The organism is Schaalia odontolytica (assembly GCF_031191545.1).
Lineage (GTDB): Bacteria > Actinomycetota > Actinomycetes > Actinomycetales > Actinomycetaceae > Pauljensenia > Pauljensenia odontolytica.
The window spans coordinates 862430-920100 of the sequence record NZ_CP133472.1 but is presented as its reverse complement, the minus strand read 5'-3'; the positions used below and the strand labels follow the sequence as shown (position 1 = coordinate 920100).

The 57671-nt window shown below is 64.4% G+C and carries 44 protein-coding genes and 2 tRNA genes (2 of these 46 running past the window's edge); 24 read left to right on the top strand and 22 right to left on the bottom strand.

Annotation, left to right across the window (positions count from 1 at the left end):
• Both RDV55_RS03890 and RDV55_RS03885 read left to right on the top strand, forming a co-directional pair.
• Window positions 1–545: the 3' end of a S8 family peptidase gene (locus RDV55_RS03890; protein ID WP_111824311.1), read on the top strand. It extends 682 nt beyond the left edge of the window; the window shows 545 of its 1227 coding nt (coding positions 683–1227); its start codon lies off the left edge, out of view; its stop codon occupies window positions 543–545.
• A 5-nt stretch (window positions 546–550) separates the two neighbouring features.
• Window positions 551–1774 (top strand): S8 family peptidase, encoded by a 1224-nt coding sequence (locus tag RDV55_RS03885; RefSeq protein WP_245907767.1) that lies wholly within the window; start codon window positions 551–553, stop codon window positions 1772–1774.
• A gap of 253 nt (window positions 1775–2027) precedes the next feature.
• On the opposite strand, the gene RDV55_RS03880 is transcribed toward RDV55_RS03885, so the two are convergent.
• Window positions 2028–2540 (bottom strand): molybdopterin-binding protein, encoded by a 513-nt coding sequence (locus RDV55_RS03880; protein ID WP_309188110.1) that lies wholly within the window; start codon window positions 2538–2540, stop codon window positions 2028–2030.
• 340 nt (window positions 2541–2880) lie between these two features.
• Between RDV55_RS03880 and modA the strand changes: the two genes are divergently transcribed.
• The 3 genes from modA to RDV55_RS03865 all read left to right on the top strand — a co-directional run bounded on the left by modA (window position 2881) and on the right by RDV55_RS03865 (window position 10884).
• The gene (gene modA / locus RDV55_RS03875; protein ID WP_309188007.1) at window positions 2881–3675 is read left to right on the top strand and encodes a molybdate ABC transporter substrate-binding protein; all 795 of its coding nucleotides are present in this window, start codon (window positions 2881–2883) and stop codon (window positions 3673–3675) included.
• 9 nt (window positions 3676–3684) lie between these two features.
• On the top strand, window positions 3685–5778 hold the full coding sequence (locus RDV55_RS03870) for an ABC transporter permease (RefSeq protein WP_111824429.1): 2094 nt from the start codon (window positions 3685–3687) through the stop codon (window positions 5776–5778).
• A 537-nt stretch (window positions 5779–6315) separates the two neighbouring features.
• Window positions 6316–10884 carry an acyl-CoA dehydratase activase-related protein gene (locus RDV55_RS03865; RefSeq protein WP_111824430.1) on the top strand — a complete coding sequence of 1523 codons (4569 nt, stop codon included), beginning with the start codon at window positions 6316–6318 and terminating at the stop codon, window positions 10882–10884.
• An 86-nt stretch (window positions 10885–10970) separates the two neighbouring features.
• Here the strand turns inward: RDV55_RS03865 and RDV55_RS03860 are convergent, their stop codons facing one another.
• A complete protein-coding gene (locus tag RDV55_RS03860) occupies window positions 10971–12581 on the bottom strand; it encodes a glycoside hydrolase family 2 TIM barrel-domain containing protein (protein ID WP_111824431.1) in 1611 nt (536 codons plus the stop codon).
• Between the two features lie 264 nt (window positions 12582–12845).
• Between RDV55_RS03860 and RDV55_RS03855 the strand changes: the two genes are divergently transcribed.
• The gene (locus RDV55_RS03855) at window positions 12846–13358 is read left to right on the top strand and encodes a helix-turn-helix domain-containing protein (protein ID WP_111822736.1); all 513 of its coding nucleotides are present in this window, start codon (window positions 12846–12848) and stop codon (window positions 13356–13358) included.
• Window positions 13307–14218 (top strand): IS3 family transposase, encoded by a 912-nt coding sequence (locus tag RDV55_RS03850; protein WP_111822737.1) that lies wholly within the window; start codon window positions 13307–13309, stop codon window positions 14216–14218. The genes RDV55_RS03855 and RDV55_RS03850 overlap by 52 nt, the downstream gene beginning before the upstream one ends.
• Before the next feature lie 87 nt (window positions 14219–14305).
• On the opposite strand, the gene RDV55_RS03845 is transcribed toward RDV55_RS03850, so the two are convergent.
• Window positions 14306–16306 (bottom strand): OPT family oligopeptide transporter, encoded by a 2001-nt coding sequence (locus RDV55_RS03845; RefSeq protein ID WP_111824432.1) that lies wholly within the window; start codon window positions 16304–16306, stop codon window positions 14306–14308.
• Window positions 16307–16599: 293 nt separating this feature from the next.
• Between RDV55_RS03845 and RDV55_RS03840 the strand changes: the two genes are divergently transcribed.
• Window positions 16600–16689 (top strand) — tRNA-Ser (locus tag RDV55_RS03840).
• A gap of 783 nt (window positions 16690–17472) precedes the next feature.
• Here the strand turns inward: RDV55_RS03840 and RDV55_RS03835 are convergent.
• Both RDV55_RS03835 and RDV55_RS03830 read right to left on the bottom strand, forming a co-directional pair.
• A complete protein-coding gene (locus RDV55_RS03835) occupies window positions 17473–18156 on the bottom strand; it encodes a superoxide dismutase (RefSeq protein WP_111824434.1) in 684 nt (227 codons plus the stop codon).
• A 163-nt stretch (window positions 18157–18319) separates the two neighbouring features.
• Window positions 18320–19288, bottom strand: a complete 969-nt coding sequence (locus RDV55_RS03830; protein WP_111824435.1) for a DUF808 domain-containing protein — start codon at window positions 19286–19288, stop codon at window positions 18320–18322.
• A 78-nt stretch (window positions 19289–19366) separates the two neighbouring features.
• Between RDV55_RS03830 and RDV55_RS03825 the strand changes: the two genes are divergently transcribed.
• Entirely contained in the window at window positions 19367–21064 is a 1698-nt protein-coding gene (locus RDV55_RS03825; protein ID WP_111824436.1) for a methyltransferase, read from the top strand.
• 109 nt (window positions 21065–21173) lie between these two features.
• Here RDV55_RS03825 and RDV55_RS03820 read toward each other — a convergent pair whose 3' ends face one another.
• From RDV55_RS03820 to RDV55_RS03800, 5 genes are all read right to left on the bottom strand, one after another.
• Window positions 21174–21437, bottom strand: a complete 264-nt coding sequence (locus RDV55_RS03820) for a Txe/YoeB family addiction module toxin (RefSeq protein ID WP_048673063.1) — start codon at window positions 21435–21437, stop codon at window positions 21174–21176.
• Between the two features lie 2 nt (window positions 21438–21439).
• On the bottom strand, window positions 21440–21709 hold the full coding sequence (locus RDV55_RS03815) for a type II toxin-antitoxin system Phd/YefM family antitoxin (protein WP_111824437.1): 270 nt from the start codon (window positions 21707–21709) through the stop codon (window positions 21440–21442).
• Between the two features lie 156 nt (window positions 21710–21865).
• On the bottom strand, window positions 21866–23572 hold the full coding sequence (locus RDV55_RS03810) for an ATP-binding cassette domain-containing protein (protein ID WP_111824438.1): 1707 nt from the start codon (window positions 23570–23572) through the stop codon (window positions 21866–21868).
• Between the two features lie 246 nt (window positions 23573–23818).
• Window positions 23819–24088, bottom strand: a complete 270-nt coding sequence (locus tag RDV55_RS03805) for a transporter (RefSeq protein WP_111824439.1) — start codon at window positions 24086–24088, stop codon at window positions 23819–23821.
• A 27-nt stretch (window positions 24089–24115) separates the two neighbouring features.
• Window positions 24116–25141 (bottom strand): DUF1266 domain-containing protein, encoded by a 1026-nt coding sequence (locus RDV55_RS03800; RefSeq protein WP_111824440.1) that lies wholly within the window; start codon window positions 25139–25141, stop codon window positions 24116–24118.
• A 314-nt stretch (window positions 25142–25455) separates the two neighbouring features.
• On the opposite strand from RDV55_RS03800, the gene topA reads away from it, so the two are divergent.
• The 5 genes from topA (at window position 25456) to RDV55_RS03775 (ending at window position 32034) form a co-directional block, all read left to right on the top strand.
• Entirely contained in the window at window positions 25456–28194 is a 2739-nt protein-coding gene (gene topA / locus RDV55_RS03795) for a type I DNA topoisomerase (RefSeq protein WP_111824441.1), read from the top strand.
• Entirely contained in the window at window positions 28194–29006 is an 813-nt protein-coding gene (gene tmk / locus RDV55_RS03790) for a dTMP kinase (RefSeq protein ID WP_111824442.1), read from the top strand. Before topA ends, tmk begins: the two co-directional genes overlap by 1 nt.
• Window positions 29003–30196, top strand: coding sequence for a DNA polymerase III subunit delta' (locus tag RDV55_RS03785; RefSeq protein WP_111824443.1), 1194 nt, complete (start codon window positions 29003–29005; stop codon window positions 30194–30196). The genes tmk and RDV55_RS03785 overlap by 4 nt, the downstream gene beginning before the upstream one ends.
• A gap of 36 nt (window positions 30197–30232) precedes the next feature.
• Window positions 30233–31843 carry an alpha/beta hydrolase gene (locus RDV55_RS03780; protein WP_111824444.1) on the top strand — a complete coding sequence of 537 codons (1611 nt, stop codon included), beginning with the start codon at window positions 30233–30235 and terminating at the stop codon, window positions 31841–31843.
• Window positions 31844–31958: 115 nt separating this feature from the next.
• Window positions 31959–32034, top strand: a tRNA-Thr gene (locus tag RDV55_RS03775).
• Between the two features lie 366 nt (window positions 32035–32400).
• On the opposite strand, the gene RDV55_RS03770 is transcribed toward RDV55_RS03775, so the two are convergent.
• The 3 genes from RDV55_RS03770 to RDV55_RS03760 are packed head-to-tail and all read right to left on the bottom strand — an operon-like array spanning window position 32401 to window position 35858.
• Window positions 32401–33537, bottom strand: a complete 1137-nt coding sequence (locus RDV55_RS03770) for an ATP-grasp domain-containing protein (protein WP_111824445.1) — start codon at window positions 33535–33537, stop codon at window positions 32401–32403.
• A 4-nt stretch (window positions 33538–33541) separates the two neighbouring features.
• Complete coding sequence (locus RDV55_RS03765) at window positions 33542–34660, bottom strand: MFS transporter (RefSeq protein ID WP_165835870.1); 1119 nt, start codon at window positions 34658–34660, stop codon at window positions 33542–33544.
• A 34-nt stretch (window positions 34661–34694) separates the two neighbouring features.
• Window positions 34695–35858, bottom strand: a complete 1164-nt coding sequence (locus RDV55_RS03760) for an ATP-grasp domain-containing protein (RefSeq protein WP_309187996.1) — start codon at window positions 35856–35858, stop codon at window positions 34695–34697.
• A gap of 1457 nt (window positions 35859–37315) precedes the next feature.
• Between RDV55_RS03760 and RDV55_RS03755 the strand changes: the two genes are divergently transcribed.
• The 3 genes from RDV55_RS03755 to RDV55_RS03745 all read left to right on the top strand — a co-directional run bounded on the left by RDV55_RS03755 (window position 37316) and on the right by RDV55_RS03745 (window position 40474).
• Complete coding sequence (locus RDV55_RS03755; protein WP_111824097.1) at window positions 37316–37786, top strand: Dps family protein; 471 nt, start codon at window positions 37316–37318, stop codon at window positions 37784–37786.
• Window positions 37787–37945: 159 nt separating this feature from the next.
• Window positions 37946–38989, top strand: coding sequence for a ferrochelatase (gene hemH, locus RDV55_RS03750; protein ID WP_111824096.1), 1044 nt, complete (start codon window positions 37946–37948; stop codon window positions 38987–38989).
• A gap of 282 nt (window positions 38990–39271) precedes the next feature.
• Window positions 39272–40474: a trans-sulfuration enzyme family protein gene (locus RDV55_RS03745; RefSeq protein ID WP_111824095.1), complete on the top strand. Its 1203-nt coding sequence runs from the start codon at window positions 39272–39274 to the stop codon at window positions 40472–40474.
• Window positions 40475–40530: 56 nt separating this feature from the next.
• On the opposite strand, the gene RDV55_RS03740 is transcribed toward RDV55_RS03745, so the two are convergent.
• Window positions 40531–41781 (bottom strand): chloride channel protein, encoded by a 1251-nt coding sequence (locus RDV55_RS03740; RefSeq protein WP_111824094.1) that lies wholly within the window; start codon window positions 41779–41781, stop codon window positions 40531–40533.
• Window positions 41772–42233, bottom strand: coding sequence for a MarR family winged helix-turn-helix transcriptional regulator (locus tag RDV55_RS03735; RefSeq protein WP_111824093.1), 462 nt, complete (start codon window positions 42231–42233; stop codon window positions 41772–41774). The genes RDV55_RS03740 and RDV55_RS03735 overlap by 10 nt, the downstream gene beginning before the upstream one ends.
• Window positions 42234–42456: 223 nt before the next feature.
• Between RDV55_RS03735 and RDV55_RS03730 the strand changes: the two genes are divergently transcribed.
• On the top strand, window positions 42457–42786 hold the full coding sequence (locus RDV55_RS03730; RefSeq protein WP_111824092.1) for a histone-like nucleoid-structuring protein Lsr2: 330 nt from the start codon (window positions 42457–42459) through the stop codon (window positions 42784–42786).
• Between the two features lie 107 nt (window positions 42787–42893).
• Here the strand turns inward: RDV55_RS03730 and RDV55_RS03725 are convergent, their stop codons facing one another.
• The 5 genes from RDV55_RS03725 to RDV55_RS03705 form a co-directional block, all read right to left on the bottom strand.
• Window positions 42894–43331, bottom strand: a complete 438-nt coding sequence (locus RDV55_RS03725) for a DUF3060 domain-containing protein (protein ID WP_111824091.1) — start codon at window positions 43329–43331, stop codon at window positions 42894–42896.
• 48 nt (window positions 43332–43379) lie between these two features.
• Window positions 43380–44591: an OmpA family protein gene (locus RDV55_RS03720; RefSeq protein ID WP_111824090.1), complete on the bottom strand. Its 1212-nt coding sequence runs from the start codon at window positions 44589–44591 to the stop codon at window positions 43380–43382.
• Window positions 44592–44817: 226 nt separating this feature from the next.
• Window positions 44818–46026, bottom strand: a complete 1209-nt coding sequence (locus RDV55_RS03715) for an OmpA family protein (RefSeq protein WP_111824089.1) — start codon at window positions 46024–46026, stop codon at window positions 44818–44820.
• A gap of 174 nt (window positions 46027–46200) precedes the next feature.
• Entirely contained in the window at window positions 46201–47412 is a 1212-nt protein-coding gene (locus tag RDV55_RS03710; protein WP_111824088.1) for an OmpA family protein, read from the bottom strand.
• Window positions 47413–47585: 173 nt separating this feature from the next.
• A complete protein-coding gene (locus tag RDV55_RS03705; RefSeq protein ID WP_111824087.1) occupies window positions 47586–48803 on the bottom strand; it encodes an OmpA family protein in 1218 nt (405 codons plus the stop codon).
• A 247-nt stretch (window positions 48804–49050) separates the two neighbouring features.
• On the opposite strand from RDV55_RS03705, the gene RDV55_RS03700 reads away from it, so the two are divergent.
• From RDV55_RS03700 to RDV55_RS03685, 4 genes are all read left to right on the top strand, one after another.
• Window positions 49051–49788 (top strand): phosphoglyceromutase, encoded by a 738-nt coding sequence (locus tag RDV55_RS03700; protein ID WP_111824086.1) that lies wholly within the window; start codon window positions 49051–49053, stop codon window positions 49786–49788.
• Between the two features lie 274 nt (window positions 49789–50062).
• Window positions 50063–50581 carry a CarD family transcriptional regulator gene (locus RDV55_RS03695; RefSeq protein WP_111824085.1) on the top strand — a complete coding sequence of 173 codons (519 nt, stop codon included), beginning with the start codon at window positions 50063–50065 and terminating at the stop codon, window positions 50579–50581.
• A complete protein-coding gene (gene ispD, locus RDV55_RS03690; protein WP_111824084.1) occupies window positions 50565–51335 on the top strand; it encodes a 2-C-methyl-D-erythritol 4-phosphate cytidylyltransferase in 771 nt (256 codons plus the stop codon). Before RDV55_RS03695 ends, ispD begins: the two co-directional genes overlap by 17 nt.
• 308 nt (window positions 51336–51643) lie before the next feature.
• The gene (locus RDV55_RS03685; RefSeq protein WP_111824083.1) at window positions 51644–52993 is read left to right on the top strand and encodes an MFS transporter; all 1350 of its coding nucleotides are present in this window, start codon (window positions 51644–51646) and stop codon (window positions 52991–52993) included.
• 112 nt (window positions 52994–53105) lie between these two features.
• On the opposite strand, the gene ispF is transcribed toward RDV55_RS03685, so the two are convergent.
• Both ispF and RDV55_RS03675 read right to left on the bottom strand, forming a co-directional pair.
• The gene (ispF, locus tag RDV55_RS03680; RefSeq protein ID WP_111824082.1) at window positions 53106–53597 is read right to left on the bottom strand and encodes a 2-C-methyl-D-erythritol 2,4-cyclodiphosphate synthase; all 492 of its coding nucleotides are present in this window, start codon (window positions 53595–53597) and stop codon (window positions 53106–53108) included.
• Window positions 53598–53612: 15 nt separating this feature from the next.
• Complete coding sequence (locus RDV55_RS03675) at window positions 53613–55136, bottom strand: hypothetical protein (protein WP_111824081.1); 1524 nt, start codon at window positions 55134–55136, stop codon at window positions 53613–53615.
• Window positions 55137–55262: 126 nt separating this feature from the next.
• Between RDV55_RS03675 and thrC the strand changes: the two genes are divergently transcribed.
• Together thrC and cysS are read left to right on the top strand one after the other, a co-directional pair.
• A complete protein-coding gene (thrC, locus tag RDV55_RS03670) occupies window positions 55263–56720 on the top strand; it encodes a threonine synthase (RefSeq protein ID WP_111824080.1) in 1458 nt (485 codons plus the stop codon).
• 138 nt (window positions 56721–56858) lie between these two features.
• Window positions 56859–57671, top strand: partial view of a cysteine--tRNA ligase gene (gene cysS / locus RDV55_RS03665; RefSeq protein WP_111824079.1) — the 5' portion only. The gene runs 645 nt beyond the window's last position; the window shows 813 of its 1458 coding nt (coding positions 1–813); its start codon is at window positions 56859–56861; the stop codon falls past the right edge of the window.

Genomic DNA, 57671 nt, shown 5'->3' with positions numbered 1-57671 from the left:
TCGGAGTATCGGCCATTACCACGGATGGTAAGTTTGCCGACTACTCCTCCTGGGGCAACGGCGTGACCACCGCCGCTGTTGGCGGTCCTGTCAAGACGCGTGGCTCGGATCCTAGCAAGCCTGCAGAGACATTCGGAACGTCGAACTCAACGGCGCTTGTGGCGGGGATGTTGGCACTGGCGCTTCAGAAATGGCCGGATGCCTCGGCGAATCAAATCCTGCAAGTCCTGACTCACACGGGGCTGAATCTGAATCATCAGTGGGATATGTACACGGGTTATGGCGCGATCGATGGGGGGGCGTTGGTGAATACTGATCCATCGCAGTATCCGGATGAGAATCCTTTGGCTCAGAAGGAGGGTGGCTCGTCTCCGACGGTGGAGGAGGTTCAGGATTATGCCGATGGGTTGGTTTCACCGATTGAGGTTACCGCCGACGCCTCGTATGTCTACCGTGGCACTAATGAGTCGTTCTTGGCTCCTGGCGGCCTCGGTGGTGAGAGTCCGGTTCACCTGGGGACGAGTCCGAGGTATCACCGCAAGTGAGTATGATGCACGTGTCTCGTGATTCTCGTCTGTCGTCCCGTCTGCCTCGCGTTTGTGTGGGGTGGGCGGGGCGCGCCGCGCGTGCCCTGACCACGCTCGCCTCCGCGTCCGTGTTGGCGGTGGGTGCCCTCGCCCTGGCGCCTGCCCCGGCGCGTGCGGAGGATGTGATTACGACGCAGGAGTATTTCTCGTACTATCACCTGGATTCTGCTCGGGCGAAGGGGTACACGGGTAAGGGCGTGACCATCGCCCTCATCGACGGCCCCGTCGGCACTAGCGCGCCGGAGCTCAAGGGGGCGAACATCACGGACAAGAGCCGCTGCACCATCGAAGCATCCGCTAAGAATAAGGGGCACGGTCTAGACATGGCGTCGATCCTTGTCTCCCCGTACTTCGGGGTTGCGCCGGATGCGACCCTCTACTCCTACCAGCTGTCCACTGCCAACTCGATTTCGGCGGGCACGTGTGAAAAGGATGGGGAGAAGCTCGATACTTTTGCACGGCTTATCAATCAGGCCATTGACGATGGTGCTCAGATTATCTCGATCTCCCAGGGGTCGGGCGACGACAGTGAGGAGTTGAAGTGGGCTGTTGCGCGAGCGATGAGTGAGGGTGTCATCATCGTCAACTCGGCGGGAAATACCGCAGCTGACGCCAATAGCGACCAGCTGAGCCATTGGTCTGGTGTGGTGGGGGTGTCTGCGATTACTGCGGATGGTAAGTTCGCCGAGTACTCCTCGTGGGGTAACGGCGTGACGACTGCGGCTTTTGGTGGGCCGTTTACGACGCGTGACGACTCAGACCCCACGAAGTTTGCAGTGTCTAACGGCTCGTCGAATTCGGCGGCGATTGTCTCTGGATTGTTGGCGTTGGCGCGTCAGAAGTGGCCTGATGCTACGGCGAATCAGATCCTGCAGCTACTGACTCACACGGGGCTGAATCCGGATCATCGGTGGGATATGTACACGGGTTATGGCGCGATCGATGGGGGGGCGTTGGTGAATACTGATCCGTCGCAGTATCCGGATGAGAATCCTTTGGCTCAGAAGGAGGGTGGCTCGTCTCCGACGGCGCAGGAGGTTCAGGATTATGCCGATGGGTTGGTCGAGCCTAACCCGGATACTTTGGGTATGTCCTACGTGTATCGCGGTATCGATGAGGAAGCTGCCTTGATGGACGACATCGGTCCTGTTCATTTGGGGACGAGTCCGAGGTATCACCGCAAGTGAACGCGACGCGCCCCCGCCCCGGATCCATGTGCCCACGATAGGCACCGCCGACGCCACCCTGCCGGAGTCGCGCCGCGTCTTTGCCATGGTCGACCACGCCGAGGGGTATCGGTGCCCCCGACGGCAGCGACCCGCGTTGCCCGCAGCGTACTGCCACCATGCCGGACGACGTGGGGCCCAGGCCTGATGGTGGTTCATGGGCGGCGGCTCGGACACTAGCGAGCCGAGGCCTCGCGTGTTGCTGCTTGGTAGGTCAGCGTTCCTCGTCCAGCTGATGGAAGATCGCGCCGAGCAGAGGCGTGACCACCTCGAGGGTGTCCAGCGCGCCGCCGCGCGAGCCCGGGGATGAGACGAGGAGCGCGCCCGAGGAATCGCGCGCGGTCACGCCGACGACCTCGCGGGAGAGGCCCGACAGGGGAGTGTTGGTCAGGCCGTGGGCGCGGATCTGTTCCGCGATGCCCGGGATCTCGACCTCGACGAGCGAGCGGACCACCTCGGGGGCGTAGTTGCCCACCCCGAAGCCCGACCCGCCCAGAACCAGGATGAAGCGTGCGCCCGCGCCGAGCGCGTCGCGAATCTCCGTCTCGAGGATGTCGGCGCTCTCCGGGATGGCGGCGACCGACACCGGTCCCAGGCCGGCTTCGGCCAGCGCCGCGGTGCAGGCGGGGGTCGCTCGATCCTCCTTCGTGCCGCGCTGGATGCGATCCGAATAGGTGATGACGTGGGCGCTGATCTGGCCGAGGTCGTAGTCGACGGGCTTGGGCATGGTGTCCTCCGGGGTAAGAGCGTACAAGTGTGATCCTAGTCCCTTCCTAGCCGCGAGGTGTGGGTGGAGGCGAGCGTGGTCGTGCGGCGATTTTGTGCGCGCGTGGGCCGAGAGAAAAGAGGTGTGCGAGTGTTCGTAGACGCCGAAGCGTGGTCGCGGCGACGCGCAAGGGGCAGACCGTCGCTTTTTCGATGGGTGCAGGCAAGTTAAATGAGTGCGCTATTATTGTTGACAACGAAGGAAAAAGTAACAATGCGGGTGCGCTCGAATGAATCATTGCGTGCTCGCCGCATCGCTTGTTAGATTTAACGTGTTTCGTTCCCTCTCAAAGGAGATTCGAGTGCGTTCCCTTCGCATCCTCCCCGTCATCGGCGCAGCAGCACTGGCGCTCGCCGCCTGCACCGGCGGCTCCGCCCCCGCCGACTCCACGGCCTCACCCGAGGCGACCCGGCCCGCCGAGCCCACCGTCCTCAACGTCTACGCCGCCGCCTCGCTGACCGAGACCTTCGGCGAGCTCGAAGACATCTTCGAGGAAGCCAACCCCGGCGTCGACGTGCGCTTCAACTTCGCGGGCTCCCAGGACCTCGTCACCCAGCTCGGCGAAGGTGCGGACGTCGACGTCCTGGCCACCGCCAACGAGTCCACCATGAAGAAGGCCGCCGACGCCGCCCAGGTCGACGCGCAGACCATCTTCGTCACCAACACCCTCACCATCATCACCACACCCGGTAACCCGGCGGGCGTGACCGGCCTCGACTCATCCCTCGCCGGCGTCAAGCTGGTCGTCTGCGCGCCCGAGGTCCCCTGCGGCAAGCTCACCAAGACCCTCACCGAGAAGCTCGGCGTCACCCTCAACCCCGTCTCCGAGGAACAGGCCGTCACCGACGTGCGCGGCAAGGTCTCCTCCGGCCAGGCCGACGCCGGCATCGTCTACAAGACCGACGCCCTCGCCGAGGGTGACGCCGTCGATACCGTCGAAATTCCGGGCGCGAACGAGGCCGTCAACAAGTACCCGATCGCCCTCGTGACCGCCTCAACCAAGAAGGACCTCGGCCAGAAGTGGATCGACCTGGTCCTGTCCGCCGACGGACAGAAGATCCTCGAAGACGCCGGATTCACGCCCGCCGCGAAGTAACATCGAGGCGTGACAAAGCGCGCGACGCCCCCCGTCAGCCCCCTGCCCGTCTGGGCGGGGGGCCTCGGAGCGCTCGCCCTGTGCTTCCTGATCCTGCCCCTGGTATTCATGCTCGGGCGCGTCGACTGGGGTTCCCTGGGCTCCACGCTCTCCACCGACGAGGCCACCTCCGCCCTGGCCCTCTCCCTGCGCACGTGCCTGATCGCCCTCGGCGTCGATCTCATCCTCGGCATCCCCGCAGCGCTCGTCCTGTCCCGCTCCTGGAGGGGCGTGCGCGCCGCCCGCATCATCGTCGCCCTCCCGCTCTCCCTGCCCCCCGTCGTCGCCGGCATCGCGCTGCTCGCGGCCTTCGGCAGGCGCTCGCCCCTGGGCGCGCTCCTGAGCGGCGCCGGCCTCGACATCGCCTTCACGACAACCGCCGTCGTCATCGCGCAGGTCTTCGTCTCCCTGCCCTTCCTCATCGTCACCCTCGAGGCCGCGCTGCGCGCCCGCGAGCAGGGACTCGACGAGATGGCCTCCTCCCTGGGTGCCTCGCCCTCGCGCGTGTTCTGGCAGATCACCCTGCCCGCCGTCCTGCCGGGCCTCGGGCGCGGTGCGGCCCTCGCGCTGGCCCGCTGCCTCGGCGAGTTCGGCGCGACCCTCACCTTCGCTGGCTCCTTGCAGGGCGTCACCCGAACGATGCCCCTCCAGATCTACCTGGCCCGCGAATCCGACGCGGACCTGGCCCTCGCGCTCGGCGTCGTCCTCCTCGGCCTCGCGGTCCTCGTCGTCGCGCTCACGGAAACACCGTGGGGGCGCATCGCCTCCCTCCTGCGTTCGGCGCTCTCAGCGACGAGGCCCGGGCGCGAATCCGTGTCCCCTGCGGCGGGTGCCACCACCGACGAGGCATCCCGCGCTCGGAGGGACCACGGCCTCGTCCCCTCGCGGGAGGGGGAGACCGAGGGAACCGAGCCCGCGGGCATCCCCGTCCGCGTGTGCGGAACCGTGGCGGCGCGCGGCTGGGACGCGGACGCGACGCTTCGCCCCGGCCTCGTGACCGCCGTCGTCGGACACAACGGTGCCGGAAAATCCACCCTCGCCCAGGTCGTCGCCGGGACCCTGCGGCTCGACTCCGGGGCCGCGCGTATCGGCGAGCGAGTCGTCGACGATGCCTCGACGTTCGTGCCCGCCCGCCGACGCCGCGTCGCCATGGTCTCCCAGGCGCCCCGCATCTTCACCCACATGAGCGTGCTCGCAAACGTCGCCTTCCCGCTGCGCGTGCGCGGCGTCGGGCGCGCACAGGCCAGGGCCGTTGCCCTCCGGCACATGCGCGCCGTGGGCATCGCCGACCTCGCCCACAAGCGCGGCTCCGACCTGTCCGGCGGGCAGGCCGCGCGCGTCGCCATCGCACGTGCGCTCGTGTTCCGACCAGAGGTGCTCATCCTCGACGAACCCACCGCTGCCCTCGACGTCGAGGCCACCGCCCAGGTCTCCGCCGTGCTGCGCGAGCGCCTCGCCGGGGCGGGGATCACGGCGCTGCTCGTCTCCCACGACATCGCGGAAGTCCTGGCCCTCGCCTCCCACATGATCGTCATGGGGGAGGGGCGCATTGTCGAAGAGGGAGAACCTGCGAGCGTGCTCGCCTCGCCTGCGTCGGTGTTCGCGGCGCGCCTCGCCGGGCTCAACATCGTCACCGGGCCGGTGCTCTGGCGCTCCGGCATGGCGGGCGTCCGCGTCGGCGAGGGGACGCTGTGGGCCGCCGAGCTCTCCGGCCTCGACCTCAACGACGCCGACCGCACCGACGCGATGCGCGGTGATGGGACCGAACCGGCTGCTCCCTCCCGAGCCACCCGTGTCGCTCTCACCTTCCCGCCCGAGGCGGTGGCCCTCTCCCGCGAGGAAGCCCACGCCTCGCCGCGCTCCGTCCTGCCCGGTGTTGTCAAGGGGATAGACGTCGATGGTTCCCTCGTGTCCGTGCGCGTCGCGCTCGCGGAGGATGTCGGCGTGACCGCCCGCGTCACGGCTTCCGCATGGGCAGACCTTGGCCTCGGCGTCGGCTCGGGCCTGTGGGTGAGCGTCAAGGCCACGCAGGTCCGGGTGATCCGCATGGCGGCTCGCAGGTGAGCGCCCGCCACCGCCTGTTTGCTTGGGTTATGGCGCGGCCGGTGAGTAGCCGATGGGAGCGAGACGCGCAATCCTTCGCTCTGCCTGCTGGCAACTCCTGTGGACAGGCAGGGCAAGCCGCCCGTTGACGGGCTTTCGGCAGCCGGGCCCTAGAGGTGGTGCTGTTAACCCGTTGACATGCAGCTGGGCCCTACTAGTGGAGCGTGGGCGTGCCCGCCCAGGTGCCACCTATGGGGTTAAGGTGCGCATCGTGGGGTTAAGGTGCGCATCGAGGGGTTAACGTCCACCTATCGGGTTGAGGTGTGTGTCCAGCGATGAGGCCGGGGCGGGTCTTCCCGAGGGGTCGAATTATTGAACGGTTCATTTGTTGTAATTCTTGGTCCGGCCCTGGTGTTCACGGTCACTTTCCTCGGAACTGAAGGCGCGTCATTTTGGTGTTATTCAGCGGTTTTAATGGGTGATGATCCCTCGGAGTTGGACAGCTTTGACTCCCTGTGCAGGGTTCCCTAAGTTGTGGGGAGAACCCAGGAGGTCCCCATGACACCGCAGCGTCACCATGAGGCCACGCGCCCCTATCAGCTCGGCATCGACGTCGGCTCCACGACGGTCAAGGCCGTCGTCTTGGACGGAAACCGCCGCATGTTCTCCGACTACCGCCGTCACAACGCCGACGTGCGCGCATCCCTGGGGGCACTCCTCGCCGACGTCGAGCGCTCCCTGCCCGGCATCCGCGTCCACGCGGCCATCACCGGATCCGGCGGCCTGACGACCGCCCGCGCCATGGGCATCCCCTTCGTCCAGGAGGTCATCGCCGGCACCGAGGCCACCCAGCGCCTCCACCCCGAGGTCGACGTCGTCATCGAGCTCGGCGGCGAGGACGCCAAGCTCACCTACCTGCACCCCACCCCCGAGCAGCGCATGAACGGCACCTGCGCGGGCGGCACCGGTGCCTTCATCGACCAGATGGCCACCCTCCTGCACACCGACGCAGCCGGCCTGGGCGAGATGGCCACCCGCCACACCCAGCTCTACCCGATCGCCTCGCGCTGCGGCGTCTTCGCCAAGTCCGACATCCAGCCCCTCATCAACCAGGGTGCCGCCCACGAGGACCTCGCCGCCTCCATCTTCAACGCCGTCGCCACGCAGACCATCGCGGGCCTGGCGTGCGGGCGCCCGATCCGCGGCACCGTCATGTTCCTCGGCGGACCCCTGCACTTCCTGCCCGCCCTGCGCGAGGCCTACAAGACCCTCCTGCCCAAGGCCGACGCCTTCGTCACCCCCGACGACGCCCAGCTCTACGTCGCGATCGGCGCGGCCCTCCTCGCCGACAAGGAGGCCGCCAAGAAGGCGCGCCTCGCCGAGGAAAGCGGCGCCGCCCCCGTAGACGCGCGCGGCGACAAGCTCACGACCCTCATGGAGCGCCTCGCCGCCGCACCCGTGCAGGTCGAATCCCCGCGCATGGACCCCCTCTTCGCCTCCCCGGAGGACCGCGAGGAGTTCGTGGCCCGACACAGCCTCGAGGTCATCCCCAAGGCCAGCCTCGACGAGGCCGAGGGCCGCTGCTGGCTCGGCATCGACGCGGGCTCCACGACCATCAAGGCCGTCGTCATCGACTCCTGCGACCGCATCGTCTTCACCCACTACGCCTCCAACGAGGGCGACCCCGTCGCCGCCGCCGTCGACATCGTGCGCGCCGTACGCGGCGCCCTGCCCGAGGGCTGCGAGATCGGCCGCTCGTGCGCGACCGGCTACGGCGAAGGCCTCGTCAAGTCCGCCCTCACCATGGACGAGGGCGAAATCGAGACCATGGCCCACTACCGTGCGGCCGAGTTCATCTGCCCCGGCGTCACCTCCGTCATCGACATCGGCGGCCAGGACATGAAGTACCTGAGCATCCGCGACCACGCGGTGGACTCGATCTCCGTCAACGAGGCCTGCTCCTCGGGCTGCGGATCCTTCCTCCAGACCTTCGCGCAGACCATGGGCACCGACGTGCGTTCCTTCGCGCGAATGGCGATGGAATCCTCCTCCCCCGTGGACCTGGGCACCCGCTGCACGGTGTTCATGAACTCCTCCGTCAAGCAGGCACAGAAGGAAGGCGCGGACGTGCGCGACATCAGCGCCGGCCTGTCCTACTCCGTCGTGCGCAACGCCCTGTACAAGGTCATCAAGCTCAAGGAGCCCTCGGACCTGGGTGAGCGCGTCGTCGTCCAGGGCGGCACCTTCCTCAATGACTCGGTGCTGCGCGCCTTCGAGCTGCTCACCGGACGCCAGGTCGTGCGCCCCGACATCGCGGGCCTCATGGGCGCGTACGGTGCCGCCCTGACCGCACGCATGCACGACACCGGGGAGGGGACCTCCACCCTGGCCACGATCGAGGCCCTGGAGGGCTTCGGCGTGGAAACGACCCGCAAGACCTGCCGCCTGTGCCAAAACCACTGCCAGATGACGATCTCGACGTTCTCCAACGGCGAGCGCCACGTGTCGGGCAACCGATGCGAGCGGGGAGCGTCCCTGGAGCGCGTGCCCAAGAAATCGGACCTGCCCAACCTCTACGACTGGAAGTACAAGCGGATCTTCGGGTACCGCCGCCTCACCGAAAAGAAGGCGTTCCGCGGTGACATCGGCATCCCGCGCGTGCTCGGCATGTACGAGAACTACCCGTTCTGGTTCACGATGCTCACTGCTCTCGGCTTCCGCGTCATGATCTCTGGCCGCTCCAACCACGACCTCTTCGAGACCGGCATGGAGTCCATCCCCTCGGAGAACGTGTGCTACCCGGCCAAGCTCGTCCACGGGCACATCGAGTCCCTGCTGGACAAGGGCATCTCTACGATCTTCTACCCCTGCGTCGACTTCGAACAGAAGACCACCGAGTCCGAAAACTCCTTCAACTGCCCCATCGTGGCGACCTACCCCGAGGTCATCCGTAACAACATGGAGCGCCTGGCCGAGCCCGGCACCCGCTTCATCAGCCCCTTCGTCAACTTCGGCAACCGCGACTACCTGCCCGCCCACCTGTCCAAGACCTTCAAGCAGTACGGCTACGACATCCCCGTGGAGGAGATGAAGGCTGCCCTCGACAAGGCGTGGGAGGAAGACGCGGCCGTCAAGGCCGAAATCCGCGCGAAGGGCGTCGAAACCATCGAGTGGATGCGCTCTCACGGCGTGCGCGGCATCGTGCTCGCCGGCCGCCCCTACCACCTCGACCCCGAGATCAACCACGGCATCCCCGAAGTCATCATCGGCCTGGGCATGGCAGTCCTCACCGAAGACTCCATCGTGGACGCCCGCCTCGAACGCCCCCTGCGAGTCCTCGACCAGTGGTCCTACCACTCGCGCCTATACGAGGCCGCCGCCCGCGTCGGCGACGAGCCCGACCTCGAGATGGTCCAGCTCAACTCCTTCGGCTGCGGCGTCGACGCCATCACCGCAGACCAGGTCCAGGAGATCCTCGAAGGTCGAGGCGACGTACACACCGTCCTCAAGATTGACGAGGTCTCCAACTTGGGTGCCGCCAAGATCCGCCTGCGCTCCCTCGACGCGGCCATCGCCGAGCGCACCTCCCTCGCCTCCGTTCTCGCCGAGGCCGGGGACGGGGAGAACGGCGCGGATCGAGTGGGGCTCGCCCCCGCCTCGTCCGTGGGCCTCGTGTCGGGGTCCGTCGACACGGCCACCCTGCGCGACCCCTCCGGCGACGCCGCCCGCGAAGAGCGCGCCGGACACATCCAGGCGCGCGCCGTGTTCACCGAAGAGATGCGCGAGGCCGGCTACGAGATCCTCGCCCCCCAGATGTCCCCCATCCACTTCCGCTTCCTGACCCCGCTGTTTGCGAGCGCGGGCCTGAAGGTGCGGGTCCTGGAGCACACGAGCCGCTCCTCGATGGAGGTCGGCCTCAAGTACGTCAACAACGACTCGTGCTATCCGGCGATCGTCGTCATCGGCCAGCTCCTCGACGAGTTCATCTCCGGGCGCGCCGACCCCGACCGCACCGCGGTGGGGATCACCCAGACGGGCGGCATGTGCCGCGCCTCCAACTACGCGGCCCTCCTGCGCAAGGGGCTGCGCGACGCCGGATACCCGCAGGTGCCCGTCATCGCCCTGTCCGTCCAGGGCTTCGAGGACAATCCGGGCTTCCGGCTGGGCGCCGCCCACATCCACAAGGCCATCCAGGCCTTCGTCATCGGCGACGCCATCCAGTCGATGCTCCTGCGCGTGCGCCCCTACGAGGCCACCCCCGGCTCCGCCATGGAGCTGTACCGCACGTGGGACGCCTACGTGCAGGAGTGGATCACCTCCGGGCGCGTGGCCGCCCTGGGAGGGCGCACCTCCTACAGCAAGCTCATCCGCGAGTGCGTGCGCGCCTTCGACGCCCTGCCCCTGCGCGACATCCCCCGCAAGCCGCGCGTCGGCCTGGTCGGCGAGATCCTCGTGAAGTTCCACCCCGACGCTAACAACCACGCCGTCGACGTCATCGAAGCCGAGGGCTGCGAGGCCGAACTGCCCGGCCTCATGCAGTTCTTCCACAACTCCGTGGCCACCGCCGCGTGGGACAAGGAAAACCTGGGCATCGAGGGCAAGCAGCGCTACGTCATGCCGATCGTGCTCTGGGCGCTCAAGAAGTACGAGAAACCCGTACACCGTGCCTTCGCCTCCACGAACGGCAAGTTCGAGGAGCACCGGCCCATCGAAGAGATGATCTCCCGTTCCCAGGACATCGCGCGCCTGGGTAACCAGGCAGGCGAAGGCTGGTACCTGACCGCCGAGATGGTCGACATGATCGAACACGGCTGCCCGAACATCATCTGCGCCCAGCCCTTCGCGTGCCTGCCGAACCACGTCGTCGGCAAGGGCATGTTCCGTGCGCTGCGCACCCGATACCCCGAGGCAAACATCGTGGCCGTCGACTACGACCCTGGAGCATCCGAGGTCAACCAGCTCAACCGCATCAAACTCATGCTCGCCACCGCCCTGCAGGACCCGCAGGCGCGCGACGGCGACGTCCTGCAGCTCGTTGACGCCGAGGACACCACCTCGTGCGGCGGGCACAGCTCGGTCATGCTCGGCATGCCGACCATCCCGAGTAGGCGGGCCGCGTTCCGCTGATATTTGTCAGAAACACATGCGGGGGCGGCGCTTATTCGCTCCGCCCCCGCATGCGCGCACCCGGTGCGCACTGTTCCCGGCCTCGTTTATGGCACGGTCATGACCCCGCGTCCGATCTCAAACCCAGCCGGCGCCCAGCCCGTCCCGTACGACAGGCGCACCGACACCTCGCGCACCCCCGCGGACGGCCACTCCACCGGGAGGAAACCCGTTTCGCCGGGCGCAACATCCAGGGACGCCGCCAACTCCCAGGTCGGGTGCCCGTCCTCGAACACCCGACACAGGAACTCCAGGTCGGCCGTCGACGTAAATGTCATGTGGTTACGCACCGTCACCCCCGAATACGAGGGAGCAACAGAGACGGGGGCGTAGTGCAGTTCCTCCCCGCGCACCTCGCTGAGGTTCGGGAAGTCACCGCCCGCGTACTCGGGGCGCGTCGGGTCCAGCGCTCGGGCCGCGCGGATCTCCTCGTCAATGTCGCCCACGTTCCATGCGATGACGCTCGGGTGGGCCCGATCCCTCCGGATCGCAGCCTCGATTGCCTCCTCGCGCGCGGGGCCGGCCTCGTACAGTGTTGAGGCGCGGTCGATAATGTACAGGCCGTACAGGTCCGCCAGCTCGTAGAAGCGTGCGTGCGCGGGCCCCTGCTCGATCACAACAGTGTTCACGCCGTGGCGCTTGCACCACACGATGTCATCGAGCATGTCCTGCAGGCCAACCGCGAGTCCGCTCCGCTCGTTGCACTCGTTGCGGCGCACCCCCCGCAGCACCAGGGGGCGTCCGGCCAGGCTCACTCCCTGAGCCGTTGCCGCCAGGCCGCGGAAACCAACCTGCATGGCGACCGTGTCCTGCGTCCCCGCCTCTTCGTCGCTCAGCGTCACGACAAGCGCGTACAGGGCAGGTTCCTCCGCGCTCCACGCGAGCACGTCTAAGCTGCTTGCCTGAAGCTCATCGCCTGCGGGCGCGCTCGCGGACCAAATCTCCTCCTGCTGGCCCTCGCTTAGCAGTGCCGCGCGAGCGATCGAGTTGTTCGCCCCGTCCGAGGTCTCAATGCGCAGCCGCAAGCTCCCGTTCCTGCCGTCATGGGATACCTCTGGAATGAGGTCGACGATGTGCGCGGGCGGACGCGCCTCAAGCGACACCTCGCGGAATAGGCCGTGGCAGCACACCGGTGAATCCAGGAGAAGCGCGGTGATTGCGTGGGTGTGCGTCGGCTGCAGCGCGTCCGTCACGTCGAAGGCTGTGGGAATGAAGCCATCCGCGCAAAAACCGATGAATATCCCGTCGACCCACGCGTACAGGGGCCCTGAGAAGCCGCCGAAGGTCAGGGACATTGTCCAGCCGCGCTCGCTCGCATCCTTCAGTGGAGCGTCGAGGATGAACTCGCGGCGAAGAATCGAGGCGCGCACCCGGTCTGGGCTACCGTGCTCGTCCTGCTCCTGGGCCTGTTCGTCTCGGCGCACCCATGTTCCGTCCATCTCCAGCACGCCGGGAACGGATGTAGCCTCGAAATCACGCTGATAGGGCGCTCGCTCGATCAACTCTGCGGGAGTGCCGAACGCACCGGTGACCTGCCAGGTGCTAGACAGCAACTGGAGCGGCCTGCGCGACCTCCACGTCGAGTGCACCGTCAGGCGGTTCACCGACGCCCCTGGGTCCCGCAGCCATGCAATGTCTGGTTCCGGGATGTGCTTCATATAATAAAAGTACCATTTAATTGTTAGTCAGGAAATGGCAATTTTTTCTGAAACAAGGGTAAATGTGCCTTAACATGCGCAATATGCGCGGGTGACAAGCGGGACGGGTGCCCGCATCGTGGGATATATGGGCACGTCGATGGACAAAAATGACGATCCCCCAGGTGAACGGACAGACAAGAGAAACCCCGGCCTCGTCCGTGAATGAACTGCCTCCCGTTTCTTGGACATCGAAAGTGAAGTCCAGGGAATGGGAGGCTTTTCATGTCTGTGGATCTGCGGTTGAGGCATGATCGTTTGCTTCGGGAGCAGGCGGTGGAGATGTTTGAGAGGGGGGTTGGCTATGGTTTGACCGCCAAGAGGCTGGGTGTGTGTGCCGAGACTGTGAGAGAGTGGCAGAAGACGTACCGTGCAATTGGGAAGGATGGGCTTCTTGCCATGGGAGGACAGCAGGCCAGATACGACTATGAGACCAAGGTCGCCGCAGCGAGGGCCGTGGTTGATGGTGGGATGAGTAAGCCTGAGGCGATGGTGCGTTTCGGTATTGCGAGTGCGACACCGTTGAAGCAGTGGTGCAGGCTGTACCGTGAGGGCGGCGCGCAGGCCCTCAAGCCCAAGCCCAAGGGCAGGCCGAAGGGGTCGGTGGGGGCGGTGCCACCAACGCGTGAGGAGGAACTCGCCGCGCGTGTGCGTAAGCTTGAGGCGCAGGTGGCATACCTAAAAAAATCGATTGCCCTGAAGGCGCAGAGGCGCTCCGAAACCGGGACAAAGCCCTAGCGGTCGCCGAGCTTTCAGGGCATGGACACGCGGTGCGTGATCTCCTTGAGGTGGCAGGCCTTTCCAGGTCGAGCTACTACTACGCGCTGGCTCACCCCCAGCAGCCAACCAGAGCGCAGCTACGTCCCAAGGTTGCCCAGATCTTTTCACGAACCCCCAACGGGTGCGGTCACAGGCAGGTAGCCATGTGCCTGCGCGCTGAGGAAGGAGAGCGCATCGCCGACAAGACGGTCTTGAAGATGATGCGCGAGATGGGGCTGCGCTGCGGCATACGCCGCGAGAGGGCCTACCACAGGTACAACTCCTACAAGGGGCCCGTGGGGCAAAGCTTTGAGAACATCATCGGCCGCGACTTCACGGCGACCGGCCCCTGGCAGAAAATGGGTACCGACGTCACCGAGTTCAAGCTCTCCTTCGGTAAGGCCTACCTCGCTCCGGTCTACGACTTTGCCAGCAAAGAGATCGTCGCCCACTCCATCTCGATGTGCCCCAACCTCGCCCAGCAACAAGAGATGCTCCAAATACTCATGGAAGCCAAACCCGCAGGGGTCGAGCCGATCTTGCACTCGGACATGGGATGGCAATACCAGCACGAGACCTACATCAGCACACTCGCCGATAACGGTTTCATCCAGAGTATGTCACGCAAAGGCAACTGCATCGACAACGGCGCCACTGAGCAGGTCTTCGGACACCTCAAGGACGAGTTCTTTCGCGGCCAAGACTGGCAGACCTTCGAGAGCTTCAAAGCCGACCTCGACACCTACATCACGCACTGGAATACAACACGACGCCAAGTAAAGCTCAAGGGCCTGACCCCGGCAGAATACCGGGATCAGGCCCTACAGGAAGCCGCATAACGGCTACCATTAAACGCGTCCAAGTTTCGGGGCGCAGTTCAGAATGAAGGAACGAGGCCGGGGTCGGAGAGGCGAAGCTCCTCGCGCCTACTTCGTGGCGGACTCTCGATCCGAGTCGCGCGTGATCTTACGCGCGAAGCCGTAGAGCAGCCACGTTGCGCCCGCGAAGAACGCGATGCCCAGCACGTTTGCAAAAGGTGTGAAGCCATCGCCGATGAACGGCAGCGCCAGCGGTGACTCCGAGCCCGTCGCGCCCGCGATGCCCGCGTAGACGACGCCGAACAGGGACTCGCCGACAATCAGGCCGGTCGCCGCTAGCGTGCCGAAACGCTTCGCGCGCTCCGCGTCCGCCTGCTTGGAGGCCCACCTGTTGTACAGGAAACCGATCAGGCCGCCGATCGGGATCAGAACCGTGAGCGAGGCCGGCAGGTAGATGCCCATGCCGACAGCCAGCGGAGGCAGGGCCAGCTTGCCCTTCGTGGCGGGGCGCAGGACCTCGTCAATGATGATGACGACGATGCCGATCACCGCGCCGATGCCCAGGAGCTTCCAGTCGATGCCGCCGCCGAGCACACCCTTCGCGAGAGAGGAGATCAGCGAGGCCTGCGGGGCCGCCAGCGCGTCAGGACCTGCGCCCGGCGCACCCTGGAAACCGAAGGAATTCTGCATCAGCTGCAGGACCGGGGGAATGATCAGCGCGCCGAAGACGACGCCGATGACCAGGGCGACCTGCTGCTTCCACGGGGTCGCGCCCACCAGCTGGCCGGTCTTGAGGTCCTGCAGGTTATCGTTCGCGATCGTCGCGATACAGAAGACGATCGCCGAGGTGAACAGGGTGTAGGCGATGAGCGCCGTGTTCTCTTCCATGCTCGAACCGCGGCCGTGTACCGCCAGGATGACGACTGCTGTGACGACGACGACCAGCAGGCCGACGCCCGACACGGGCGAGTTTGACGAGCCGATCAGGCCCGCCATGTAACCGCAGACCGCCGCGACCAGCAGACCCGCGAGCAGAATGAACAGGACCGAGATGGCGATCAGCACGGCCGTGTTGTGTTCGATCTGCGTGCCGCGGATGAACCACCACAGAAGGCCCGAGATCGGGATCATCGCCACGAAGATGGACACGATGACCCACTTGCCGGGAATGTCCTGCTCGGTGCGTTCGATCTGCGCGCCCGATTCCTTCGCGCCGCGCGAAGCGCGCAGCGACTCAGACATGCCGCGCACGATCGGGCCCATGATCTTGATGAGCGTCCAGATGGCAGCGACGGCCATGACGCCCGCGCCAATGAAGCGCACGTCCGACTTGAAAACCGTCGACAGGGCCGACGTCAGGTCCTCCGCGCCGTCCAGCTGGCCGTTCGCGTACAGAGGCAGAAGGACGCCGTAGGAGGTGACCATGCCGATCAGCATTGCGATGCCCACCGTCATGCCGACCAGGTGGCCCACGCCGATCAGGGCGAGAGACAGGGAAGTGGAGATCATCGTGCCCGTCGAGCCGATCTTGAAGGCGGTGCCGACCTCGGAGGCCGTCACCTTCATGTAGCCCAGCAGCGCCATGACGGCCGAGGCCAGGGCACCCCAGGTGATGGCCAGCAGGCCTCGCTGGTTGTCCTCTCCCGCATCCTGTGCGTCGCCGACCTTGAGGATCTCGGCACCCGCCACGCCCTCGGGGTAGGGCAGGTCTGAGCCGGTCACGAGCGCTCGGCGCAGCGGGATGGAGTACATGACGCCCAGCGAACCGCCGACCGCGCACACGAACATGGTCTCCCAGTAGGGGAAGCCGTTCCACCAGCCGACGATCACGAGGCCGGGGAGGACGAAGATGACTGCCGACAGTGTGCCGGCCGCCGAGGCGATGGTCTGGATGATGTTGTTTTCCTGGACGGTGTGGTCTCCCCAGAAGCGCAGGACCGCCATCGAGATGACGGCCGCCGGGATCGACGTTGCAAACGTCAGGCCGACCTTCAGGCCCAGGTAGACGTTCGCGGCCGTGAACAGTAGCGTAATGATGCCGCCGATAACGATGCCGCGCAGGGTGAGTTCTTTGAGCGACGCTTGCTTCGTCGGGTGTGGCGCAGACACGAAAAGTCCTTTCGCTGCCCTGAATAGTTACCCTGCCAGCGTAGTGCATTTGTTCTCGTCCGTTCATGGCAGGAGGGAACTTAATGTCGTTTTCAATCGTGCTGAAGAGGCCGTGATCGGTGGGTCTGTGGTGGGTCTGTGGTGGGGCTGTGGTGGGTCTGCGAACGAAGCGGGCGGGTGTGGGGTGGGTGTGCTGTGGGTGTTTGAATGAAGCGGGCGGGTGTGGCCCTGCTCCCAGGCTGTCCGGTCGATTTGCGCGCGCAGGGGGAGGGTGTAGTAGAGTATTTGGGTAAGGTAGCGTGTCCGAGCGGCCGAAGGTGCAGCACTCGAAATGCTGTGTGGTGTCACAGCCACCCTGGGTTCAAATCCCAGCGCTACCGCCACTGCCGCCCGGCCCCAGTGGGGCCGGGCGGTTTGTTATGCCTACGCGGTGTGCGTGGGTGGTTCGTGGTCTCTGGGTGCCGTGGTGTGCGCGGATAGGTTATTGCGTGACGGATAGGTTATCTGGATGCGGATAGCTTATTAGCCTATCCGCGTGGCGATAACCTATCCGCATCGTCACAACCCATCCGCGAAGGCGTGGGCTTGGCCCGTGTGGTGGTCGGTGAGTGGCTTGTGTTGGGGTTGCAGTACGCGGAGCCCCTCCGGGCATATGCGCCTTGTCGGATTTGTGAGTGTCGGTCTGGTGTGCCCCGGTCTGGTGTGCCCGGGGCTCATGTGCGTTGGGCTGGTGTGCGTGGGGATGCTTGAGTGTCGGTCTGATGCGCATCGGGTTGCTGAGGTTGCGTGGTGGACGGATGTGCGTGGGGTTGCGTGAGTGTGGGGCTGATGGGCGCGCGATCCCGCGACGCGGCTGAACGGTTGGGCTGTCGCTGCTGCTGCGGCGGCGACGCGCCTGAATCCTGCTGTCCTTCCGCTCCCTCGGTTCCGGCTGCCCCCTCGGTTCCGGCTGCCCCCTCGGTTCCGGCCGCCCCCTCGCTTCCGGCCGCTCGCTCGGTTCCGGCTGCCCCCTGGGTGGTGTCGGCAGGAACGTGAGAGAGGCGGGATCCCGAAGGAGCCCGCCTCTCGTTGCGTGCGGTGGCCGCGATACCGGCGCCGGAGCGTCAGTGCCCAAGCCTCAGCTCAGTCAGTAACGGCCTCGTCCGCGGTTGCGTCGGTGACGACGCTCAGTTCTTCCACCAGCCCTTGACGGTGTCAACGGCATGAGAGCTCAGGTCGGCCAGCGCGGAGTGTGCGTTGACCAGGCCGGAGGACAGGCGGGCGGCCTGGAAGCGAGAGGTGACGTTCTCCCAGTTCACCAGGTTCCACCAGGCCTTGACGTAGTCCGCCTTGACGTTGAGGTAATCCAGGTAGAAAGCGTGCTCCCACATGTCGATCATGAGCAGCGGCACGGTCGCGACCGGGATGTTGCCCTGCTGGTCGGTCATCTGGTAGGTCACCAGGCGCTTGCCGACGGTGTCCCACGCGAGGACCGCCCAGCCGGAGCCCTGCAGGCCCAGGGCAGCGGCGGCGAACTGAGCCTGGAAGGACTCGAACGAGCCGAAGAACTCGTCGATCGCGGCACCGAGTTCGCCCTCGGGGCGCGAGGCACCCTCACCGGTCATGTTGGTCCAGAAGATGGAGTGGTTGGTGTGACCGCCCAGGTTGAAGGACAGGTTCTTCTCCCACAGGTTGATGGCGGCGAAATCGCCGGACTCACGGGCGGCGGCCAGCTTCTCGAGGGCGGCGTTAGCGCCGGCCACGTAGTTGGCGTGGTGCTTGGAGTGGTGCAGCTCCATGATGCGGCCGGAGATGTGGGGCTCGAGAGCGGCGTAGTCGTAGGGGAGTTCGGGCAGAGTGTAGACGGTCATGATGCTCCTCCTGGGCGTCGTTGTCATATTCCGTTGACTCTAAGGGTAGTACTTAAGTCCCGGCTTGCGTAGGGGTTATGAGTCACCTTTCACGCAACGCGATCAACGACGAAGCCGGGGCGGCTCCTCGCGCGCCAGCCCCGGCCTCGTACACAAGGAATAATCAGTCCCGCCCGCGCACCTTGCGACCGAGCATCGAAATGCCGACGACGATCCACGCGATGACGGCACCCAGGACGATGCCGAAGATGCCGGACAGGAGGGTCTCGACGAGCCACGTCACGAAGGAACCCGCAGCGGACACCGCGTGCTCAGCGGTCTCGAGAAGGTGGTGGAAGACGGGGACGCCGACCTCGGCGAGGTTTTCGATGACGAGGTGGCCGCCGACCCACAGCATCGCGACCGTGCCGACGATGCCGATGACGTTGAAGACGTGGGGCATGACGCGCACGATCGTGCGGCCCAGGTTGTCGACGGGCCCGGGGCGGTTGTCCTCGGGCCTGACGGCATCCTTGGCCAGGTGGAGGCCGAAGTCGTCCGCCTTCACGAGGAGGGCGACGAGGCCGTACACGAAGAACGTCATGAAGAACGCGACCGCGACGAGGACGGCGACGCGCATGATGCCGGTCTCGTTGGATAGGCCCGCCAGGGACACAAGCATGATTTCGGCACTGAGGATCAGGTCCGTGCGGGTCGCGGAGGAAACGATGCCACGTTCGAGTTCTTCGGCCGTGGATGCGCCCGTCTCATCGTGCTCCGCGTGGTCTCCGGGCAGCCAGCCGAGCTTCTCGAGGACCTTCTCGCCGCCCTCGAAACACAGGTACGCGCCGCCCACGATCAGCAGGAACGGCAGGACGCGCGGGGCGAACCACGTCAGCACGAGCGCAATCGGCAGGATGATGAAGAGCTTGTTGATGAGGGAGCCGCGCGCGATCTTACCGATGATCGGAAGCTCGCGTGCCGGGCTCAGGCCCGACACGTACTGGGGTGTGACCGCGGTGTCATCGATGACGACGCCCACCGCCTTCGAGGAGGCCTTGACGGCGCCTGCCGCGACGTCGTCGATCGACGAGGCCGTGACCTTCGCAAGGGTCGCGATATCGTCGAGCAGTGCGACAAGTCCTCCGGACATGGGTTTCCTCCTATGGGCCTCGCGTGAGGTGCCTCGTTGGGTACCCGCGCATTGTACGCGCGGGGATAGGCTTGGGGCATGACGACTTCCGTACCCGTTCCCGCCCTCGACCGCGATCTGATCGGGCGACTGCGCGCCGACGTGATCGGCTCGATGTGGACCGTTGAGAATCTGCAGGCCCTGATCAGCGAGGGCGCGCTGTCCGCCCTCATGCGCGACTCGCGCCTGCCCGCCCTCGTCGAGCTCGCGGGCGCGACCGAACCCGCCGCGGTCCTCACGCGCTTCTTCATCCTGGGCCTGCCCGAGCGCGCCTCGACGCTGGATGAGGCCCTCCCGACGCTGGGCGCTCGCGGCCTGGAGTCCCTCGGCCTCGCGGCTGTCATCGACGAGGCCGAGGCCGCCTCCGCTCTCGTCATACCCCGCGCGGCTGGCGCGCCCAAGCGCGAGCCCAGGGAGGAGACGGACGGGGAGGAGACCTCGCCCCACAAGGCGGCGAGCCTGCCGACGATGCGCGACCCCGACGAGGCGGCCCTCGAGCCTGAGGCCGACGCAAACCCGTGGATGCGTGCCCTCTTCGACCTGCGCCCCCACGCCGCCACCCTGCCAAGCGGCGACCACGAGTGGTGGATCGCCTCGGACTTGGCGGAAGTCCAGACGGGCAGGCCGCTGTCGGACGACCACGTGCTCGGCATCGGCGGCGCGACCCTGACGCTGCTGGAGATGACGGTGCGCGATCGGGTCGATTCGGCCCTCGACGTGGGCTGCGGATGCGGCATCCAGGCCCTCTACCTAGCCACTCATGCCAGCCGCGTCGTCGCCACCGACCTGTCGGCGCGGGCGTGTGCGCTCACCCAGTTCAACGCGGCCCTCAATGAGACCGTCATCGACGTGCGTGAGGGCTCGCTCTTCGAACCCGTCGAGGGCGAAACCTTCGACCTGATTGTCAGTAACCCTCCCTTCGTCATCACCCCGGACACGGTGCGCGGCGCGGCCGGACTGCTCGAGTACCGCGACGGCGGCATGGACCGTGACAACCTGATCCGCGCGGTCCTGCGCGAGGCGCCTTCCTGCATGGCCCCGGGCGGAACCCTGCAGATGCTCGCCAACTGGGAGATTCCCGCCGACCGGAACCCCGACACGCAGTGGTCCTGGCGCGTCGATCAGTGGCTTGAAGGCCTGCCGGTGGACGCGTGGGTCGTCCAGCGCGACGTGCTCGACCCCGCGCGCTACGTCGACATGTGGATCCGTGACTCGGGCGGCCAGCTCATGGCGCGCGCCGACTACGAGCGCGCCTTCACCTCGTGGCTGGCGGACTTTCGCCGCGCGGGCACGGGCGCGATCGGCATGGGTTTCGTCGCGCTGCGCAGGATCGACGAGGCCGAGGAGGCCTCGGGCGGAAAACGCGCCTACGACCTGTCCCTCGATGGGCACGCCCCGCGCGGGCGCGACGTGGCCTGGGCGCTGACCTCCCTGCGCGCCCCGGATCTGTGGAACACGGCGCTCACGCGCGCCTCCGACGTGCGCGAGGAGCGCCACTACGTGCCCGGCAGCCCCGACCCGGAGCTGCTGATCCTCCACCAGGGCGCAGGGCTGGGGCGTTCCGTGCCGGTCTCCTCTGCTGTGTCTGCGGTCGTGGGTGCCTCCGACGGGGAGCTGACGGTCGGGCAGATCGTGGCGGCGGTCGCGATGCTCACGGAGACAGATGCCGACGACGTGCGCGCCGAGGCCGAGGAACCCCTGCGCGACCTGATCCGCTGGGGATTCCTGACGTTCTGAGCGTTGTTGTGTGCGCGGGCACCGCGGCCGCAGGGGCAGTCGCGGCGCTTGGCGTAAGAGCATTGTTGCTTGTCTGGCGGGGCGCGATCGGTCCGGGCCTCGTGCGTGCCTACTGGCCGTAGTGGAAGCGGCAGGCAACGATTTCGACCGTATCTTCGGTGATGCGATAAACCAATCTGTTACGTCCGTCGATCCGGCGCGACCAGAAGCCGGTGTATTCGTAGCGAAGAGGCTCAGGCTTGCCGATCCCCTCGTTCCCGTTGCGCTGGATATCCGCAACGAGAGCGTTGATGCGCTTGAGAGTCTTGCGATCCTCGAACTGCCACCAGACATAGTCGTTCCAGGCGTGTGGGGTCCACAAGACTTTGAGCATCGTTAGTTCTCCTCATCAGGGATGTCGATGAGATCGTGCTCTTCGAGGTTGCCATGTCGCAGCTGTGCAATCGATTCGCGCAGGTGACGGGCGTTCGCTGGGGACTGCATGAGATAGACGGTCTCCATGAGGGACTCGTACTCATCGAGGGCGATGATGACGGCGCTCTCGTGACCCTGTCGGGTGATGACGATTTCCTCGCGGTCGTTGACGACCTGGTCGAGGACCTCGGCGTAGCGTGCGCGCGACTCGGTGTAGGTCATGGTCTTCATGGGTGCTCCTCTGCTCGCCTATGTACAGAACATTGTACATGAGGTGAGGGCGTGTGTCGCCAGTGGGCTGGTGATGTGCCAGGGTGTCGCTACTGGACGATCGGATTGCCGCCGATGGACATGGGGGTGCGGGTGCGGGGGCTGCCCTCAGCGCCCTCACCTCCCGCCGATTCGATGGATGCGGCCCCACCATCGGGTGATCAGCCATTCGTCGTGAGTGGAGACAAGCAGCGTTCCTGTCCACCGCCGCAGGGCCTCTTCGAGGGACTCCACGGCGTCCAGATCCAGGTAGTTGGTCGGCTCATCGATCACGAGGATACGGGGGTTGGCGCGTGCTGCCCACGCCAACTGTGCCCTGCGTTGGTTGCCTGCTGAAAGTTGGCCGAGTGGCCTGTTCCAGGCTTCTGGGGGCACGAATCCTTTTCCGGCCACCCCGATGCCCAGGTGCCACGCGTCACCGGGAACGAGGGGGTCGCCCGGTCGGGGGAGAGCCTGGGGAACAAGGACGATCCCAGGGACGGCGTTGATGCTTCCGTGCGCCCCGCTGGGGGCTCCGCGCGCGATCCACTCGAGCAGGGTGGTCTTGCCCGACCCGTTACGGCCCGTGACCAAGAGGTGCTCCCCATCGCGCATCTCGAAAGACACCGGTGCTAGGCGTCCCTCCACCGACGCGTCATCGACAGACAGCGTGATGACCTTTGCGGGCGGGCGAGTCTGCGTTTTGTTCGTGGTGGTCGTGCCGGATGAGGGAAAGGAAAACGCCGCTTCGCAGTAACGAGGCTTGGGCACTTCGCGGGCGGCAAGAAGCGTCAGTCTGCGGGAGTCGTCGGTGATGCGCCTCGTCGATACAGTCTGGGCGCGGTCCGCGTAGTACTTCTGTGCCATCCGCGTCTCGGTGCGGGGCTTGAAGCGTGCGTGCCCCACCACCGCCGAGTCTCGCCGGTGGGATTCGAGTCGGCGTTTCATGCCCTGCTGCTCCGCGTGGATCGCTTGGTGTCGCGCGCGTGCGGCGGCCTTGTCGTGCAGGTAGTCCGAGTAGGATCCGCTCACCTTGTAGGCGCCGAAGTCTGCGGGCTGTCCCTCGGAGATCGCCACCGCCCACCACGGCGTCGGGTCCAGGTCGAGCAGTGCCGTTGCCGTGCTTTCAATGAACGCTCGGTCGTGGCTGGTCATGAGCACGGGTCCCGGCCAGTCGTCGATAGCGCGCGTCAGGTACTCTCGTCCATCGGCGTCCAGATGATTCGTTGGTTCGTCCAGGATGAGGGCCTCCGGTCGTTCGACGAGGGTGAGGGCCAGACGTAGACGAGCCCGCTGTCCCGGCGAGAGAGATGCGAGGGGACGGGTCCGGTCGAGGCCTCCCAGGTCGACGGTTGCCAGAGTGTGCTCAAGGCGCGCGTCGATGTTCCACACGTCCCGTGCGTTCATCGCTGCCAGGACAAGGTCGTACTCCGCCTCGTCGCGCGGCGCGGAGCCTCGGGTGAGTCGCTCGGTGAGTGATTCAAAGCGTGCCGCCAGCCTGCGCGTCCCGCGCATGGTTGCGTCAATGAACTGTGCGACGGTGGGGGCCTGCCGCTCCGCCGCGAGCGGAGAAACGGAGGGCGGCGGCGAACCCTGTGACGATTGCGTGGCACCCGCGTGATGATCCGGCGGGGACAACTCAGGCGGAAAAGGAAACGGTGCGGTGACCGTCCCGGAGTCCGGCTGAAGGGTCCCCGAAGCGAGGCCGAGCAACGTCGACTTCCCGATCCCATTGGGGCCAACGACGACGAGGCGCTCGGAGGGGCCGCACGTGAAAGAGACGTTGCTCAGAACATGACGCGCGCCATAGGAAAAGAAGACGCGGGAAAAGACAATCGTGGACATAACACACCTGGGGGAGGAGGGACGAGGGGCGCTATGTCAGGAGTCCATGGGCCCATTGTACCGGGAATGGCGGCGGCAGAAAGTGTTTCGCTCGGAATTATGGGCGCTTTGCTGGGTAGCCATGTGCGACGAACGGCTGATCGCCGAATGATATGGGCATGTAAGAGGACGCCCGGATAACAATCTCCCCCGCGGGTAACAGAGTCGGGACCCGCGGGGGAGGACGCGGGGAAACTGGGCCGGAGCCTAGGACAGGATCACCAAAGCAGTCGCCACCGGGGCGGTGAGGACCGCGGCACCCAGCACAGCTGCCTTGATGTACGGGAAGGCAACAAAGAGAGCAATGATGCCGAGAACGATGACGGCCATGAGGATGAGGTTCGCGCGCTGGCGCTTGTACTGCTCCGGTGTCAGCTCCGACTTGCTGCGCACCAGGGGTGTCTCCCCGTGAACGGAACCCGTGTTGCCGCCGGGCTTCGCGCCCTCGTTCTCGGTCGGGAACTGCTGATCGGACATGGTGATCTCCTGTGAGTCGATGGTGTGTCAGTTGACGATCGGCTTGCCGCCGACGGACATGGGGGCGCGGGTACGCGACTGCGCGTCGAGGTCCTTCTCCCACGCCGACGCTGAAAGCCATGCCGAGGGTTGCAGCAGACGCAGCGCACCCATCTCGCGCAGCGCATCGAGCATTACGAAACGGGGTGTCGGGTAGGGGGCGTCCCAGGGGATCGCAGTCCATAAGCCATTCGCGCCGATCAGGAACTCCCCGCGGTTGCGGTCGTGCAGGTCGTTGGCTGCGCTCTGCGCGTCTCCCTCGGCGGCCCACAGCCAGCGGGTGATGCGGAAGGCCTCCCATGTCTCGTCCCACGAGGAATAGGAGTGCTGCAGTGCCCGGTTGATGACCGCGAGAGTATCCAACGCCTCGTCCTGGCTCAGCCAGCCCTGCCCCGCTCCGGCACGCGTCAGATTCGCCGCACGCAAAAAGTCCCACGCGGCGAAATCCAGGGTGTGGATGCCGCGGTCGTTGTCCAGGAAACGGCGGATACGCCAGCGGCTCTCCCAGTCCTCCATGGAGGAATCTGCGGTCTTGCTCAGGCGCGCAATCTCGGACTCCGCCCACGACTTCTTCTGACAGCGTTCGCGCAGCAACGCGAAATCCTCGCGATGCCCCGCGCGCAGGAGCGAATAGATCTGACGGATCAGACTCTCGCGGTCGGTGATGCCCCAGTCCCGCTCCAGCATGGTCTTCGCGGCCGCCGGGGCCGATAGCGTCAGCTGGTTAACCGGGTCGCCGTTGCACAGCGCGTAGACCATGGACGGGGCCAGCAGGCGCGCCTGCGGGTCGGTGGCCATCGCTTCGCGCTTACCGCGCAGCGTCGGGGTGTGGTGCTCGTTGAGCTTGTTCCACTCGCCCTCCTGCCCCGCCTTGCGCACATCGCGCGGCGCGGGAACAGCGCCCTTTGACCGGTTGATCGCCTGCTTGACATAGTAATTGAGGAAATACACGACGACGCACCCGATGCAGAACCAAACGGGGAACGGGATATCGGACAGGAAACTCGCAACCACGCCCCCGATTCTGCCCGATGAAGTGCCCGTCATACAAGCGATGGACACGATGGGGATATGGGACGAGGCCGGGGTTCCTCCCTATCCATAGGTGCTGCCGCGTGCGCCCGCCGATGCGCCGCCCGGTCGCGCTCGCGCGCGAGAATCTGCCACGGCCTCGCCACTGTCAACCCCACCCGGCGTGAGATGCGCGGAAGTAGCCCCGATACCCAGATGCGGGTGGGACACGGTAAGGTCCATCCCAGATGCCTCACCGGGTGCTCCCGGCACGAGGGTGCTACAAATACTGGGGAAGCTAAGGGAAGGGACCGGCAATGTCAGCGACGAAGCTCGTGATCGTGGAGTCTCCTGCGAAGGCAGCCACCATCGAGGGGTACCTGGGGCCCGACTACCACGTGACCGCGTCGATCGGCCACATCCGCGACCTCCCGCAGCCGTCCGAGCTGCCCAAGGACATGAAGAAGGGGCCCTTTGGCCGCTTCGCAGTCAACGTGGATGACGGCTTCACCCCCTACTACGTGGTGAACCCGGATAAAAAAAAGAAGGTCACCGAACTCAAAAAGCTCCTCAAGGAGTCCGACGTACTCTTCCTGGCAACTGATGAGGACCGCGAGGGTGAGGCCATCGCGTGGCACCTCCTGCAGGTTCTCAAGCCCAAGGTTCCCGTGCGCCGCATGGTCTTCCATGAGATCACGAAGGAAGCCATCCAGCGCGCGCTGGACAACACGCGCGACCTGGACACCGCCCTGGTGGACGCACAGGAGACCCGCCGCATCCTCGACCGCCTCTACGGCTACGAGGTCTCGCCCCTCCTGTGGCGCAAGATCCGCCCGTCCCTGTCCGCCGGCCGCGTGCAGTCGGTGGCCACGCGCCTCGTGGTCGCCCGGGAGCGCGACCGCATGGCGCACGTGAGCGCCCAGTACTGGTCGATCGACACGGCTTTCACGTGTGCGGGCCAGGCCTTCGGCGCGCGCGTCTCATCCGTGGACGGCCACTCGATCGCGACCGGCTCCGACTTTTCCGAGAAGGGCGAGCTGAACGCGAAGGCTCTCAAGGGCGGCGTCCTCCACCTGGACGAGGCCACGGCCCGCGCCTACGCCCAGGCCCTGTCCGATTCCCCGGCCTCGGTCATCGATTCGGTGACCCGCAAGCCCTACCGTCGCCGCCCGGCCGCCCCCTTCACGACGTCGACCCTCCAGCAGGAGGCGTCGCGCAAGCTGCACTGGAACGCGTCCTCGACGATGCGCACCGCCCAGTCCCTGTACGAGTCCGGTTACATCACCTACATGCGCACCGACTCCACTGCCCTGTCCAGCCAGGCGATTCACGCCGCCCGCGAGCAGGCCACCCAGCTCTACGGGGCCGAGGCCGTGGCCGAGTCCCCGCGCACCTACGGCACCGCGTCGAAGGGCGCGCAGGAGGCACACGAGGCGATCCGTCCCGCCGGCGACCACTTCCGCACGCCGGGCGAGGTGGCTGGTTCCCTCTCCAAGCAGCAGCTGGCCCTGTACGACCTGATCTGGAAGCGCACGGTCGCCTCGCAGATGGCCGATGCGCTTGGCTACACGGCGACGATCCGCGTGCTCACCGGCATCGAGGTCGACGGCGCGCGCCACGACGTGCTGTCCTCGGCCTCGGGCACGGTCATCACCTCCCCGGGCTTCCGCCTGGCCTACCAGGAGGGCCGCGACCAGGGGCGCTACGACGCGGAAAAGAACGACGCGGAGAAGACCCTGCCGGACGTCGCCGAGGGTGATCCTGCGACGCTGACCGAGGCCACCCCCGACGGCCACGAGACCCAGCCCCCGGGTCGCTACACGGAAGCGACGCTGGTCAAGACCATGGAGGAGCTCGGTATTGGCCGTCCCTCCACCTACGCGGCCACCATCCAGACGATCGGGGATCGCGGATACGTGACGCACCGCGGTCAGTACCTGGTGCCCACCTGGCTGGCTTTCTCCGTGACGCGCCTGCTCGAGGAGAACCTGGCGAACCTGGTCGACTACGATTTCACGGCCTCCATGGAGGGAGACCTGGACCGTATCGCCGCGGGCGAGGAAAACGGCACGGAGTTCCTGACCGGCTTCTTCTTCGGTCCCGACGGCACGGGCGAGAGCGGCGGCCTGCGCCACGACGTTGCCTCCCTGGGCGACGACATCGACGCGCGCGCCGTCAACTCGATCGACCTGGGTCGCGGCGTGACGCTGCGCGTGGGCCGCTACGGCCCCTACATGGAAAAGGAAGACGGCACTCGCGCGAACGTCCCGCCGGAGGTCGCTCCCGACGAGCTGACGGACGAGCTGGTGGACCAGCTCTTTGCCCGCGCCGCCGACGACGGCCGCGAGCTGGGCGTCGACCCCGCGACCGGTCACACGATCATCGTCAAGGACGGGCGCTACGGCCCCTACGTCACCGAGGTTCTGCCCGAGGTGGCCGAGGACGAGGGTGCGAAGAAGGCGAAGAAGGCTGCCGACAAGCCCCGTACCGCCTCGCTGTTCAAGACGATGGACATCTCCACCGTCACCCTCGAGGACGCCCTGTCGCTGCTCTCCCTGCCGCGCGAGGTGGGCACCGACCCGGCCTCGGGTGACGTCATCACCGCGCAGAACGGTCGCTACGGCCCCTACCTGAAGAAGGGTACGGATTCGCGCACGCTGTCCTCCGAGGATCAGCTGCTGACCATCACCCTGGACGAGGCACTGGCCATCTACGCTCAGCCCAAGACCCGCGGGCGCGGCACCGCCCGTCCTCCGCTGCGCGAGTTCGGTGAGGACCCGATCTCCGGCAAGAAGGTCACCGTCAAGGACGGTCGCTTCGGCCCCTACGTCACCGACGGCGAGACCAACGTGACTGTGCCGCGCGCCGAAACGGTCGAGGACCTGACGGCCGAGCGCGCCTACGAGCTGCTGGCCGACAAACGCGCCAAGGGGCCCGCCCCCAAGCGCACGCGCAAGGCGGCCGCGAAGAAGCCCGCGGCTAAGAAGGCGACCGCCAAGAAGGCCCCCGCGAAAAAGACGGCCACCAAGAAGGCCACGACGAAGAAGGACAGCTGATGGCAGCGCGAGGAGTGTTCATCACCTTCGAGGGCGGCGACGGCTCGGGTAAATCCACGCAGATCCAGTCGGTGCGCGACTGGTTCGAGAGCCGGGGCCGCGAGGTCATCGTCACCCGCGAGCCGGGCGGCACCGAGCTGGGCACGGAGATCCGACGCCTCGTGCAAAACGGTCCCGAGGACGTGGACGCGCGCACGGAGGCTCTCCTGTACGCCGCCGACCGCGCCTACCACGTCGCAACGGTTATCGCTCCCGCCCTCGAGCGCGGCGCGGTCGTGCTGGGGGACCGCTACATCGACTCCTCCCTGGCCTATCAGGGCGCGGCCCGCTCCCTCGGCGTTGACGAGATCGCGTCTCTGTCCGCCTGGGCGACCCGCGGCCTCTACCCCTCCCTGACCTTCCTCCTGGACCTGCCTCCAGAGGTTGGTTTGCACCGTCATACCGATGCGCCGGACCGTATGGAGCGCGAGTCCATGGACTTCCACGAGCGCGTGCGCCACGAGTACCTGCGCCTCGCGGACGCCGAGCCCGACCGCATCGTCGTTATCGATGCGGTGGGCACGATCGACGAGGTGTTCTCCGAGATCCGCGGCGTCCTCGTCGAACGCTTCGAGGGGGGTTCCGTCACGATCGACGAGGCCGACGACGCCCCCCTGTCCGCACAGGAGGCCCCGGCCTCGTCCGAGCGTCCCGCATCCCTCGAGGCCGCAGACAAGCCGCGCGAGAAGAGCGCGGACAAGGGCTCGTCCCGTAAGCCCGCCACCATGGTGGGAGCCCTGGGTGAATCCCAGGGTGCGCTCTGGGATGAATGATGAGCGTCTGGTCCTCGCTCGTCGGACAGGACGCGGCGGTCGCCAAGCTTGACGAGGCCGCGTCCAGCGCCCGCGCCATCGTCGCCTCCCGCGGCGCTTCCCGCGCCTCCGACGCGGCGCGTTCGATGAGCCACGCATGGCTGATTACCGGCCCGCCCGGGTCGGGTCGCTCCGTCGCCGCCCGGGCCTTCGCCGCCGCCCTGCAGTGCACGGGCGAGACCGTGGGGTGCGGGACGTGCCCCGGATGCCGCACGACGATGGGGCGCACGAACGCCGACGTCGTCTTCGCGGCCACCGAAACCTCGATCATCAACGTGGAGACCGCGCGTTCTCTCGTCCTCCAGGCCCAGTCCTCGCCCTCCCAGGGGCTGTGGCGCGTCATCGTCGTCGAAGACGCGGATCGCCTCGGCGAGTCCGGCGCGAACGCCCTGCTCAAGGCGATCGAGGAGCCGCCCGAGCACACCGTGTGGCTGCTGTGCGCCCCCAGTCCCGAGGACATGATCGCCACTATTCGCTCGCGTTGCCGCCACCTCGGCCTGCGTATTCCCACCGCCAGCGCCGTCGCTGACCTGCTCGTGCGCGAGGGGGGCACCACCCCCGAGGTCGCCCTCGAGGCCGCGCGCGCCGCCCAGTCACACATCGGACTGGCTCGGGCTCTTGCCAGGGACCCGCAGATGCGCGCCCGCCGCCGCGAGATCATCACCGCGCCCGCCTCCGTGCGCAGCGTCGGCGAGGCTGTCATGGCGGCAGACCGCCTCCTTGAGACCGCCAGAGCTCAGGCGGACGCGCAGGTCAGCGAACGTAACGCCCGCGAGAAGGCGGAGCTGCTGCGCCAGCTTGGTATGGATGAGGGCGAGAGCGCCACCAAGGCCTCGCGCACGATGATCCGCCAGCTCGAGGAAGACCAGAAGCGCCGCTCCAAGCGTGCCCTCACCGACGCGATCGACCGCGCCCTCATCGACCTGCTCGCGATCTACCGCGACGTGCTCATGATCCAGGTGGGCGGGGACGGAGAGCTCATCAACACGGACCTGACCGACCTGGTACACCAGATCGCGCAGGATTCCACGCCCCGCCAGACACTCGCGCGAGTCGACCACATCGAGACCGCGCGCAAACGCCTCGTGTCGAATGGAAACCCCCTGCTGGTCCTGGAGGACATGGCGATTTCGTTGCGCCCCCAGGTGTGAAAACTGACCCGGCGTTTCTCCGTTACAATCGGGGCCATGAAGACTCGCTCCATCGCGGCCGGCGCCGTCGCTATCCTCGCCGTCGTCGCGATCGTCCTGACCGTCATCGGCTATTACGGAACCCAGCGCAAGGGGCCGGTGCCCGCGACCACGGCCAGCTCCACGGCCGCGCCGATCCCCGTCCAGTCGGGCTCCATCCAGTCCTACTACGAGCAGGAGATCGCCTGGGGCGCGTGCGCGGAGGGGACCTTCGATTCCTTCCAGGGCGTCAACTCCTCCGACGCGAGTGAGTATCAGTGCGCGTTCCTCAAGGCGCCGCTCGACTGGTCGAACCCTGACGGCGACCAGATCACGCTCGCCCTCGCTATCCATCGCTCCGGCGTGGAGGGGGCACCCGCCCTCTTCGTCAACCCCGGTGGCCCCGGCGGCGCGGTCGTCTCCGCCCTGCCGTACTACGCGGCGCAGGGAATCGGCGAGGCGGTTGTCAAGGCCTACGACATCGTCGCCCTCGATCCGCGAGGCGTGGGCGACTCGACCCCCGTCTTCTGCATGACCGACGCGGAGAAGGATGAACGTAACGCCGGCGAAGAAGAGGGCACGGCCGACGAGTCTCCCCAGTCGGCGGTCGCCGAAGCGCAGGAGGATTCACGCACCGTCGCGGCGGGATGCCGCGAACACTCCGGCAGCCTGTTCGAGTACATCGACACCGTCAGCGCCGCCCGCGACTTTGACATGGTGCGTGCCGTCCTCGGGCAGGAGACCCTGAACCTGCTCGGCTACTCCTACGGCACCTTTCTCGGTGCCATTTACGCCGGTCTCTTCCCTGAACGTGTCGGCCGCTTTGTGCTCGACGGTGCCCTCGACCCGACCCTGAGCGTCAACGAGGTCTCGGCCCTCCAGATGCGTGGCCTGGACGCCTCGCTCCAGCACTGGATTTCCGACTGCGCGACCCAGACCTCGTGCCCGATGGGGCGCAGCCTCGAAGAAGGAATTCAGACCGTGCGCTCGTTCCTGGACTCTCTCGAGGACAGTCCGATGCGTACGAATGACCCTGCGCGCCCCCTCACCGAAAGCCTGGCAGTCACCGCGCTGACCGGTGCCATGTACAACACCCAGTGGTGGGAGCAGCTCACCCAGGCGTTCGGCGCGGCGTGGCAGAAGGGCGACGGCAGCGGCCTGCTCTCGATTGCCGACACCCTCAACTCGCGTAACCCCGATGGCACCTACCAGGACAACTCCACGGACGCGATCAACGCGATCAACAACCTGGACTACTCGCCCGAAGGAAACATCGACCAGTGGGCCGCCGAGGTTGCGACCCTCAAGAGCGAGCTGCCGATCCTCGGCAAGTACGTCGGCTACCCGTCGGCCGCCCTCGAGGCCTGGCCGACGAAGCACGCCAAGCGCTCTCGCATCACCGCTCAGGGTGCCGCCCCCATCGTCGTCATCGGCACCACCCACGATCCGGCGACGCCCTATTCCATGGCGCAGGGCCTCTCCGGGCAGCTCGCCAGCGGCATCCTCGTCTCCGTCGAGGGCTGGAACCACACCGCCTACCGTCGCGGTGCCAGCCAGTGTGTCGTTCGTGCCGTCGAGGACTACTTCGTGAAGGGAAGTGTGCCCGCGGACGGCCTCATGTGCCAGTAGGGACGTGACTGACGACATCCCCCTGTTGGGTCTCTTGGTTTGCGTTCGGCGCGTTCCTTCCAGTACAGTTGTGCCGTTGCCTGCACGCCCCGGAAACGGTGGAACGGCAGGCGCGGCCGCCTTAGCTCAGTCGGCAGAGCGATTCACTCGTAATGAATAGGTCGTGGGTTCGATTCCCACAGGCGGCTCCATAAGAACGTCACTTTGGATACAAAAAATCCCGGCCCAGCCGGGACGTGTCCAGGGTGGCGTTTTCGCTGTTCCTGGTTGTTGTTCGGGGTCTGGGGTCTGATTGCAGAGCATGGTGAGGCTCACCTGACGGCAACCGGTCAGTGGGGATGAGTGGCCTTCCAGAGGATTGCTCGGATAATGGAGATCCAAAGCGTCAAAACGTACTGCCCTGCGTCAAAAGAGCGGTGAAGACACCATCTTCGATGTGAAGTGTGTTAGGGCCTCCTAGTGTCACTTCTAATCCGGGTTAATCGAGCGAAATGGGTATGAAAAGTTGTCGATTGGAGGATATTTAATCTCCTGAAGAACTAAGAGCACAACCTATATTATGTGACGTCTCTTCCGAATACTGATAAAACAAATGCGTGACGATCGGCTGAACACCAAATCGGACCTCTATCGCCAGCAGGTTTGATTACCTCGGCAGAATAAACGTTTGGGTGAGAAAGCAGTTCTTCCTTCCATTCCTGATCAGAGCCACGATAATCCATCAAATTCACGAAATCGATACGACTACTTGAAGCGATCGGCTCGATTGGAAGGAACTGGCGTTCTAGGATAGCGAATGCGAGCCGCTCGAAAGCATCATGCCCAGTCGTAAACCTCATTAGATCAGCAATTCTGTCGCCACCCACGCGACCATGGGACTCTACAATTTTCGGGGTATCTACATCGAAAATGATTTCAGTGTGACTCAATCCAAAACTAAAGTGAATTGCGTCCAGTAAGCTCGTGGTCGCCTCTATAAGACGAATTCTTGTAGCCTCATCAATGTCAGCAGGTTGAATTTGTCCGACCTCAACGACTTCAGACTCTCCACCAAGCACCTTTTGAGTCACCGCCAACGGCTGATGCTGACCGTCAATTGTCATAACCTCGACAGAATACTCACTCCCAGAAAACAATTCTTCTGCTAAAGCCGGAAAGCTAAAACGTGCCAAGTTTTTCATGATGTCGTCCTCAGATAGCAGGCGAAAGACGCCGAGCGATCCAGATCCGTCAAAAGGCTTGACAACAAGTCCACCACGCACCTTCCTGAGAGCATCCTTGATCTCATCAACACTATAGACCACGCGGAAATAGCCCGAGTACTGAGGAAGCGAACTAGAAAGTAAACTCCTGAGCAATGGCTTGTTCTTCAGAACAAAGAGGGTTGATAAAGAAGTGAACGTGGTCTTGTCTACGCCGAGAAGTTCATTGACGACACTGGCAACGAGGCTGGAAAGGTCACCCAAGCCAATACAAATCGAATTCGTTCCATTTACGTTTGGGTCACGATGGCAGATAGCGTCTACAAGTTCAAAAGGGTCTCCGATGTTTGATACAACTATGGAGTCGCATTTTTCATGAAACGCCTCCTGGGTAAAACGGGGTGATTCAAGAATCTGGGTAACCCGGTATCCAAGTTCCATGAAAGCTGATATCACTTCTATTCGCGGTTGAATAATATATGCGTGAAGCATTTGATTACCTCCTGTAGGTGAATCGCTTAAGTATGACAATGAGACAAATGGCTATAGCAGTTACAGGCATGCCGAAAAATGCGGTTGCAGATGGCGATTCAATAGTTTCTATTGCTAATCCGCCTATTGAAGAGCCACCGATCGAGAAAATTCCTGTAATTGTGTCCTGTAGTCCATAGGCCCGAGTAAGGCCTAAACCGGCTGGTGCAACTTTCGCTGTTTGGGAATCTAAAGTGGGGCTAACCAACAGTTCGGCAATGGAGAACCCGATACAGAATAGAGCTAGCATGAAAACTGACGAGGGAATGAAAAGTGCGGCGAAACTAGCAAGAAACACAGAAAATCCGAGTAGTAAAATGGTACTATCTTTGACGGATTTAAGGGCTACAACGACCAATGGATATTGTAGGGTGAGCACGATGACTGCATTTGCCATGTATACTAAGTTTGAAGCTTCCTCATAACCCAAGGCTTGTGTAGATATGAGTGGAACAATAATTGCCCATTGTGAATATATTGCCCAATAAGCAGAGGCTATGAGAGTTATGTAGATATAACTCGAATATTTGTTCAGGTTTACCTCGTAGTGACTGTCGGCAAAAGAAGTAGACTCCGGTGGTGAAAAATAAGTGAGAGTTAGAATCGTTCCAAGAATGGCGTAAGTGCCAATTGATATATAGAGAATGATATGGAAGCTAAAAATGTGGTAGAGTGCAGCTCCAAGCGCTGGGCCTACAATCGCACCTGAGTTGATCGCCATTGAGCGCATCGTTATGAGCTTTCTTTCGGCAGATTGGCGTAGCAACTCTGTCTTAATACCCAAAGCGGAGGCTGATGAACCTATTGAGGCCAGCGCTGATAATATGATATATGAGTATATATGTGACTCAAAAGCAAATACCGAAATGCCGATAATCCTGACGAAGATACCGGAACATACGGTTAGCTTAGAACCAAATCTGTTGTTCGCGCTTCCTATGATGAAAGAGCAAACTCTTCCGGTGCCTGATAATGCTCCTAAAATTAATCCAATCTCACCAATACTGGCCCCAACGTCTAATAGGCGAAAGACCAGTAGAGGATAAATCATAAAGGTAGAGATTCCGCTAATAGTTATTGCCACTAGCAGAATGTAAGACGTGACTTTTGGCCCTTTCTTAAACATGCGTATTTCCGCCTGTTGAGATTTGCACTGATATTGACCTCGAAGCGCTAATCGCTCTATCTTGCGCGATCGCAGCGGTTTCGCCGGTCGCCATGAGGTTGCCGATGCGAGACCGATACGTTCCAACCTCGACGATACGATCACCGATCTCACGAGAAGGTACCCACGTGGGCGCTCCGGGATTGTGCATCAGTTGATCGATGCCGTGAATTGATGCGATGGTTCCGGTGCTTGTAGCGTAAACGCTGACATGAGAGTATCCACCCCGTATTTCTCGATTAATGATCTCGCACGGTGGGACGTCTAGTGCCTGATGAACTGCCATGGCGTACGGATTGAAGTTCGTTGTCGCCAGGATACCGGGTGTGATCAGTGCTCCTGCCATTCGCGCATTGATTTCAACCAGCCGAAAACCATTAGACGTCTCGATGAATTCGATGTGTGCCAAACCAAGAGTGTAATCTAAAGTGCGAAGAAGCTGAAAGGCCCATTCTCTAACTTTTGTCTCCCATTGGGAATTTGCTGCCCATGGAAATGATTTGACTCGCTCAGTGAAGTATGGCGGGTCAGATAAGATCCGATTGGTGATGCCAAAGAAGATCTCGTGGTGGGAATCTCGCCATACTTCCGCAGAATAAGCTGGTCCGAAGTAGAAATCTTGAACAACGAAGTCATCTCTTTTGTAGCCAGAGATGTTGACAATCTTGGTTACTTCATCTTCAGACTGTGCGAAGTAGACGCCGATTTTACCCGTACCGTTTCGTAGTTTCATGACCTTTGGCCATGAATTTGAGCGTCTGGCGAATCCATGTGCAATGAGCGCGGATTCAACAGCTTCTTTGTCCCTAAAGAACTCAAGCTTCGCTGTGTCACCAAACTGGAGGAAGCCGAATTTATCGCGAATTTTTGATGCAATGACACCCCACGTGTCGGTGACGCTGAAAACCTGGGCGATTGACGCACGGTTCTTTTCAATATAGGTGGCCAATTCGTCGTGATTCCTGGTGGGGAAAGTGACCATCTCTGCTTCGGTATCACCGTAGTATGCAGCATCCTCAGCTAAAACTCGAAGGTGATATCCATGCTTGTCTGCAGCAGCAGCCATTTCGTCAACTTCGGACATGGCTTCAATTGCTAAGAGAATTTTCTCAACCATTGGTATCATCTTTCTTATGCGTAGATGTGGACCTTGGAGTAAAAGAAGCGGCTTTCCACTACATTGTACAGCATGGCGGAGCTAGTTGGTTGAGCGTTGTGATCTACTGAGATCCATGAATTGTTAGGCTGTCAATCTGCTTTCCAACGAGGATATGAGCGTTCCTATAGCCCACGCCAGGGCAAACAAAGAGGGTCAGGTTTCTGGAATCGGACTCGGATAGGTATTGGCCAACAGTATATGTAGCTCCTGCGGCCGAATTGTTGAAGAGTCGAAGTCGACAGTTACCTTTGAAACATATTGTTTGCACGGCATAGTTACGATTGTAATGTGAATAGCTTGATGAGATGTCAGGTAAGGACCTTGCTCTAGCTCCCCTATGGTGCCGCGTTGTGTGCCTTTGATAATGTACCTCCTATGTGATGAAAGAAGGGCGCTATCGATGATGCGTGGGTGCACATCCATAGATAGCGTATGGAAATTTTGAGTCGTTGCGGCCGGTGGTTGGTTCATAGGGCCCTCTTCAAATAGAGAGAAGTGAAACTATTCTGTGAAGGATGTCTTGAAGTGCATAGGTTGTCAAACCTGTGACGAGCTCAGTATCAAATTGAGGTGAGGTACCCCGACCGACACCTCATTGTTGGGTGTCAGGCAATATCAGGCACGAATAAACCCGCCGCCCGGCCGGAACTTTGAACGGGGCTGGGCCTGACCCGGCTTTTAGGGAGGCGAGATGCGCGTCCCACCAGGGATATGGCGTGGGCCGTGGGCAAAACAGGCGGCTTCCAGTGATCCTCATGGGTCACTGGGGGCCGCCCGCCGCGTTCACTCTGGTACGGGTGTTTGTTTCAGCCTGTCCGGCTTTGGCGGCGCATCTACTTTGCGACTGCCCGCACGCCCACGGTGATCTCCAAGCGTCGCAGAGTGCGGTGGATGTCAGGGGTACCATAGGTGCCGCGCGACACCTCATACTCCCAGGCTGTTGTCCCATCGAGATGCCGGCGCGCCACCGCCCGCTGGCCCCGCCGGTTTGCTCGGCTATTCCACGCCCACTAGCCCGCGCGGGTGATTCCAAAGATAATGGCCATCAGGTAAAGAATGTCACCTAGCCAGTCGCCTGTGGTCAGAGGTGCCTGAGCAGGCGGAGGAAAGGGGTTGGGGGTGTGTCGGCCCGCGCATCACATCCGGTCACGGGTGCTTGAGCGAACTTATGAGGCTACTATGGCCTCGAAGAATTTTGGTAAGGCGAACCTGGCCTGGAAATAGAACACGTCAATGACGTAAAAACGCCGAATTCTGGGGAATATTCCCTGTTCCGTGACGATAGTGAAACATCTGACCAAAGGGTGGATAGCGCTAGAAATGTCGGGACTAAAGGACCAAGATGGATGTGTCTGACGGGCATGGCCCCACAAGGGCAAGCCCCGTACCTCATACACATGGACAGGAGAAACAACATGACCGTTGAGTCCACCGGTTTCAAGGCTTCCGACGTTCTCGCAGGCAACCTGCAGAAGGTTCTCACCGATGTGACCGCGCTGTCTCTCGTGGGAAAGCAGCTGCACTGGAACATCACCGGCGAGGGCTTCCGCTCGCTGCACCTCTACCTCGACGAGGTCGTGGGCATCGCCCGCGAGGCCTCCGACGAGGTCGCCGAGCGCATGCGCGCCCTCCAGGTCGTCCCCAATGGCCTGCCCGAGGTCGTCGCCCAGCGCAACACCCTGCCGACCGTCCCCGAGACGATCATCAAGACCGATGACGCCGAGGAACTCGCCCTCGCCGCCATCAACGCGGCTGTCAGCACCATGCGTCAGGTTCACGAGAAGGTCGACGCCGAGGACTCCGCCTCCGCAGACATCCTCAACGACTACATCCGCCGCCTCGAGCAGCAGGCGTGGTTCATCCGTTCGCAGAACGGCCAGGCCTGAGCCTGACGCCTCCGTCAGGAGGCAGCGAGTCGAGTTACTTCGCGTGACTACTACTGGGGTGCCCCGCCTGTCACAGGCGGGGCACCTTCGTGTCCGTGCCCGCGCGGGAGGTGACACCGAGTCAGCGACACAGGCGAGCGTGAACACTAGGCTGGAGGAGTGACGAACTCCCAGGACGCAGCAGCCACCACTTCACCGTCGATCCATGCGCAGCACGGAGAGGCTCAGCCTGCCCTTGTTCTGGTCAACCTGGGGACGCCGACCGCCCCCGAACCCGGCCCGGTGCGCACTTTCCTGCGCGAATTCCTCTCCGACCGGCGCGTCATCGAGATGAGCCCGCTCCTGTGGAAGCCCGTCCTCGAGGGCATCATCTTGCGAGTGCGACCGCGCGAGGTTGCCGGCAAATACCGCAGTATCTGGCTGGAGGAGGGCTCGCCGCTCATGCACTACACGCGCGAGCAGGCCCGACTGCTGGACGAGCGCCTGGAGGGCGTGCGCGTCGAGGTCGCGATGCGCTACGGCCAGCCCTCGATCGGCTCGGTCCTGGACCGTCTGCACGCGAAGGGCGTGCGCCGCGTGGCGATCCTGCCCGCATACCCGCAGTACGCGGCCTCGACGGTGACGGCGATCAACGATGCCGTCGCTCAGTGGATTGGACGAAACCGCGACGGTTTTGAGCTGCGCCTGCACCGCTCCTTCCCGGCGGCTCCCGCCTACATTGACGCCCTCGCGACCGCTCTCGAGAAGCACTGGGAGCGCGTGGGTCGCCCGAACTTCCTGACGGGCGACCGGGTCGTGGTGTCCTTCCATTCGATCCCGGTCGCCATGGACAAGGCCGGGGACCCCTATCGATCCGAGTGTCGCCGCACGGTCGCGGCCCTCGAGTCGCGCTTGGGACTGGCGATGGGCACCCTGACGGCCACCTTCCAGTCCGTGTTTGGCCCTGCGCAGTGGTTGGGCCCGCAGACGATCGAGGAGGTCGAGCGCCTCGGCGCTGAGCATTGCCCGCGCGTGGACGTCATCTGTCCGGGCTTCATGGCGGATTGCCTGGAGACGCTCGAAGAGATCGACCAGCTGAACCGTGAGACCTTTATCGAGGCCGGGGGTGGCGACTTCCATTACGTGCCGTGGGGCAATGACTCCGAAGGTGCGGTCGCGTCCTTGGAGGAACAGGCGCGCATCGCCCTCGCCGGCTGGGTGTAGGCGCGCACGTGGGTCCGATGGGTAGAGCCCGAGCCTTCTAGGTGGTGGTACTACGGGTGGTGGCCTCGGCCCCTTCATGCGCACGCTAACCCGATAGGTGGCACCGTGGGCGCAGCGCCCACACTCCTACCATTGGGGTTTAGCCGCGCATTGAGGGGTTCGCGCCACCAGTTATCGGTTTCAGTGGCCGGGCCGCAGTCAGCTGCCCGCCGAGGGCTGTCACAATTGACCGTTCGGCGAAATCCTTCGGCGTGGGGGGGCCTGGCCTTCTAGCGTGGACGCATGAGCACGCCTGACTGTACGAGCCTCGCCACGCTGGCTATCCACACCGAGTTCGATCCTGATCCGGTGACGGGAGACGTGGTGCCTCCGATCCATGTCGCCTCGACTTTCGTGCAGGACCGCCCCGGCGAGCTACGTGACGGCTACGAGTACGGGCGCTGCGGCAACCCGACGACCAACGCGTTTGCCGGCGCGCTCGCGGCCATGGAGGGCGCGACGCGCGGCTTTGCGTTCCCGTCGGGCATGAGCGCCGAGGATACGGTGATCCGACTGCTGGCGCGCCCCGGCGACCACGTCGTGCACTCGACCGACGTGTACGGGGGTACTCACAAGCTCTTGAGCGTCATCAAGCCGGCCGAAGGCATCACCTCCGAGGCCGTGGACCTGACCGACCTGGCCGAAGCCGAGCGCGTGATTCGGCGCCAGCGCCCCCAGATTGTGTGGGTCGAGACGCCCTCGAACCCGTTCCTGCTGGTCACGGACATCGCGGCGATCGCCGCCCTCACGCATGAGGTAGGCGGCTTGCTGATCGTCGACAACACCTTCGCGACGCCCGTCCTGCAGCGTCCCCTCGAGCTGGGCGCCGATGTCGTCGTGCACTCGACGACCAAGTACGTGGGCGGCCATTCCGACGTGGTCGGCGGCGCCTTCGTCCTGCGCGACGGCCTGGAGCTTCCCTGTCACGTCGAGCCTTTCTTCGGCGAGCGAGCCGCCGCCGCCGAGGCCGTGAAGCTCCAGATGGCACTCGGTCACGTGCCCTCCCCGCGCGACACCTACCTGGCGCACCGAGGACTCAAGACGCTGGCCCTGCGGGTGGAGCGTCACTGCGAAAACGCGCAGAAGGTCGCCGAGTTCCTGGCCAGCCACCACAAGGTGAGCGCGGTCCACTATCCGGGGCTGGCCTCAGACCCGGGATATGAGCTGGCGAAGCGCCAGAACCCGGCGGGCGTAGGCGGTGTGCTCTCCTTCCAGGTCGCCTCAGAGGAGGCGGCGATAGAGCTGACGACTCGCACGAGCCTATTCGCGCTCGCTGCGTCCCTGGGTGCGCCGGAGTCCCTCATCGAGCACCCGGCGATCATGACCCATTCGACGCGGGTGGGTGGCGTGGGCGGCGTGCCGGGTACGCTGCTGCGCCTCGCGGTGGGCCTGGAGGATGCAAACGACCTGATCAAGGACCTGGAGCAGGCGCTCGCGCAGATCTGACGTCAGCCCTGCCGGATCCCGGGATGGGCAGGTGCGAGGCCGGTGTGCCCAGGTGGTTACTCGCGGGCGTTGCGGCCCAGTGAAGGCCGGCGGCTCAGCCAGGCGGTAGCAGCGGTTGCGCCACCGACGGCGAGCGCGGCGGGAACGAGGATCGTGGGGCCCTGCGCGGTGAACTCAATGACCAGGATGAGGCCGGTAAAAGGAGCGTTCATGGATGCGCCCAGGAACGCGGCTGCGCCGAGGAACGCGAAGGCCGCGATCTGAGAACCCGGCCACGCGGTGGCCCACGGCAGGCCAATGAGGGCACCGAGGCCCGCGCCGAGAGCGACGGCGGGGGTCAGGACGCCGCCCCAGCCTCCCGCGCGGATCGTGAGGAGCGTCGTGGCGGTCTTCGCGAGGAGCACCGCCAGGGCGAACGCGAGCCCGGCGCCGCCAGCCCACGTTGCGTCGAATTGCGTCTGTGCGCTGGCCTGCCCGTTGCCGACGACGGAGGGTACCCACACGGACGTCACGCCAACGAGGAGGGAAGCGATGGGGAGCGCCACGAGCAAGCGCCAGTCGCGCGGACGGTCGGCGCTGGTGGCCGCCACGGCCTTCTTGAATGCCCACCCGGCAGCGCCGAACAGAGGTCCGGCGATCGCGGCGAAGACGGTCAGGGACAGGGACGGTGTAAGGGGCGGAACTGCGTAGAAGGCCTCCGGCCTCGTGAATCCCGTGGACATGAGAACGGCGATGCCCGAGGTAAGAATAGCGGGGGCGACGGCGCGCCCCGAGCGGGAGACGAGGAGGATCTCGAGCGCGTAGATCGCGCCAGACAGGGGGATCGAGTAGACAGCGGCCAGGCCCGCGCCCGCCGCGCTGGCGACGATGATGCGGCGATCGTCGGGGGTGAGGCCGAGGCGGTCGGCGACGGCGGCACTGAAGGCGGCGGCCATCTCTCGCGGTGCGACCTCGCGTCCGAGGGACGCCCCCAGGCCCACGATGAGGATCTGGGTGAGGGCGTGCCAGGTGGTGCGCAGGGGAGGCATGGTGGTGCCGTCAACCGCGGCCGACACGGAGGTGATGGCCTTGTTGCGTCGGAAGAGCAGGAACCAGGACAGGGCACCGATCAGTCCGCCGAGGGTGAGAACGGCAATGCGTCGGGTGGGGGAGGTGGCGCTCGCCGCCTCGAGCAGCGTGCCCGCGTGCATGTCCCAGGCGAGCGCTTGGATCCAGTGGAGGACGTGCTTACATGCCAGGCCGACGAGGCCGGCGATGACCCCAGTGAAAAGTGTTGCTGCTGTGAGGCGGCGCGTGCTCACTGGCATGGCTTGTTGGAATCGAGGCGTTCGCTCACCCGCGTGAATAGTCCGGTGAGCATGTCGATTTCCTCGGGCGAGATGTCGTCGAGAAAGAGACGGCGAATGACGTCGCGCTGAACGATCGCGGCCTCGTCGAAGAGACGCTTGCCCTCCGCGGTGAGGAAAACAAGGCCTCCGCGGCCATCGCCCTCGCACGGACGTCGCTCAATGAGGCCACGGGATTCGAGGCGCTTCATCGTGTGGGTGAGTCGCGAGCGCGAGAAGACAACCTGGTGGGCCAGGCGGGACGGGCGAACGCCTTCCTCGCCGGCGCGGTCGGTCATAAGTAGCACGGAGTATTCGGGCATCGACAGGCCGGCCTGGCACTTGAGGGCAACTTCGATGCGTTCGGTGAGGCGCGCCGTCGTCGTGAAGTAGAGCTCCCAGGCCGCCGCTCGGGAGTGGTGTGCTCGGCTCACTGGTTCTCCTCGGATGGTGCTGCGTCTCGGTGAGGCCGCGTTGGCCTCCGGGTGTCTACGAGTATAACTTTCAATTACTCCGACCAATAAATCGGTGAAGCGTAACTCACGTTCCTTTTCAAACTAACTGTTGACAACATCTCTTAAATGTGAGTTACCCTAATTGTAGTGAATTGAGCAGTTTATTAATTCCGACTCCCATTTCCGTGAAAGGAACGACATCATGAAGAAGACGAAGAAGATTGTGGAAGTCGTCGATGATTTCGACGGCACCCCCGCCGACCAGACCGTCCGTTTTGCGTTCAATGGCGCGTCCTACGAAATTGATCTGAACCGCGCCCATTTCGAAGAATTCGCGGAAGCGATCCAACCGTACATTAAGGCTGGCCGTAAGACGGGTTCGACCCGACGCCGCGGCAACGCCGGTAACCCCGCCCAGCGCCTCGAGACTGCGAAGATTCGCGCGTGGGCAAAGGAAGAAGGATACGAGCTGTCTGAGCGTGGGCGTATTCCTGCCTCGATTGTTGAGGACTACCGCAAGGCTCAGGCCTGAGATTAGCCATACAAATTGTGGGCACGCGAGTCGCGTGCCCACAATTTGTATGTATGCATTGAGGGGTGGCACGCATCATGCGCGCCACCCCTCAACTGCTAGAAGTGTTAGTCCTTGGTGACTGTGTTATTCGCGCCGGAATCGTTTCCGGTCTGCGGGGCGTTTCCGTTGTCATACTGAATCGTATTGTTCGAGCCCGTGAAGGATACCTTGCCGACAGAGTCGACGGCGATGGCGTTGTTCGAGCCGTTGACTGTGATCTCGGTGACGTTGTCGCCCTCGATGTGGTTGTTCGAGCCGTTGACCACGACGGTCGTGGTGCCCTCGGGGATGTCGACGTGCGAGTCGGACACCTCAATGGTGTAGGTCTTGTCCTGGGACTTGTTGGAGTGGTCGTGGCCCGAGTGGTCCGCGCCCTCGGAGGAGGATGCAGCGGGGGCGGAGGAGTCGCCACCGGACACGGTGGCGTTCTGAGAACAGCCGGTGAGGGCCAGGGCGGCGACGGCGAGGGCGGCCGCTGCGGGAAGGAGTGATTTCAGGGACATGGTGTCTCTCTTTCGTTGACTGGTTGTCGGTAAGTGCTAGTCGGGGTACTAGAAGGTGGGGATGAAGATCTCGACGCGGCGGTTCAGTGCGCGCCCCGAGGGGTTGTCCGAGCCGTCGGCGTTCTCGTTGGGGGCAATCGGCTTCGACTCGCCGTAACCGGTCGCATCCAGGGTGGAGCTCACGCCGTCCTTCGTCAGCTCGGCCATCACGGCATCCGCGCGCTCCTGGGAGAGCTGCAGGTTGAAGGCATCGTCCGAGATGGAGTCGGTGTGTCCGTAGATGTGGGCCGCGGGAACCTTGTTTCCGGAGAGCACGGTTGCAAGGGACTCGATGGTCCGGGCGGCCTCGGGGCGGATGTCAGACTTGCCGAAGTCGAAGAGGATGCTGTCCTCCAGAGTGATGACGGTGCCGCAGGATTCCACGGGCTTGAGGTTGGTGATGGGTGGGAACTTGCTGAGCTTGCCGAGCTTCGCGACCTCCGGCGCGTCCTTGACGTCCTTTCCGTTAACGGTCGCGGTCCCGTCACCGTTGTTCACGATCGACAACTCCTCGTCCGTGTAGCTGCCGGTGCCGTCGCCGTTGTTGATGATCGTGACGGAGCCCTTGGTGTACAGGCCGGAGCCGGTGTTCTCGATGGTGATCATTTCCATCTGTGTGGAATTGGAGTAGCTACCGCCACCCTGGCCGTCCAGGATGATGCTCGTGGTGGTGGTGGAGTAGGTGCCGGAACCGTCGGCCTTCACGACGAGGGACACCATCGTGTCCCCGTTGGAGTAGGTACCCGAGCCGTCGGCACCGTAGATGATCGAGATTGGGCCCTCGGTGATGGCGCCGCCGCCCTGACCGTCATTGACGACAGTGCCGTTGTCGGAGGAGGAGACGACCGAACCGTCACCGCCGAAGACGGTCGTGCCGGACACGAGGGAGGAGCCGTCGCACTTGGCGGGCGAGACGGTCACGCCGGGGACCGTGTTGAGGCTCCTGGATGCGGAATCGACGACGGCCTTGTCGGCGTTGGAGGCGAAGACCTCAATGGAAGGGGCGGCAAACAGCGGGATCGGTGGGATTTCACCGGGGCGGTAACCGGGCACGGTCGGAGCGGGCGGGGCTGTGGTCGACTGTGCGGGGGTCGGAGTAGCGGCCTCAGCGGTGGGCGCGGCGGCGGGAGTCGGGGGTTTCACGAAGCCACAGGCGCCCAGGGTGAGTGCAGCCATGGCGACGAGGGCGGAGGTCGTCACTGAGCGTTGCGTGATGTTCATGATCTTAACCTTACGGGAAGCAAAAAGAGGCGCACATTGTTCCGGTAATCATGTGAAACCCTGGAATGCCTAGGATCTCAGGGGGGTGTCGGGTAGTCTCAGGGGTCAATCAGGGGAGGCCCTGGGGGTCTGGTTGTTGGGTTGCGGCTGCTGGCCTGCGCGGGGTCGTCGTATGGTGTTGGTGGCCGCGCACGCTCCCCCGGGGGTGGTGATCGTGCGGGTGGGGTTAGAAGGCGGGGATGAAGATTTCGACGCGGCGGTTTAGGGCGCGCCCGGCGGGGTTGTCGCTTCCGTCGGGGTTTTCGTTGGGGGCGATGGGTTTGGTTTCGCCGTAGCCGGTGGCGTCCAGGGTTGCGCTCGCGCCGTCCTTTTTCAGTTCGGCGGACACGGCGTTAGCGCGGTCTTCGGAGAGTTGTTGGTTGAAGGCTTCGTCGGAGACGGAGTCGGTGTGTCCGTAGATGTGGGCGGCGGGGACTTTGGCGTCGTTGAGGACGGTGGCGAGCTTGGACAGGGTGTGGGCCGCGTCGGGTCGGATGTCGGACTTACCGAAATCGAAGAGCACACCGTCCTCAAGAGTAATCACGGTGCCGCAGGACTCCACCGGCTTCAAAGACTCCACCGGCGGGAACTTCCCGAGCGCAGGGAGCGGCTCAACCTTGGGGGCGTCCGTGATCCTCACGCCGTTCACCAATGCCGTCCCGTCACCATAGTTGATGATCGACAATGTTCCATCGCTATAGCTGCCCGATCCATCTCTATTGTTATAGATCAATGTTTTCCCGACCGAGTAGTTGCCCGAGCCGTCACCGTTGTTGACGATACTCTCGTCGGTCTCGGAGTTGGAGTAGTTGCCGTAGCCGCGGCTGTCAATGAAGACGCTGACCGGCCCGGCGGAGTATGTTCCCCCACCGTCCGAAAGGATAAACAGGGACACATGGGTGTCGGAGTTGACGTAGGACCCGCTGCCGTCACCGCCGTAGGTGATGGTGATAGGGCCTTCGACGATCGAGCCTGCGCCGTTGCCATTGTTGATGATGACCCCGTTTCCTGTCGAGGTTGATGCTGAGCCGTCGCCGCCGAAGACCGTGCTGCCCGAAATGAGGGCGTTGCCGTCGCACTTGGCGGGGGAGACCGTGATGCCCGGGACGGACTGGAGGGATGAGGAGGCGGTCTGGATGACGGCCTTGTCCGCGTTGGAGGCGAACACGTCCATGGAAGGGACGGAGAACAGGGGGACCGGTGGGATCTCGCCCGGGCGATACCCCGGCACTGTCGGCACGGTGTCTGTCGTTGTCGGGGAGGGGGTGGGACTTGACGTAGCTGCGCTTTGTGAGGCCGCTGGATCCTGGGGCTTGGAAGCCGCGCAGGCGCCCAGGGCGAGGGTGGTCGCGGCGGCGAGTGTGATAACTGTCAGGGTGGAGCGCGCGGTGTTCATGCCCTCACCCTAAGGGAAAACAGTCCACCTGGATAGTGGTTCGGTAAATGTGTAAAGGTGTTGCATTCTCTGCGCTTGCCGCCCTTGGGGGTGCGAGCCATGGCGTAGGGCTGAGCACCTGGGCGAGGAGTCTCGCCCAGGCGCTCAGCTTTGGATCGATGTGCGGGTGTGGGGTTAGAAGGCGGGGATGAAGATTTCGACGCGGCGGTTTAGGGCGCGCCCGGCGGGGTTGTCGCTTCCGTCGGGGTTTTCGTTGGGTGCGATGGGTTTGGTTTCGCCGTAGCCGGTGGCGTCCAGGGTTGCGCTCGCGCCGTCCTTTTTCAGTTCGGCGGACACGGCGTTAGCGCGGTCTTCGGAGAGTTGTTGGTTGAAGGCTTCGTCGGAGACGGAGTCGGTGTGTCCGTAGATGTGGGCGGCGGGGACTTTGGCGTCGTTGAGGACGGTGGCGAGCTTGGACAGGGTGTGGGCCGCGTCGGGTCGGATGTCGGACTTACCGAAGTCGAAGAGGATGCTGTCCTCCAGGGTGATGACGGTGCCGCAGGACTCCACCGGCTTCAAAGACTCCACCGGCGGGAACTTCCCGAGCGCAGGGAGCGGCTCAACCTTGGGGGCGTCTGTAATCCTCACGCCATTCACGAATGCCGTTCCGTCACCATTGTTGTTAATTTTGAGATTCTCGCTGATGTACAAGCCGGACCCATCACCGTTGTTGATGATTGAAGTGCTCGTTGTCTTGTAGTTGCCCGAGCCGTCACCCTTGATGTAAATCGTTTCATCGGTCTCAGAGTTGTCATAGAAGCCGCCTCCGTTGTCGTTCAGGGAAATACTAAGAGTTCTGGATCTGTAGGAACCGGTTCCATCCGAGTTGACGACGAGGTACATGTAGGTATCGGAGTCGTCGACGTAGGTTCCGCTGCCGTCACCGCCATAGTTGATGCTGACAGTTCCTTCGGTGATGGCGCCGCCGCCCTGACCGTCGTTGACGACAGTGCCGTTGTCGGAGGAGGAGACGACCGAACCGTCACCGCCGAAGATGGTCGTGCCGGACACGAGGGAGGAGCCGTCACACTTGGCGGGGGAGACTATGATGCCCGGGACGGACTGGAGGGATGAGGAGGCGGTCTGGATGACGGCCTTGTCCGCGTTGGAGGCGAACACGTCGATAGCGGGAACCGAGAAGAGTGGGACCGGTGGGATCTCGCCCGGGCGATACCCCGGCACTGTCGGCACGGTGTCTGTCGTTGTCGGGGAGGGGGTGGGACTTGACGTAGCTGCGCTTTGTGAGGCCGCTGGATCCTGGGGCTTGGAAGCCGCGCAGGCGCCCAGGGCGAGGGTGGTCGCGGCGGCGAGTGTGATAACTGTCAGGGTGGAGCGCGCGGTGTTCATGCCCTCACCCTAAGGGAAAACAGTCCACCTGGATAGTGGTTCGGTAAATGTGTAAAAGTGCTGCTGTCTTCTGGGCTCGGCGCGGTGAGACGTAGGGGTCATGGCATACGGCTGAGCGCCTGGGCGAGGAGTCTCGCCCAGGCGCTCAGCTTTGTGTTGGTGCGCGGGTGGGGTTAGAAGGCGGGGATGAAGATTTCGACGCGGCGGTTTAGGGCGCGCCCGGCGGGGTTGTCGCTTCCGTCGGGGTTTTCGTTGGGTGCGATGGGTTTGGTTTCGCCGTAGCCGGTGGCGTCCAGGGTTGCGCTGACCCCGTCTTTTTTCAGTTCGGCGGATACGGCGTTTGCTCGGTCTTCGGAGAGTTGTTGGTTGAAGGCTTCGTCGGAGACGGAGTCGGTGTGTCCGTAGATGTGGGCGGTGGGGACTTTGGCGTCGTTGAGGACGGTGGCGAGCTTGGACAGGGTGTGTGCCGCGTCGGGTCGGATGTCGGACTTACCGAAATCGAAGAGCACACCGTCCTCAAGAGTGATCACGGTGCCGCAGGATTCGATGGGCTTGAGAGAGTCGATCGGGGGGAACTTGCCCATCTGGGGAACCTTCTCGACCTTGGGCGCGTCCGTGATGGTCGTGCCATTGACGATGGCTGTCCCGTCTCCATTGTTGATGATGGATAGCTTTCCGTCGTTGTATTTACCCGTCCCATCGCCATGATTGATGATAGACACATCCTGCCGCGAGTAGTTGCCGCTGCCATCACCATGATTGATGATCGACTCGCTCGTCGCGGAGTTGGAGTAGTTGCCGCCCCCGTGGCCGTCGATGACGTAGCTGTCCGTCGGTGTGGAGTAGGTGCCACTACCGTCGCTGTTCACGTTCATCGAAACGTTCGTGTCGGAGTTGGAGTAGACGCCGGTTCCGTCACCGCCGTAAACGATAGAGATGGGTCCCTCGTTGATGACGCCGGCTCCCTGGCCGTTGTTGACCACGGAACCGTTGTTTGTCGTGGATGCTGCCGAGCCGTCGCCGCCCAGGATGGTGGTTCCTGAGATGAGTCCGGTGCCGTCGCACTTGGCCGGGGAGACCGTGATGCCCGGGATGGATTCGAGGGTGGAAGTGGTCTGGATGACGGCCTTGTCCGCGTTGGAGGCGAACACGTCCAGTGCGGGGATAGCAAAGAGGGGGATTGGGGGAATCTCGCCAGGACGATACCCCGGCACTGCGGCAGCGGCGGACGACTTGGCTGACTGGGTAGCCGACTGACTGGGGGCGGGCGTCGTGGCCTCGGTCGAAGGAGAAGCTGCCGGGGTCTGGGGCTTGGAAGAGCCGCAGGCACCCAGGGCGAGCGCGGCGGCGACGAGCACGGAGGCTGTCAGGGTGTGTCGTGTGATGTTCATGCCCTCACCGTATGGGAAAACAAGGTGAATAGATAATCACACAGTAATCATTGAAAACGTTGATATTCCAGCCTTCTCAGGGTTGATTCGCGGGAGTGTCGGGGACTAATCAGGGGTGCGTCAGGGAGGCGGGTATCGGCGATGGTTTTTCGATGCCGTCGCAGAGCTGTGGCAACCTGCTCATTCTGTGGCGTGATCAACGCCATAGGGTGTGGGAGGCGCTAGGTGACTGTGGGACAATGGAGTCATGAGCTACAAACTGGTGCTGCTCCGCCACGGCGAGAGCGAATGGAATGCAAAGAATCTCTTCACCGGTTGGGTGGATGTTCCGCTGTCGGACAAGGGACGCGCGGAGGCTACCCACGGTGGCGAGCTCCTCAAGGAAGCGGGCGTGAAGCCCGACCTCCTGTTCACGTCGATGCTGCGTCGCGCCATTATGACCGCGAACCTCGCTCTTGACGCCGCCGATCGCCACTGGATCCCCGTTGAGCGCGACTGGCGCCTCAACGAGCGTCACTACGGTGCGCTCCAGGGTAAGAACAAGAAGGAAATCCGCGACGAGTACGGCGAGGATCAGTTCATGCTGTGGCGTCGTTCCTTCGACGTTGCCCCGCCCGCCATCGAGGCAGGCTCGGAGTTCTCGCAGGACGCCGACCCGCGCTACGCCGGCGAACCCGTCCCCATGAGCGAGTGCCTCAAGGACGTTATCGCGCGTCTGCTGCCCTACTGGGACGAGACCATCGTTCCCGCGATCAAGACCGGCAAGACCGTCATGATCGCCGCGCACGGCAACTCCCTGCGCGCCATCGTCAAGCACCTGGATGAGATCTCCGACGAGGACATCGCCGGCGTCAACATCCCCACCGGCATTCCGCTGGTGTACGAACTTGACGAGGAAACCCTCAAGCCCATCAAGAAGGGCGGCACCTACCTGGATCCCGAGGCCGAGGCGAAGATCGCCGCGGTCGCCAACCAGGGCAAGTGAGCTGAACGAAGCCCCGACCTCGTTCGTCATGACGAGGTCGGGGCTTCGTCATGCCCGGAATCTCGCGCATCGCAGTGTCTGAAGCTTGCCCAGATGGCGCGCGCATGATCGCGGCGAGGCGTGCAGGATGGGGCGTTGCCCGGCCGGCTCCGAGACTGGTTTGTGTCGATACATGTATGCGTGTAACGTTGAGCTTTCACACTGTATGGGTCCGTTTTGCTCGCCAGCTGGTAGAATAGTCATGCTATCCACGCAAGCACTCAGGAGTCCATCCATGTCGTTTGAAATCGGTCAGACGGTCGTCTACCCGCACCACGGCGCAGCCACGATCGAAGAGGTCATGACGCGCACCATTCGTGGTGAAGAGCGGACGTACCTGAAGCTGCGCGTGAACCAGGGCGACCTTGAGATCCAGGTCCCCGCCGAGAACGTTGACATGGTCGGCGTGCGCGACATCGTTGACGAAGACGGCCTCGAAGAGGTGCTCGCAGTCCTGCGCGCCCCCTACATCGAGGAACCCACCAACTGGTCACGCCGTTTCAAGGCCAACCAGGAGAAGATCGCCACCGGCGACATCGTCAAGGTCGCCGAGGTCGTGCGCGACCTGACCCGCCGCGACGACCTGAAGAAACTATCCACGGGCGAGAAGCGCATGCTGACGAAGGCCCGCGGGATCCTCACCTCTGAGCTGGCTCTGGCCCGCAACATCGAAAAGTCTGTCGCCGCCGAGCGCCTCGATGCCGTCCTGGCCGAAGGGCGCATCGAGATCGAAGACGATGTCGTCGCAGAGTGAGCCTTGCGCGGTCCTGACGGCCGCAGGCTCCGGTTCTCGCCTCGGCTGCGAGTGTCCGAAGGCCCTCGTTGAACTCTCGGGTCGCCCCCTCGTTTGGTGGGCGGCCCGCGGCCTACGCGCCGGGGGAGTAGGGTCGATCGTCGTGACCGCCCCGGCCTCGTCCATCGAGGAGTTTCGGCGCGCACTTGCTGATATCGACGACCTCGGTGTCGTCGCGGGCTCCGATCATTCGCGCCAGGAGTCCGTGGCCCTGGGGCTGGCTGCGCTGGGGGAGCGGAACGCGGCCGCGATCGTCCTCGTGCACGATGCGGCGCGCCCCCTGACGCCCTCGCAGGTCACTGCCCGCGTCATCGACGCGGTGCGCGGTGGCGCGGGCGCGGTCATCCCCGTCCTGCCCGTCACCGACACCCTCAAGACCGTTGGCCCCTCAGGTGCCGTCACGGGCACGCCGCGCCGCTCCAACACGGTGGCCGTCCAGACCCCGCAGGGCTTCCGCTGGGAGCTGTTGATGCGCGCGCACGAGGCGGGAGCATCCCTCGGCGCGAAGGAGGCGACCTCCGCCACGGACGACGCCGGCCTCGTCGAGGCGATCGGTGCCGCCGTGCAAACGGTCGCGGGGGACGAACGATCCCTCAAGGTCACCCGCCCCCTCGACCTGGCCCTCGCGCAGCTTCTCGCAGCCGAGGAAATGAGCGCCTCATCAGCCTCGGCCCGCTCTCGTGGAGAGGGAAGTGATCGCCTCAGGGCACCGTGAGGATGTCGATGACGAGCTGCCGGTCGATACGTGCATCATCTGGCGCGGCTCGTTGGCGGCGGTGACGATAATATTGCGCGTTGTCGCTATCCCTTCGGCTGCGTCGGATAAGTCGAACAGGTCAGGGTGCGTCGTCGCGTGCCTCGTTCATCGAATATCCCGGCATGTGGGATGCGGTGAGGGCGTGCCGGTGCTTCCCGGCCTCATTCCGTGTTCGGCCCGAGAAGAGCGTGTGCCACGAAACGTGGTAGTTTCACCCTGGACGCACTCGCGTCGCAGAGCACTCTCCATCGAAGGAGCCCGATCCCATGAGCGCTACTCCCGCCACCCCGCATCGCGTCATCACGCGCAAAGTCGTCGATTGGGCGGCTTGGGACTGGGGCAGCGCCGCCTTCAACGCGGTCGCCACGACCTTCGTGTTCACGACCTTCCTGACCAGCGACGGAGTCTTCACGGACTCGGGCACTGCCTCGACCTGGCTGAGCAACGGCATGACGATCGCCGGTATCTTCATCGCGCTGCTCGCTCCCATCACCGGCCAGCGTGCCGATCGACAAGGCAAGGGCGGAGTCTGGCTCGGGTGGTTCACCGGGGCGGTCGTCGTCTGCATGCTCGCCATGTACTTCGTGCACCCCGCCTCCGTCCTCGGTCCCCAGGGGGCCCTCATGCTCGGCATCGCGCTGCTGGGCCTGGGCAACGTGTTCTTCGAGTTCGCCTCGGTGAACTACAACGCGATGATCAACCACCTGGGCGGGAAGGAAGACCGCGGCAAGATCTCCGGCTTTGGCTGGGCGTCCGGCTACATCGGCGGCATCGTCCTGCTGCTCATCCTCTACGTGGGCCTGATCGGCGTGAACCTGCTGGGCGTGCCCTCCGACGACCACCTGAACATCCGTATCTCCATGGTGATCGCGGCCCTGTGGTTCGGCGGCTTCGCGATCCCCGTCATCGTGAACCCCCCGCTGCCCAAGAAGGTCCAGGCCGGCGGCGGTAGCGAGTCGATCATCGACTCCTACAAGCTCCTGTGGCGCACCGTGCGAACCCTCAAGCGCGAAGCCCCGCACACCCTCTTCTTCCTCATCGCCTCCGCCGTCTTCCGCGACGGCCTCGCCGGCGTCTTCACGTTCGGCGCGGTCCTGGCCAAGACGGCCTTCGGCTTCAGCGCCAGCGAGGTGTTGATCTTCGCAATCGCCGCCAATGTTGTCGCAGGCCTGGCGACCGTCGCCTTCGGCTGGGTCGATGACAAGATCGGCCCGAAGAAGGTCATCATCCTGTCGCTGTGCGCCATGGTCGTCGCCGGCTTCGGCGTCTTCTTCCTGCACGCCCAGGGCCCCATCGTGTTCTGGAGCCTCGGCCTCGTCCTGTGCGTCTTTGTTGGGCCCACCCAGTCCGCGTCGCGTTCCTTCCTGTCGCGCATCATCCCCGCCGGCCGCGAGGGTGAAGTCTTCGGCCTCTACGCGACGACCGGCCGCGCCGTGTCCTTCATGGCTCCCGCGATGTACAGCCTCTTCCTGCTGCTCGGCAAGCGCATGACGCCCGCCGGCCAGGATTACACCTACTGGGGTATTCTCGGCATCATGCTGATCCTCGGCGCGGGCCTGGCCCTCACGATCCCCGTGAAGGCAGACCGCGCGACCCTGGACCACATGGAGGGCTGAACGCCTCGCCTCAGACAAGGCACGTCCCCGACGCATGCGAGTCCAATCTCGCGCGCCGCAGGGATGCGCAGGCACCTCCGTCGTCGGTGCCGTGCCTCCGCAAGTGGGGGTGCTACTCGGCGCGCACCATGAGGGCACTCGCCAGCGCGGCCACGCCCTCGCCTCGTCCCGTGAAACCCAGTCGATCCGAGGTCGTCGCCGACACGGTGACCGTGCCCCCGGCGATCTCGCTCATGACGGCGCAGGCCTCGGGCAGACGGGCGGCCATGCGAGGCCGATTGCCCACGACCTGCACGGTCGCGTTACCCAGAACCCAGCCGGCCTCGGCCGCCATGCGACGAACCTCTTCGAGGAGCGCCCGGCCCGACGCCCCCGCCCACTCGGGGCGATCCACGCCGAAGATCGTGCCGAGCTCGCCCAGGCCAGTGGCTAGCAGCATCGCGTCGCACAGCGCATGCGCGGCGACGTCCGCGTCCGAGTGACCCTCGAGGGGGCGCTCCCCCGGCCACTCCAGGCATGCGACCATGAGCGTGCGCGGCGAATCGGGCGCGGCGAACGCGTGGACGTCGACCGCTTGGCCGATACGGAAAGGCAGATCAGTCATGGCACCAGGGTAGCGTCACGCGGAAGCCGGAGTAAAGGCCGTGACCCGGCCCTTCGAGATCGCGATCACGAGGTCATCGAACGCCCACATCAGCTGATCCGCGCTGGTCAACGCCATGTCCTCGTGGACGACGTCCCCCTCCGTGTCGAGGAAGTAGACATGGTCGGACTGCACATGCCCGCCATTCACGATGTACACGGCGGCACCGTCGGCGCTCATGCGCACCTCCGTCACATCCGGGTAGCAGGGCTCGCCGGAATCGATCGCCAGGCCCTTGGCGTCGTGCACGATACGCGAGCTCCCGCCCGACGTCGTGGAGACCGTGACGTCCTCGCACTTTCGGCCCGACACCTCGACCGTGCCCGCCACCCACGGGGTCCTCCTGGTCGTCAGGTAGGTTCGGAGCTCTTCAAGGGTCGGGGCCTGTCCCCCGCGCACGATCTCATTCAGGTAGCGCGCCACCTGGAAGGAATCGACGAGAGCGCCGGAGGTATCAAAGAACTGCGCCTGGTCCCTGTCGACGACGACGGCGACACCGTCGCTGGCGACGAAGACATCGCGTCGGTAGCTGGTTGGGTCCAACTGAACCTTCTCCCCGAGCGTCGTCACCGTGCCCGTGCGCACGTTGATCAGCTGCAGGGTTCGCCTGTCCGCCACGGGTGCCAGAACCGACATGTCGTCGCCGCTGCCAACAACTGGGGCGTCCCGCATCTCCCAGATGCCGTGGCGCAACTCCTGCAGCGACGTGATCGACTTCCACTGCTGCTTCCACTCGGAAGACTCCCACGTCCAGCCGGTGCAGGTTTCGGCACCCGAGCACGTCACGAGGACGTCTCCGGCCACCGTCAGGGGAGCGTCATCCACCCAGGGGGCTTCCTGAACCTCGCCCGTCGCCTTGTCCACCGTGGAGTTGCCAACGATGAGCCTGTCGCCGATGGACGCCATGCGCAGATTCAAACGGTAGGAATCGCGGATCACGTTCGGGTTGCTGGAATCCCAGATGACCTGCGGCTGCGAGCCCGAAATATCCACGGCGGCGACGTCAAGCCCCTCGCGGGTGCTATTGGTTGCGGCCACGTACAGGGTCGTGCCGTCGACCAGCGTCGTTACCTCATCGTGCTCCCCGCGGACCGGGGAGATGCTGTCGAGGGTCCATGCCTTCCCGATGCCCGCCGCCCAGTCGCGGGAGATGTTCCCGGTGCTCGTGGCAGAACCGGAGTATCCCTGGGAGCTTGCCGCCTTCTCGCGCGGCTGGGATGCCCACGGGACGAAGAAATAGCCGAGGACCACGAGGACGACGACCAGGAATGCAAGGATCGACAGGACGATGAACCACGCGCGCTTCGAAGAAATGTTTGAGGCGGCCCCCGGGTCGTTCGGGCGCTGAATGGGGTTCGGGACCGACGACGGCGAGGCAAACGCATTCGTCGACGAGGCGACACCGCTCGCTACAGGGGCACCCGTCGGAGGCTGGGAAATCGGGGCGCTCGAGGAATCGAAAGCGGAGGGCTGCGTCCACGGGGAATCGTTCGTACTCACCCGTCGTTTCTACCACAGTCGAGGGGCGACCTCCCCCGGCGTTCACGTGGCCCGCGCCTCGTTCGTACATGTGACGAGGTCCGGGCGCCCTCGCAGCCCACCTGCCCTCTCCGATAGGATCGACCCGTGCGCTACATTTCGACCCGACGCGGCCCCAACACGCCCACCCGTTCCTTCAGTGACATCCTCCTGGAAGGCCTCGCCCCCGACGGCGGCCTCTACCTGCCCGAGGAGTACCCGACGCTGTCGCAGTCCGACCTGGACGAGCTGCGCATCGTTCTGCGCGAGGACGGCTACGCGGCCATGGCCGCCGGCATCATCTCTCTGTTCGTCGACGACATCGGTGCCGACGACCTCAGCGCGATCACGGCCCGCGCCTACCGCGCCCCCTCCTTCTCCGACCCCCAGATCGTCCCCGTCGACGCCCTGGAGGGCACCGGCCTGCACCTCGCCCACCTGTCGGGCGGCCCCACCGCCGCCTTCAAGGACATGGCGATGCAGCTCCTGGGCGAACTCTTCGAATACGAGCTCACCCGCCGCGGCGACTGGCTCACCATCGTGGGTGCCACTTCCGGCGACACCGGTTCCTCCGCCGAGTACGCGCTGCGCGGACGAGAAGGGCTTTCCGTCGTCATGCTCACCCCCGCCGGGCGCATGACCGCCTTCCAGCGCGCCCAGATGTTCTCCCTTCTCGATGAGAACATCGTCAACGTCGCCGTCGACGGCGTCTTCGACGACTGCCAGGACCTCGTCAAGGCCGTCAACATGGACGCCGACTTCAAGGCCACGTGGCACGTGGGTGCCGTCAACTCCATCAACTGGGCGCGCCTGCTCGCCCAGGTCTGCTACTACGTCGCCACCTGGCTGCGCGTCACCGAGGAAGGGGCCGACGCTTCGTCCAAGGTCAGCGTCGTCGTCCCCTCGGGTAACTTCGGCAACGTGTGCGCCGCGCACATCGCCCGCCAGATGGGCGTGCCGCTGGGTACCCTCGTCGTCGCCACCAACGAGAACGACGTCCTCGACGAGTTCTTCCGCACCGGCGTCTACCGCCCCCGCTCATCCGCGGACACGCTGGCTACTTCCAGCCCGTCCATGGACATCTCCAAGGCCTCGAACTTCGAGCGCTTCATCTTCGACCTGCTGGGCCGCGACGGTGACGCCACCCGCGCCCTCTTCGATGATGCCCTCGCGCGCGACGGCTACTTCGACCTGTCCGGCACACCCGAATTTGCCTCCCTGCGCGACACCTACGGCTTCACCTCCGGGACCTCCTCGCATGCGGACCGCCTCGCGGAGATCGCGCGCACGGAAAAGGAGAGCGGCTACCTTCTCGACCCGCACACGGCCGACGGCGTGCACGTCGCCCGCGCGCTCCGCTCACAGATCGAGGGTCCGCTTGTCGTCATGGAGACCGCCCTGCCCGTCAAGTTCGCCGAGACAATTCAGGAGGCCACCGGCCACCTACCGCCCGTGCCTCCTCGCTTCGAAGGCATCGAAGGCCGCGAAGAGCGCGTCACCCCGCTGGCCAACTCCGCCGAGGACCTCAAGGCGCTGATCGCCGCGCGGGTGCGCCCCGGCGCCTGACTCCCTTCCTCCTCACGAGGCCCGGACCCCACCCGCGAAGCCGCGCGGTTTCGCATTGGGGGACCCGGGCCTCGTTACATACTTCCGCGAATGCGGCCGCGGGCGGAAGCGGGCCAGGTGCCCAGGTAGGATTGAGCCATGCTTCACCTGTACGACTCCAAGAGCGCCCGTGTCCAGCCCCTGAACCCGGTCACCCCCGGGAAGGTCGGCATCTACCTGTGCGGCGCCACCGTCCAGGGATCCCCCCACGTCGGCCACCTGCGCGCCGCCGTCTCCTTCGACACGCTGATCCGCTGGCTGCGCCGCAGCGGCTACGAGGTCACCTACGTCCGCAACGTCACCGACATCGACGACAAGATCCTGCACAAGTCCGCCGAAGCCGGCTGGGACTGGTGGGCGTGGGCCTACCGTTTCGAGCGCGAGTTCACGCAGGCGTACGAGACCCTCGGTGTGCGGGCCCCCACCTACGAGCCGCGTGCCACCGGACACATTCCCGAGCAGCTTGACCTCGTTCAGCGCCTCATCGACGCCGGCCATGCTTACAGCGACGGGCACGGGAATGTGTACTTCGACGTGCATTCCCAGGCCGATTACGGCTCGCTCACCCGCCAGCGCCTGGCCGACATGCGCACCACCGAGGACGACGCTCAGATCGACGAGGCCGTGGAGGCAGGCAAGCGCGACCCCCGCGACTTCGCCCTGTGGAAGGCCACGAAGCCCGGCGAGCCCGCCACCGCCTCGTGGGAAAGCCCCTGGGGACGCGGGCGACCCGGCTGGCACCTTGAGTGCTCCGCCATGTCGCGCCGCTACCTCGGCGACGAGTTCGACATCCACGGTGGCGGCATCGACCTGCGTTTCCCGCACCACGAGAACGAACAGGCCCAGTCGCACGGCGCGGGCTGGGAGTTTGCGCGCCTGTGGGTCCATAACGCGTGGGTGACCACCAAGGGC

Coding starts and splice junctions, on each gene's coding strand:
- RDV55_RS03855 (WP_111822736.1), top strand. CDS start 12,846: ATGTCTGTGGATCTGCGGTTGAGGCATGATCGTTTGCTTCGGGAGCAG.
- RDV55_RS03705 (WP_111824087.1), bottom strand. CDS start 48,803: ATGAACATCACACGACACACCCTGACAGCCTCCGTGCTCGTCGCCGCC.
- RDV55_RS03710 (WP_111824088.1), bottom strand. CDS start 47,412: ATGAACACCGCGCGCTCCACCCTGACAGTTATCACACTCGCCGCCGCG.
- RDV55_RS03695 (WP_111824085.1), top strand. CDS start 50,063: ATGTCGTTTGAAATCGGTCAGACGGTCGTCTACCCGCACCACGGCGCA.
- RDV55_RS03825 (WP_111824436.1), top strand. CDS start 19,367: ATGACGACTTCCGTACCCGTTCCCGCCCTCGACCGCGATCTGATCGGG.
- RDV55_RS03780 (WP_111824444.1), top strand. CDS start 30,233: ATGAAGACTCGCTCCATCGCGGCCGGCGCCGTCGCTATCCTCGCCGTC.
- RDV55_RS03810 (WP_111824438.1), bottom strand. CDS start 23,572: ATGTCCACGATTGTCTTTTCCCGCGTCTTCTTTTCCTATGGCGCGCGT.
- RDV55_RS03785 (WP_111824443.1), top strand. CDS start 29,003: ATGATGAGCGTCTGGTCCTCGCTCGTCGGACAGGACGCGGCGGTCGCC.
- RDV55_RS03885 (WP_245907767.1), top strand. CDS start 551: ATGCACGTGTCTCGTGATTCTCGTCTGTCGTCCCGTCTGCCTCGCGTT.
- RDV55_RS03820 (WP_048673063.1), bottom strand. CDS start 21,437: ATGCTCAAAGTCTTGTGGACCCCACACGCCTGGAACGACTATGTCTGG.
- RDV55_RS03880 (WP_309188110.1), bottom strand. CDS start 2,540: ATGCCCAAGCCCGTCGACTACGACCTCGGCCAGATCAGCGCCCACGTC.
- ispF (WP_111824082.1), bottom strand. CDS start 53,597: ATGACTGATCTGCCTTTCCGTATCGGCCAAGCGGTCGACGTCCACGCG.
- RDV55_RS03815 (WP_111824437.1), bottom strand. CDS start 21,709: ATGAAGACCATGACCTACACCGAGTCGCGCGCACGCTACGCCGAGGTC.
- RDV55_RS03700 (WP_111824086.1), top strand. CDS start 49,051: ATGAGCTACAAACTGGTGCTGCTCCGCCACGGCGAGAGCGAATGGAAT.
- ispD (WP_111824084.1), top strand. CDS start 50,565: ATGTCGTCGCAGAGTGAGCCTTGCGCGGTCCTGACGGCCGCAGGCTCC.
- RDV55_RS03730 (WP_111824092.1), top strand. CDS start 42,457: ATGAAGAAGACGAAGAAGATTGTGGAAGTCGTCGATGATTTCGACGGC.
- RDV55_RS03745 (WP_111824095.1), top strand. CDS start 39,272: ATGAGCACGCCTGACTGTACGAGCCTCGCCACGCTGGCTATCCACACC.
- topA (WP_111824441.1), top strand. CDS start 25,456: ATGTCAGCGACGAAGCTCGTGATCGTGGAGTCTCCTGCGAAGGCAGCC.
- RDV55_RS03865 (WP_111824430.1), top strand. CDS start 6,316: ATGACACCGCAGCGTCACCATGAGGCCACGCGCCCCTATCAGCTCGGC.
- RDV55_RS03760 (WP_309187996.1), bottom strand. CDS start 35,858: ATGGTTGAGAAAATTCTCTTAGCAATTGAAGCCATGTCCGAAGTTGAC.
- RDV55_RS03720 (WP_111824090.1), bottom strand. CDS start 44,591: ATGAACATCACGCAACGCTCAGTGACGACCTCCGCCCTCGTCGCCATG.
- RDV55_RS03685 (WP_111824083.1), top strand. CDS start 51,644: ATGAGCGCTACTCCCGCCACCCCGCATCGCGTCATCACGCGCAAAGTC.
- RDV55_RS03860 (WP_111824431.1), bottom strand. CDS start 12,581: ATGAAGCACATCCCGGAACCAGACATTGCATGGCTGCGGGACCCAGGG.
- RDV55_RS03755 (WP_111824097.1), top strand. CDS start 37,316: ATGACCGTTGAGTCCACCGGTTTCAAGGCTTCCGACGTTCTCGCAGGC.
- RDV55_RS03835 (WP_111824434.1), bottom strand. CDS start 18,156: ATGACCGTCTACACTCTGCCCGAACTCCCCTACGACTACGCCGCTCTC.
- tmk (WP_111824442.1), top strand. CDS start 28,194: ATGGCAGCGCGAGGAGTGTTCATCACCTTCGAGGGCGGCGACGGCTCG.
- RDV55_RS03725 (WP_111824091.1), bottom strand. CDS start 43,331: ATGTCCCTGAAATCACTCCTTCCCGCAGCGGCCGCCCTCGCCGTCGCC.
- RDV55_RS03715 (WP_111824089.1), bottom strand. CDS start 46,026: ATGAACACCGCGCGCTCCACCCTGACAGTTATCACACTCGCCGCCGCG.
- RDV55_RS03830 (WP_111824435.1), bottom strand. CDS start 19,288: ATGTCCGGAGGACTTGTCGCACTGCTCGACGATATCGCGACCCTTGCG.
- RDV55_RS03740 (WP_111824094.1), bottom strand. CDS start 41,781: ATGCCAGTGAGCACGCGCCGCCTCACAGCAGCAACACTTTTCACTGGG.
- RDV55_RS03770 (WP_111824445.1), bottom strand. CDS start 33,537: ATGCTTCACGCATATATTATTCAACCGCGAATAGAAGTGATATCAGCT.
- RDV55_RS03805 (WP_111824439.1), bottom strand. CDS start 24,088: ATGTCCGATCAGCAGTTCCCGACCGAGAACGAGGGCGCGAAGCCCGGC.